Source organism: Lysinibacillus sp. AR18-8 (assembly GCF_001705465.1).
Classification (GTDB): Bacteria; Bacillota; Bacilli; order Bacillales_A; family Planococcaceae; genus Lysinibacillus; species Lysinibacillus capsici.
Window position 1 is genome coordinate 93,450 of the sequence record NZ_MDGU01000008.1, and the last position, 57,671, is coordinate 151,120.

Annotated in this window: 54 protein-coding genes and 1 riboswitch; of the genes, 13 read left to right on the forward strand and 41 right to left on the reverse strand. The window is 38.2% G+C overall.

The features are described from left to right. Nucleotides 1-301: 301 nt before the first annotated feature. Nucleotides 302-661 carry a response regulator gene (locus tag BFM98_RS07080; RefSeq protein WP_004269444.1) on the reverse strand — a complete coding sequence of 120 codons (360 nt, stop codon included), beginning with the start codon at nt 659-661 and terminating at the stop codon, nt 302-304. A 153-nt stretch (nt 662-814) separates the two neighbouring features. On the opposite strand from BFM98_RS07080, the gene BFM98_RS07085 reads away from it, so the two are divergent. Next, entirely contained in the window at nt 815-1,345 is a 531-nt protein-coding gene (locus tag BFM98_RS07085; RefSeq protein WP_066036943.1) for a DUF2529 family protein, read from the forward strand. A 51-nt stretch (nt 1,346-1,396) separates the two neighbouring features. Here BFM98_RS07085 and BFM98_RS07090 read toward each other — a convergent pair whose 3' ends face one another. From BFM98_RS07090 to speB, 21 genes are all read right to left on the reverse strand, one after another. Further along, on the reverse strand, nt 1,397-2,989 hold the full coding sequence (locus BFM98_RS07090; RefSeq protein ID WP_048393729.1) for a CTP synthase: 1,593 nt from the start codon (nt 2,987-2,989) through the stop codon (nt 1,397-1,399). Nucleotides 2,990-3,433: 444 nt separating this feature from the next. Then, a complete protein-coding gene (gene rpoE / locus BFM98_RS07095; protein ID WP_103117419.1) occupies nt 3,434-3,976 on the reverse strand; it encodes a DNA-directed RNA polymerase subunit delta in 543 nt (180 codons plus the stop codon). A gap of 449 nt (nt 3,977-4,425) precedes the next feature. Beyond that, complete coding sequence (gene icmF, locus BFM98_RS07100) at nt 4,426-7,674, reverse strand: fused isobutyryl-CoA mutase/GTPase IcmF (RefSeq protein ID WP_048393735.1); 3,249 nt, start codon at nt 7,672-7,674, stop codon at nt 4,426-4,428. Nucleotides 7,675-7,764: 90 nt separating this feature from the next. Continuing rightward, nucleotides 7,765-8,397 carry a TetR/AcrR family transcriptional regulator gene (locus BFM98_RS07105; RefSeq protein ID WP_048393737.1) on the reverse strand — a complete coding sequence of 211 codons (633 nt, stop codon included), beginning with the start codon at nt 8,395-8,397 and terminating at the stop codon, nt 7,765-7,767. A 3-nt stretch (nt 8,398-8,400) separates the two neighbouring features. Then, entirely contained in the window at nt 8,401-9,537 is a 1,137-nt protein-coding gene (locus BFM98_RS07110) for an acyl-CoA dehydrogenase (protein WP_016993589.1), read from the reverse strand. 167 nt (nt 9,538-9,704) lie between these two features. Then, on the reverse strand, nt 9,705-10,841 hold the full coding sequence (locus BFM98_RS07115) for an acyl-CoA dehydrogenase (protein ID WP_066036944.1): 1,137 nt from the start codon (nt 10,839-10,841) through the stop codon (nt 9,705-9,707). A 59-nt stretch (nt 10,842-10,900) separates the two neighbouring features. Next, a complete protein-coding gene (locus BFM98_RS07120) occupies nt 10,901-11,752 on the reverse strand; it encodes a 3-hydroxybutyryl-CoA dehydrogenase (RefSeq protein ID WP_004269435.1) in 852 nt (283 codons plus the stop codon). A 4-nt stretch (nt 11,753-11,756) separates the two neighbouring features. Beyond that, nucleotides 11,757-12,956, reverse strand: coding sequence for an acetyl-CoA C-acetyltransferase (locus BFM98_RS07125; RefSeq protein WP_066036945.1), 1,200 nt, complete (start codon nt 12,954-12,956; stop codon nt 11,757-11,759). A gap of 196 nt (nt 12,957-13,152) precedes the next feature. Next, the gene (locus BFM98_RS07130; protein WP_066036946.1) at nt 13,153-15,384 is read right to left on the reverse strand and encodes a heterodisulfide reductase-related iron-sulfur binding cluster; all 2,232 of its coding nucleotides are present in this window, start codon (nt 15,382-15,384) and stop codon (nt 13,153-13,155) included. 362 nt (nt 15,385-15,746) lie between these two features. Then, a complete protein-coding gene (locus BFM98_RS07135; RefSeq protein WP_004231536.1) occupies nt 15,747-16,310 on the reverse strand; it encodes a cob(I)yrinic acid a,c-diamide adenosyltransferase in 564 nt (187 codons plus the stop codon). A gap of 12 nt (nt 16,311-16,322) precedes the next feature. Further along, nucleotides 16,323-17,783 (reverse strand): adenosylcobinamide amidohydrolase, encoded by a 1,461-nt coding sequence (locus BFM98_RS07140; protein WP_066036947.1) that lies wholly within the window; start codon nt 17,781-17,783, stop codon nt 16,323-16,325. Next, nucleotides 17,780-18,781, reverse strand: coding sequence for a FecCD family ABC transporter permease (locus tag BFM98_RS07145; RefSeq protein WP_066036948.1), 1,002 nt, complete (start codon nt 18,779-18,781; stop codon nt 17,780-17,782). Before BFM98_RS07145 ends, BFM98_RS07140 begins: the two co-directional genes overlap by 4 nt. Further along, entirely contained in the window at nt 18,778-19,746 is a 969-nt protein-coding gene (locus BFM98_RS07150; RefSeq protein ID WP_066036949.1) for an ABC transporter substrate-binding protein, read from the reverse strand. Before BFM98_RS07150 ends, BFM98_RS07145 begins: the two co-directional genes overlap by 4 nt. Nucleotides 19,747-19,883: 137 nt before the next feature. Continuing rightward, nucleotides 19,884-20,066, reverse strand: a riboswitch (cobalamin riboswitch). Between the two features lie 57 nt (nt 20,067-20,123). Then, on the reverse strand, nt 20,124-21,791 hold the full coding sequence (locus BFM98_RS07155) for an acyl-CoA dehydrogenase family protein (RefSeq protein ID WP_066036950.1): 1,668 nt from the start codon (nt 21,789-21,791) through the stop codon (nt 20,124-20,126). 1 nt (nt 21,792) lies between these two features. Beyond that, entirely contained in the window at nt 21,793-23,295 is a 1,503-nt protein-coding gene (locus BFM98_RS07160; protein WP_066036951.1) for a class I adenylate-forming enzyme family protein, read from the reverse strand. Next, nucleotides 23,288-23,677 carry a MerR family transcriptional regulator gene (locus BFM98_RS07165; protein ID WP_066037054.1) on the reverse strand — a complete coding sequence of 130 codons (390 nt, stop codon included), beginning with the start codon at nt 23,675-23,677 and terminating at the stop codon, nt 23,288-23,290. Before BFM98_RS07165 ends, BFM98_RS07160 begins: the two co-directional genes overlap by 8 nt. A gap of 232 nt (nt 23,678-23,909) precedes the next feature. Then, nucleotides 23,910-25,577, reverse strand: a complete 1,668-nt coding sequence (gene argS, locus BFM98_RS07170; RefSeq protein ID WP_048393759.1) for an arginine--tRNA ligase — start codon at nt 25,575-25,577, stop codon at nt 23,910-23,912. After that, the gene (locus BFM98_RS07175) at nt 25,577-26,008 is read right to left on the reverse strand and encodes a YwiB family protein (RefSeq protein ID WP_048393761.1); all 432 of its coding nucleotides are present in this window, start codon (nt 26,006-26,008) and stop codon (nt 25,577-25,579) included. The genes argS and BFM98_RS07175 overlap by 1 nt, the downstream gene beginning before the upstream one ends. Before the next feature lie 156 nt (nt 26,009-26,164). After that, nucleotides 26,165-26,797: a membrane protein insertase YidC gene (yidC, locus tag BFM98_RS07180; protein ID WP_054548573.1), complete on the reverse strand. Its 633-nt coding sequence runs from the start codon at nt 26,795-26,797 to the stop codon at nt 26,165-26,167. A gap of 24 nt (nt 26,798-26,821) precedes the next feature. Then, on the reverse strand, nt 26,822-27,097 hold the full coding sequence (locus BFM98_RS07185) for a hypothetical protein (RefSeq protein WP_004231520.1): 276 nt from the start codon (nt 27,095-27,097) through the stop codon (nt 26,822-26,824). 164 nt (nt 27,098-27,261) lie between these two features. Further along, nucleotides 27,262-28,134, reverse strand: coding sequence for an agmatinase (speB, locus tag BFM98_RS07190; protein WP_004231519.1), 873 nt, complete (start codon nt 28,132-28,134; stop codon nt 27,262-27,264). Nucleotides 28,135-28,435: 301 nt separating this feature from the next. On the opposite strand from speB, the gene BFM98_RS07195 reads away from it, so the two are divergent. Further along, nucleotides 28,436-30,490, forward strand: coding sequence for a transglycosylase domain-containing protein (locus BFM98_RS07195; RefSeq protein WP_048393764.1), 2,055 nt, complete (start codon nt 28,436-28,438; stop codon nt 30,488-30,490). A 354-nt stretch (nt 30,491-30,844) separates the two neighbouring features. Here the strand turns inward: BFM98_RS07195 and BFM98_RS07200 are convergent, their stop codons facing one another. Beyond that, nucleotides 30,845-31,363, reverse strand: a complete 519-nt coding sequence (locus BFM98_RS07200; RefSeq protein ID WP_066036952.1) for a YwhD family protein — start codon at nt 31,361-31,363, stop codon at nt 30,845-30,847. Nucleotides 31,364-31,529: 166 nt separating this feature from the next. Here BFM98_RS07200 and BFM98_RS07205 point away from each other — a divergent pair, with 166 nt between their 5' ends. Further along, nucleotides 31,530-31,715: a 2-hydroxymuconate tautomerase gene (locus BFM98_RS07205; RefSeq protein WP_004231516.1), complete on the forward strand. Its 186-nt coding sequence runs from the start codon at nt 31,530-31,532 to the stop codon at nt 31,713-31,715. Nucleotides 31,716-31,836: 121 nt separating this feature from the next. Further along, nucleotides 31,837-32,505 carry a class A sortase gene (locus BFM98_RS07210; RefSeq protein ID WP_054548575.1) on the forward strand — a complete coding sequence of 223 codons (669 nt, stop codon included), beginning with the start codon at nt 31,837-31,839 and terminating at the stop codon, nt 32,503-32,505. A gap of 55 nt (nt 32,506-32,560) precedes the next feature. Here the strand turns inward: BFM98_RS07210 and BFM98_RS07215 are convergent, their stop codons facing one another. From BFM98_RS07215 to BFM98_RS07225, 3 genes are all read right to left on the reverse strand, one after another. Next, entirely contained in the window at nt 32,561-37,819 is a 5,259-nt protein-coding gene (locus BFM98_RS07215; RefSeq protein WP_066036953.1) for a collagen binding domain-containing protein, read from the reverse strand. Nucleotides 37,820-38,188: 369 nt separating this feature from the next. Beyond that, complete coding sequence (locus BFM98_RS07220) at nt 38,189-39,496, reverse strand: HD domain-containing protein (RefSeq protein WP_175400723.1); 1,308 nt, start codon at nt 39,494-39,496, stop codon at nt 38,189-38,191. A gap of 202 nt (nt 39,497-39,698) precedes the next feature. Then, nucleotides 39,699-39,923, reverse strand: a complete 225-nt coding sequence (locus tag BFM98_RS07225) for a YuzB family protein (RefSeq protein ID WP_004227652.1) — start codon at nt 39,921-39,923, stop codon at nt 39,699-39,701. Nucleotides 39,924-40,158: 235 nt separating this feature from the next. On the opposite strand from BFM98_RS07225, the gene BFM98_RS07230 reads away from it, so the two are divergent. Next, complete coding sequence (locus tag BFM98_RS07230) at nt 40,159-40,809, forward strand: RsfA family transcriptional regulator (RefSeq protein WP_004227650.1); 651 nt, start codon at nt 40,159-40,161, stop codon at nt 40,807-40,809. A gap of 36 nt (nt 40,810-40,845) precedes the next feature. Here BFM98_RS07230 and lipL read toward each other — a convergent pair whose 3' ends face one another. Next, nucleotides 40,846-41,679: an octanoyl-[GcvH]:protein N-octanoyltransferase gene (gene lipL / locus BFM98_RS07235; protein WP_054548577.1), complete on the reverse strand. Its 834-nt coding sequence runs from the start codon at nt 41,677-41,679 to the stop codon at nt 40,846-40,848. 156 nt (nt 41,680-41,835) lie between these two features. On the opposite strand from lipL, the gene hemQ reads away from it, so the two are divergent. Next, entirely contained in the window at nt 41,836-42,585 is a 750-nt protein-coding gene (gene hemQ / locus BFM98_RS07240; protein WP_004227638.1) for a hydrogen peroxide-dependent heme synthase, read from the forward strand. 43 nt (nt 42,586-42,628) lie between these two features. Here hemQ and BFM98_RS07245 read toward each other — a convergent pair whose 3' ends face one another. Further along, nucleotides 42,629-42,811, reverse strand: a complete 183-nt coding sequence (locus tag BFM98_RS07245; RefSeq protein WP_004227636.1) for a hypothetical protein — start codon at nt 42,809-42,811, stop codon at nt 42,629-42,631. Between the two features lie 238 nt (nt 42,812-43,049). Continuing rightward, complete coding sequence (locus tag BFM98_RS23860) at nt 43,050-43,220, reverse strand: hypothetical protein (RefSeq protein WP_004227634.1); 171 nt, start codon at nt 43,218-43,220, stop codon at nt 43,050-43,052. Between the two features lie 245 nt (nt 43,221-43,465). Between BFM98_RS23860 and BFM98_RS07250 the strand changes: the two genes are divergently transcribed. Next, on the forward strand, nt 43,466-43,891 hold the full coding sequence (locus tag BFM98_RS07250) for a cell wall hydrolase (RefSeq protein ID WP_004227631.1): 426 nt from the start codon (nt 43,466-43,468) through the stop codon (nt 43,889-43,891). A gap of 22 nt (nt 43,892-43,913) precedes the next feature. Further along, a complete protein-coding gene (gene gerQ / locus BFM98_RS07255; RefSeq protein ID WP_004227629.1) occupies nt 43,914-44,249 on the forward strand; it encodes a spore coat protein GerQ in 336 nt (111 codons plus the stop codon). An 82-nt stretch (nt 44,250-44,331) separates the two neighbouring features. Here the strand turns inward: gerQ and BFM98_RS07260 are convergent, their stop codons facing one another. The 5 genes from BFM98_RS07260 to BFM98_RS07280 all read right to left on the reverse strand — a co-directional run bounded on the left by BFM98_RS07260 (nt 44,332) and on the right by BFM98_RS07280 (nt 47,273). Next, nucleotides 44,332-45,507 (reverse strand): M20 family metallopeptidase, encoded by a 1,176-nt coding sequence (locus tag BFM98_RS07260; RefSeq protein WP_048393442.1) that lies wholly within the window; start codon nt 45,505-45,507, stop codon nt 44,332-44,334. A gap of 163 nt (nt 45,508-45,670) precedes the next feature. Then, entirely contained in the window at nt 45,671-46,051 is a 381-nt protein-coding gene (locus BFM98_RS07265) for a DUF423 domain-containing protein (RefSeq protein ID WP_048393440.1), read from the reverse strand. Between the two features lie 26 nt (nt 46,052-46,077). Then, nucleotides 46,078-46,344, reverse strand: coding sequence for a YwdI family protein (locus tag BFM98_RS07270; RefSeq protein WP_048393438.1), 267 nt, complete (start codon nt 46,342-46,344; stop codon nt 46,078-46,080). Continuing rightward, entirely contained in the window at nt 46,344-46,520 is a 177-nt protein-coding gene (locus BFM98_RS07275; protein ID WP_048393435.1) for a hypothetical protein, read from the reverse strand. Before BFM98_RS07275 ends, BFM98_RS07270 begins: the two co-directional genes overlap by 1 nt. Nucleotides 46,521-46,595: 75 nt before the next feature. After that, the gene (locus BFM98_RS07280; protein ID WP_048393433.1) at nt 46,596-47,273 is read right to left on the reverse strand and encodes a uracil-DNA glycosylase; all 678 of its coding nucleotides are present in this window, start codon (nt 47,271-47,273) and stop codon (nt 46,596-46,598) included. Between the two features lie 175 nt (nt 47,274-47,448). Between BFM98_RS07280 and thiD the strand changes: the two genes are divergently transcribed. Next, nucleotides 47,449-48,279 carry a bifunctional hydroxymethylpyrimidine kinase/phosphomethylpyrimidine kinase gene (gene thiD / locus BFM98_RS07285; protein ID WP_048393431.1) on the forward strand — a complete coding sequence of 277 codons (831 nt, stop codon included), beginning with the start codon at nt 47,449-47,451 and terminating at the stop codon, nt 48,277-48,279. 45 nt (nt 48,280-48,324) lie between these two features. On the opposite strand, the gene BFM98_RS07290 is transcribed toward thiD, so the two are convergent. After that, the gene (locus tag BFM98_RS07290) at nt 48,325-48,873 is read right to left on the reverse strand and encodes an acyl-CoA thioesterase (RefSeq protein WP_004227610.1); all 549 of its coding nucleotides are present in this window, start codon (nt 48,871-48,873) and stop codon (nt 48,325-48,327) included. 196 nt (nt 48,874-49,069) lie between these two features. Here BFM98_RS07290 and BFM98_RS07295 point away from each other — a divergent pair, with 196 nt between their 5' ends. The 3 genes from BFM98_RS07295 (at nt 49,070) to bshB2 (ending at nt 50,963) form a co-directional block, all read left to right on the forward strand. Continuing rightward, a complete protein-coding gene (locus tag BFM98_RS07295; protein WP_048393429.1) occupies nt 49,070-49,351 on the forward strand; it encodes a hypothetical protein in 282 nt (93 codons plus the stop codon). A 558-nt stretch (nt 49,352-49,909) separates the two neighbouring features. Next, nucleotides 49,910-50,260, forward strand: coding sequence for a YojF family protein (locus tag BFM98_RS07300; RefSeq protein ID WP_004225428.1), 351 nt, complete (start codon nt 49,910-49,912; stop codon nt 50,258-50,260). Between the two features lie 13 nt (nt 50,261-50,273). Then, nucleotides 50,274-50,963, forward strand: coding sequence for a bacillithiol biosynthesis deacetylase BshB2 (gene bshB2 / locus BFM98_RS07305; RefSeq protein WP_048393426.1), 690 nt, complete (start codon nt 50,274-50,276; stop codon nt 50,961-50,963). 41 nt (nt 50,964-51,004) lie between these two features. Here the strand turns inward: bshB2 and BFM98_RS07310 are convergent, their stop codons facing one another. Then, nucleotides 51,005-51,748 (reverse strand): TerC family protein, encoded by a 744-nt coding sequence (locus BFM98_RS07310; protein WP_048393424.1) that lies wholly within the window; start codon nt 51,746-51,748, stop codon nt 51,005-51,007. A 289-nt stretch (nt 51,749-52,037) separates the two neighbouring features. Here BFM98_RS07310 and ilvA point away from each other — a divergent pair, with 289 nt between their 5' ends. Further along, entirely contained in the window at nt 52,038-53,300 is a 1,263-nt protein-coding gene (gene ilvA, locus BFM98_RS07315) for a threonine ammonia-lyase IlvA (protein WP_066036954.1), read from the forward strand. A 50-nt stretch (nt 53,301-53,350) separates the two neighbouring features. Here ilvA and BFM98_RS23610 read toward each other — a convergent pair whose 3' ends face one another. The 5 genes from BFM98_RS23610 to BFM98_RS23865 form a co-directional block, all read right to left on the reverse strand. Beyond that, on the reverse strand, nt 53,351-53,554 hold the full coding sequence (locus tag BFM98_RS23610) for a hypothetical protein (protein WP_139111221.1): 204 nt from the start codon (nt 53,552-53,554) through the stop codon (nt 53,351-53,353). A gap of 251 nt (nt 53,555-53,805) precedes the next feature. Then, nucleotides 53,806-54,600: an ABC transporter ATP-binding protein gene (locus BFM98_RS07320; protein WP_054549124.1), complete on the reverse strand. Its 795-nt coding sequence runs from the start codon at nt 54,598-54,600 to the stop codon at nt 53,806-53,808. After that, nucleotides 54,593-55,621, reverse strand: a complete 1,029-nt coding sequence (locus BFM98_RS07325) for an ABC transporter permease (protein ID WP_009371612.1) — start codon at nt 55,619-55,621, stop codon at nt 54,593-54,595. Before BFM98_RS07325 ends, BFM98_RS07320 begins: the two co-directional genes overlap by 8 nt. An 84-nt stretch (nt 55,622-55,705) precedes the next feature. Next, entirely contained in the window at nt 55,706-56,728 is a 1,023-nt protein-coding gene (locus BFM98_RS07330) for an ABC transporter substrate-binding protein (protein WP_054549123.1), read from the reverse strand. A gap of 586 nt (nt 56,729-57,314) precedes the next feature. Continuing rightward, nucleotides 57,315-57,626 carry a hypothetical protein gene (locus tag BFM98_RS23865; protein WP_066036955.1) on the reverse strand — a complete coding sequence of 104 codons (312 nt, stop codon included), beginning with the start codon at nt 57,624-57,626 and terminating at the stop codon, nt 57,315-57,317. Nucleotides 57,627-57,671: the final 45 nt, after the last annotated feature.

Genomic DNA, 57,671 nt, shown 5'->3' on the forward strand with positions numbered 1-57,671 from the left:
ATTATTTTCTACCCGAAAGCGGAGTGTAACGTAGCGGCAGGGGTGACGAAGTGGAGTGTAACGTAACGAAGTCATAGCCCCTGAAAAGCAGGGGCTATTATTTTCTACCCGAAAGCGGAGTGTAACGTAGCGGCAGGGGTGACGAAGTGGAGTGTAACGTAACGAAGTCATAGCCCCTGAAAAGCAGGGGCTATTATTTTCTACCCGAAAGCGGAGTGTAACATAACGAAGTCATCGCACCTGAAAAGCAGGGGCTATTAATCAACATAAAAAAACAGGCCGTGTGTCCACTGCCTGCTTTTTAAACTTGTAAAGCTTTATTTACTTCATCACGCACTTCGAAAATATCAAACGGTTTTGTAAAGTAACGAATGGCTCCTAATTCTAACGCTTCTTGCACAACATCCAATTCTCCGTATGCTGTCATCATAAAAACAGGCAGCTTCGGAAACTTCTTTTTTAAACGTCTCAAAATTTCAATACCATCCATTCCTGGAATTTTCATGTCCAGTAAAACACAATCCATCTCTTGTTCGTCTGCATACTTTAATGCCTCTGAACCATTCGCTGCTAAATATGTAATATATCCTTCCTTTTTCAGCACTTCATTTAAAAGTAAACGAATTCCCTGCTGATCATCGACAATTAGTAATCGTTTCACATCGCATTCCGCCCTTTTTAGTTTTATTCTTACACAAAAACTTTCTTTATTATGTATAATTCTCCTTTTTCAGCTTAATACCTTCTAGTATTATAAATTATCTGCTTTTGCTTTCTACCTTTTACCCCCTATAATATGAATAGAGGTGGGAACATGTCAAAAATTCTAACAACACAATTAAGTGGATTATTACAAAGAATTACACAAAATGAAGAAGATGCTATCGAGGAAACAGCAAGGTTATTAGCACAAGCCTCAATCGGCGAAGGAAATGTCTATTTTGCTTGCTTTGGAGAAATGCAGGTTGTGGCATTAAATGCACTTCAAGCAGTCGAACCCTTTAGCAAGTTAGCACCTTGGACTACAGACACAAGCTTAACAGAAGCTGATCGGGTTTGCATTTTTACTCGGAGTGCATATGATGAAGAAGCACTTGTCTTAGCACAAAAATTAAATACACAATTTATTCCCTTTGCTGCTATAGCTAGTGAAGCAGCTAGTGTAGATAACCCTCTTGCTGATTTAGCCTATACGTATGTTTCTACACGCATTAAAGGCGGTTTAATACCAAATGATCTAGGTCAACGTATTGTTGTACCACATGCACTTGCAGGACTCTTTGTATATGAAGCTGTCAAAATTGCTTATGATGAAATGCTTGGGTTGGATGAAGAAGAATTGTAGTCATCAAATTAAAAAGAGTTGTCTCGTATATCACGAGACAACTCTTTTTGATTATTTAAATGTTGAGCCGATAAAATCGCGGAACAATGGTTGTGGACGATTTGGACGTGACACTAGCTCTGGGTGGAATTGACATGCTACAAAGAAGTTGTTTTCTGGTAGCTCAATAATTTCAACCAATTTGCCATCAGGACTTGTACCTGAGAAGACAAGGCCAGCTGCTTCCATTGCCTCACGATATTCATTGTTAAATTCATAGCGGTGACGATGACGCTCATAAACAAGCTCTTTACCATAGGCTTGGCTAGCTTTTGAACCATCCTTTAATTTACATGGGTATAAACCTAAACGTAAAGTACCACCGATATCTACAGTATCATTTTGATCTGGTAGGAAGTCGATAATTGGATACTCCGTATTTGCATCAAGCTCTGTAGAATGAGCACCTTTTAGGCCAAGTACATTACGTGCAAATTCTACTGTTGCTAATTGCATACCTAAACAAATGCCTAGGAAAGGAACATTATTTTCACGTGCATATTGTGTTGCTAAGATTTTACCTTCAACACCACGATCACCAAAGCCGCCTGGTACTAAAATAGCGTCAGCACCTTTTAATAGCGAGGCCACATTGTTAGCATCAACGTGTTCTGCATTAATCCAGTCAATTTCAATATCAGAATTAAATGCATATCCAGCATGCTTTAATGCCTCAACTACAGAAATGTAAGCATCTTGTAGTTCTACGTATTTCCCTACTAATGCTACCTTTCTTTTATTTGGTAAGTTCTTCACTTTTTCTACAAGGTCACGCCATTCTTCCATATCTGCTTCTGGAGCTTCCATACCAAAATGATCCAAAACGATATCATCTATATCTTGCGCATGTAGGTTTAATGGTACTTCATATAAATGCTCAGCATCACGAGATTCAATAATTTCATGTGGTTGAACATCACAGAATAATGCTAATTTCTCTTTCATCTCTTGTGGTACTTCTTGTTCAGTACGAACTACGATAATATTTGGCTGAATACCTAAAGAGCGTAATTCTTTAACAGAATGCTGTGTAGGTTTTGTTTTAAGTTCACCAGCTGCTTTAATATAAGGAATAAGTGTACAGTGAATATACATTACATTGTTATGCCCTAAATTTGTTTTCATTTGGCGAATGGCTTCTAGGAATGGCAATGATTCAATATCACCTACTGTTCCACCAACCTCTGTGATCACAACATCTGCATTTGTTTCACGACCAGCACGTTGGATACGATCTTTGATTTCGTTTGTAATATGAGGAATTACTTGGACTGTTCCACCATTATAATCTCCACGACGTTCTTTCTGTAATACAGATTGGTAAACACGACCTGAAGTTACTGTAGAATGTTTCCCTAGGTTAATATCAATAAAACGTTCATAGTGTCCTAAGTCTAAATCAGCCTCAGCACCATCATCTGTTACAAAAACCTCACCATGTTGATAAGGACTCATCGTACCTGGGTCAATATTGATATATGGGTCAAATTTTTGAATCGTCACTTCTAACCCACGATTTTTTAATAAACGGCCTAAAGATGCTGCAACAATCCCTTTTCCAAGTGATGATACAACCCCACCTGTTACAAAAATATACTTCGTCATGAATAAATTCCTCCTTATGATGTTCTAAAATATTAGTGCGTTTAGGGGGGATCAGAACCATTTACATTCTAATACCCTAAAAAAAGAAAAGCCGAGAATGTCTACAAAATGTAGTCGATTCGAAGCTGTAATCGGTTCTATCTCTTTTCCACTTTCCTTTAAACCATAAAACTCTAATAACTTTTCAGTCACCGTTTACTATACATCATGAATAATTAAAAACATTTATATTCATATCGGTATTAAAAGTATGGGAGAACTAAAATGATTAAAGTTAAAAACAAAAAAACGCTCCTCCTGCATAGGTTTGCAGGGGGAGCGTATTATATACACGGTCTTTCTCCTTCTTTTAAGGAGCCCAAGTAAAAGATTAAACGTAACCGTGATAGAAGTCAAGATTTTTTGCTTCTAGCTTAAAAGAAAGAAAATTCTAAGTGTACTGTATTAGATCTCTTCCTCTTCTTCCTCAAATTCTTCTTCCTCTTCATCAATAAACTCTTCATCGATTTCTTCATCAATTTCTTCTAGTTCTTCATCGTCAAAGTCGATATCTTCTTTTTCATCATCTTCTTCATCAAGTTCTTCTTCATCAATGAACTCTTCAAAGTCTTCATCAAAGTCGATATCTTCTTCATCTAAGTCTACATCTTCATCAAGATCTTCATCATCAAAGGCAGCTTTAGATTTTTTCTTTTGAGTCTTAACAGAAGGAGCTGTTTCTTCTTCGATTTGCTCAACTTTAAACCATTCACGTAAGCCCCAGCCTGCTTCTTGATTATATAAGAAGCGACCATCAATATTGATATCTGTATAAAATTGTAACAGACGGGATTTCATTTCTGCATCACTATAGCCCACAAGCTCTTGAATTAATTTTAATAAATCATTAAAAGACACTGAGGCACGTTTTTCATTTAAAATTGCATAAGCTAAGTTAATTAACGATTCTTCTGTTAATTGTTCCTTTGTCATTTCACGAAAATTCAATTCGTGCACTTCCTTTCCCTCATCACAATGGACGTTTTAAAATTACATGGTGCTTTATTCTCCAAGCGCAGCAAAAAAGGCCACGCAAAAGGTTCTTTCCATACAATAAGCATAATACCCATTATATACAAAGTTTTAGCCCCTTTGCTAGCTTCAATTACTGTTTTTTATATTACGCATTTTTTTTATTCCAAGATAAAACAAATAGACAGATAATAGTAGTAAAGGAATAGCGCCAATTTGCTTATTATACAGGAAAAAGGCTCCCAATACTAAAGCTAATATAATTATGTAGTGAATAGCTGATTTCATCCTCTACTGCGCCTCCCCTTTTTTTACATTTCTATTATAACGAAAATAAAAAGAAGTGCCTAATCTTAAGACTAGACACTAGAAATTAGAGAAGCATGATACTTGAATAGAAAACAAGAAGTTTTGATCAACCTTGCTTACATATTACGACGATATTGTCCGCCAACTTCATATAAAGCTTTTGTAATTTGTCCTAAACTTGCTACTTTTACTGACTCCATCAGCTCAGCAAAAATATTACCATTATTGACAGCCACTTCTTGTAGACGTGCAATCGCAGCTTCACTTTCCTCTTCATGGGCTTTCCAAAAAGCTTGTAAATTACGAATTTGTGTCTCTTTTTCTTCTGTCGATGCACGTGCGATTTCCATATTATCTATATCAGCATCTGAAGGTGGATTTGGGTTCAAGTAAGTATTAACACCAATGATTGGTAACTCCCCTGAATGTTTTAACATTTCGTAGTACATAGATTCTTCTTGAATTTTACCACGTTGGTATTGTGTTTCCATAGCACCTAACACACCGCCACGATCATTAATACGATCAAACTCTTCAAGAACCGCTTCTTCCACAAGATCTGTTAATTCTTCAACAATAAACGCGCCTTGTAGTGGGTTTTCATTTTTTGCTAAACCATGCTCTTTTGTAATAATCATTTGAATTGCCATAGCACGTCTTACAGATTCCTCCGTAGGTGTAGTAATGGCCTCATCGTAGGCGTTTGTATGCAATGAATTACAGTTATCTTGTAATGCCATTAAAGCCTGTAATGTTGTACGAATATCATTAAAATCAATCTCTTGTGCGTGTAAACTACGCCCAGACGTTTGAATGTGATACTTTAGCTTTTGAGCGCGCTCATTAGCACCGTATTTATCACGCATTACAATAGCCCAAATACGTCGTGCCACACGGCCGATTACTGTATACTCTGGATCTAGTCCATTTGAGAAGAAGAATGATAAATTTGGTGCAAAGTCATTGATATTCATGCCACGACTTAAATAATACTCTACATACGTAAAGCCATTAGCTAAGGTGAAGGCTAATTGGGAAATTGGGTTTGCTCCAGCTTCCGCAATATGATAACCAGAAATGGAAACAGAATAATAGTTACGTACTTTATGGTCTATAAAGTATTGCTGAATATCGCCCATCATACGCAAAGCAAACTCTGTTGAGAAAATGCATGTATTCTGGCCCTGATCTTCTTTTAAAATATCAGCTTGTACTGTTCCACGTACGACTTGCAATGTTTTTTCACGTGTCTCGGTAAACTCTTCAACTGTCAAAGTTCGTCCTAGCTCTTGCTCACGTAATTGAACTTGTTGATCGATTGCTGTATTCATAAACATTGCTAAAATAATAGGTGCTGGTCCATTAATAGTCATGGATACAGATGTAGACGGTGCACATAAATCAAAGCCTGCGTAAAGTTTTTTCATATCTTCTAGTGTACAGATCGATACACCTGATTCTCCAACCTTACCGTAAATATCTGGACGGTAATCTGGGTCTTCCCCATACAAGGTTACAGAATCAAAAGCTGTAGATAAACGTTTTGCATCATCATCTTTTGATAAATAATGGAATCGTTTATTTGTACGTTCTGGTGTTCCCTCGCCAGCAAATTGACGCTTCGGATCTTCACCCTCACGTTTGAATTGGAATACACCCGCCGTATATGGGAATTCGCCAGGAACATTTTCTTTATAAACCCAACGCAAGATTTCCCCATAGTCTTCAAACTTCGGTAATGCTACTTTTGGAATTTTCGTGCCAGAAAGACTAGTTGTTTTTAAGATGGTACGAATTTCTTTATCGCGAACTTTAGTCACAAACTCATCGCCAGCATACGCTTCTTTTAATGCCTGCCAATTATCCAATATACGCTTGGATTCTGCTGTTAATTCATCTCTAACACCTTCTGCTAAAGAAGTAAGCGATGCCACAAGCACATCATCTGGAGCTTTTTCTTGGACAGCTGCAATAGCACCTTCTAATTGGAATAGTCGACGAGCAAATGCCACCTGCTGCTCAGTTTTTTTATGATAGCCACGGACAGTGTCCGTAATCTCACGTAAATAATAACGGCGATCGTTTGGAATGATAACATCTTGCTTTTGCGTTTTCGCAAATTGCTCATAGCTTGTTTCCCAATTAAAACCTGTTTTTTCGTTAATTATTTTAACGAGGGCGGCGAATAACGCATTTGTGCCTTTGTCATTAAATTGGCTAGCTATTGTACCGTAGACTGGCATGTTATCAAGTGATTCATCCCAAAGCTCGCGGGAACGTTGATATTGTTTTTGTACTTGTCGAAGGGCGTCCTCTGAGCCTTTTCGCTCAAATTTATTGATCGCAATAACATCTGCAAAGTCAATCATATCAATTTTCTCAAGTTGTGTAGGTGCGCCGAATTCGCTTGTCATGACATACATAGATAGATCCGTGTATTTAGTAATTTCAGCATCACCTTGACCGATTCCACTTGTTTCTACGATGATTAAGTCATAACCTGCTACACGTACTACATCTAGCACATCACCAATTGATGCAGATAATTCTGTACGTGAGCCACGTGTTGCTAAACTACGCATATAAACACGGTTATTAAAAATAGCGTTCATGCGAATACGATCCCCAAGCAATGCTCCACCCGTTTTTTGCTTTGTTGGATCGACTGATAGAATGGCTACACGTTTATCTGGGAATTCTTTTAGAAAGCGGCGAATCAGTTCATCCGTTAAGGATGATTTCCCTGCACCACCTGTTCCTGTAATCCCCATTACTGGCGTACCTTTTGAAAGCTTTCTTGCCTCTGCTAGCATTTCTTTCGTAGCTTCATCGTCATTTGACTCAGCTGCTGTTATTAGATTGGCTAAAATTTCAGGCGTCTCTGTCGTTAAAGACTTTAATTTCTCTAAATAATTACCTGTTGCAGTAGGAAAATCTGTTCCTTTAATTTGTTCATTAATCATTCCCTGTAGCCCTAAAACACGGCCATCCTCTGGTGAGAATATCCCTGCAATGCCATACGTATGAAGCTCTTTAATTTCACGAGGTAAAATAACTCCTCCACCACCGCCATAAATTTTAATATGTGGTGCTCCTTTTTCACGCAGTAAATCATACATATATTTAAAGTATTCCATATGTCCGCCTTGATAAGAAGAAACCGCAATCCCTTGTGCATCTTCTTGTATCGCAGCATTCACGACTTCTTCAACAGAACGATTATGACCTAAATGGATTACTTCTACACCGCTCGATTGTAAAATGCGTCGCATAATATTGACTGAAGCATCATGTCCATCAAAAAGACTCGATGCTGTCACAAAACGTACGTGATTTTTTGGACGATATACTTCTACCTTTGTCATATGAAATCCCCACTTTCTCCCCTTATTGAATAAAAAAAGCCGGCATTGCAATATCGCTATATGCAATTGCCGACAAACCCCTTACAAATATTAAAACCCCTTTATGCCTGAAATGAACAAGGTGATTTGCATGTCAATGAATTCGTCTATTGAATGCTGACGATGTAAAGCCCATTTGCGAAACGCCCAGCTTTGTCCTGAAACAACTAAGTTATTGGCTGCTAAATGGATTTGCTTCTCTGTCATAGTTAGTTCGCCAGACTGGACACATCGCTGTAACAAGCGTTCAAATGTGGCAACCATTTCAAACTCTTTACTAAAAACATAGCGTTGTGCTTCTTTTGACAATGATTTTGTTTCTTGATACATGATTGTTAGCTCATCAACCATACTATCGATTTGCAGGAAGTATTCCCGAATCATTTCTTTTAACTCATCAATAGTTCCCGCTTTAATCTCATAACTTGAAAGACGCTCCATTGCATGGTGATAGATACTGTCACAAACAAGGTATAGAACATCTTCCTTCGTTCGGATGTATTCATACAAAGTACCGATACTAAAGCCAGCAGCTTTTGCAATTTCTCTCGTCGTGGCACGATGAAAGCCTTTTTCTTTAAATAGCTTAATAGCTCCTTGAATCATTTGTTCACGACGAATGGCGATTAGATTTTCATCTTTTACGGTTGACTGTACTTGGGGCCTTTTATCTTTATCAGTCATCAATTATTTCGTTAGCATACGCGAGATAACAAGACGTTGAATCTCCTGCGTACCTTCGTAAATTTGTGTAATTTTAGCATCACGCATAAAGCGCTCTACAGGGTAATCTTTTGTATAACCATAGCCACCAAAAACTTGAACCGCCTCTGTCGTTACACTCATTGCTGTATCGCCAGCCATTAATTTCGCCATTGCAGATGCCTTACCATATGGTAGGTTATTAGATTCTAACCATGCCGCTTGGTATGTAAGAAGTCGAGAAGCCTCAATTTGAGTTGCCATATCGGCTAATTTAAAGGAAATGCCTTGATTTGCAGTGATCGGTTTACCAAATTGCACACGTTCTTTGGCATAGTCAACTGCTGCATCGAGTGCTCCTTGTGCAATTCCTACTGCTTGAGCCGCAATACCATTACGTCCACCATCTAGTGTCGTCATGGCAATCTTAAAGCCTTCACCTTCAGCCCCTAATAGATTTTCCTTTGGAACACGACAGTTATCAAAAATAATCTCTGTTGTTGGAGATGAACGAATTCCTAATTTCTTTTCTTTCTTCCCTACAGAGAAACCTTCAAATCCAGCTTCCACGATAAATGCGGATGTGCCATGTTTTGCTTCTGGGTCTGTTACTGCAAATACAATATATGTATCTGCTACTCCACCGTTCGTAATAAAGATTTTTGAGCCATTTAAAATATAATCATCGCCATCACGTTTTGCATAAGTTTTCATGCCACCCGCATCAGAGCCAGAGCCAGGTTCTGTTAAACCATATGCACCAATATGTTTGCCTTCAGCCATTGGACGAAGGTATTTTTGTTTTTGTTCTTCTGTACCGAACTTGTAAAGTGGCCAACCTGCCAGTGAAGTATGTGCAGATAAAGTTACACCAGTCGAAGCACAAACACGTGAAAGTTCCTCAACAGCTATGACATATGCAAGGTAATCAAATCCTGCACCACCATATTCCTCAGGCCATGGAATACCAGTAAGCCCAAGCTCCGCCATTTTGTCGAAAATCGCACGGTCAAATTCTTCATTTTCGTCACGTTCAGCAGCTGTTGGCGCCACTTCATTTATAGCAAAATCACGAATCATTTCACGTAATTGTTCATGCTCTTCTGTTAACTGAAAGTTCATTGTCCATTTCCCCTTTTTAGTTAGACTCTGTTTTGTGTTACCTGATTATTGTTAGGTTGGATTGAGCGGGTTTGCCTTATTTCAGAGCAGTTCTACACCCTTTATAAACTTTTTTCCCTCACTCTTGAACGGTTCCCATCACTATGTACCATTCGCAATATCAGGCTTTATTTCAGTAAATGTTTACTAATGACTAGTCGTTGAATTTCACTTGTACCTTCATAGATTTCTGTCACCTTTGCATCGCGGAAATAGCGCTCTACTGGATAATCTTCCGTATAGCCGTAGCCGCCAAATATTTGAACAGCCTCTATTGCCGTGTGTACCGCTGTTCGTGATGAGAAAAGTTTAGCCATTGAAGCTTCTGCTCCACATGGTAAACCTTTTGCACGTAAATCGGCTGCACGATAGACTAACAGTTTTGCAGATTCAACAGCCGTTGCCATATCCGCAAGCTTAAAGCCAACACCTTGTTGTGCGGCAATCGGCTTACCAAATTGAATGCGTTCTTTAGCATAAGCAGTAGACGCCTCTAGTGCCGCCTCAGCAATTCCTAACGCCTGTGCCGCAATGCCGATTCGTCCAACATCTAAATTGGCCATCGCAATTTTAAAGCCTTCTCCCTCTTCCCCAAGTAGGTTGTCGGCTGAAATGCGACAATTATCGAATGTTAGCTGAACTGTACGTGAGCCGTGTAAGCCCATCTTATGCTCATCTTTTCCGATGATTAAACCAGGTGTTCCCTTTTCAACAATAAATGCTGAGATACCCTTTGTTTTTTCAGCTGGGTTAGTAGATGCGAATACAATATACACATCAGCTTCTCCACCATTTGTAATAAATACTTTGGAGCCGTTAATCACATATTCATCGCCATCACGCACTGCCTTTGACTGTAAAGAACCAGCGTCTGAGCCTGCACTTGGTTCTGTTAAACAAAATGCGCCTAAATATTCGCCTGTTGCAAGCTTTGGTACATAACGTTTCTTTTGTTCGTCATTCCCAAAGTAAATAATTGGATTCGTTCCAACTGAAGTATGGACGGATAAAATAACACCCATTACAGCGCTTACTTTTGATAGTTCATTAATCGCAATAATATAAGATGTAAAATCCATACCAGAGCCACCTAAGTCTTCTGGAGTCGTAATCCCCATTAAGCCAAGTTCACCCATTTGCTGTAGAAGCTCACGTGGAAATTCTCCCGCTTCCATTCGCTCCACCCATGGTTGAATTTTTTCCTGAGCAAATTGACGAACCATATCGCGCATCATAATTTGCTCATCTGTAAATTGCAAATGCATCTATAATGTCACCCCTCTAAGTTGTCCCGAAACATCTAAATAACCCCATCCCCATAGGATTATTCGTAAACGTAAAAACCTCTTCCTGATTTCTTACCTAACCAGCCAGCTGCAACGTATTTACGTAGCAGTGGGCAAGGGCGATATTTACTGTCTCCAAGACCCTCATGTAAAATTTCCATGATGTAAAGGCAAGTATCTAAACCAATGAAGTCTGCCAATGTTAATGGCCCCATCGGATGATTCATACCAAGCTTCATCACATCATCAATTGCTTCTTTTGTTGCCACACCTTCGTAAAGTGCATAAATCGCTTCATTAATCATCGGTAGTAGGATTCGATTTGAAATAAATCCTGGGAAATCATTCACTTCTACTGGTGTTTTCGATAATTTAACCGTCATCTCTTCGACAGCTTTGTACACTTCATCTGTTGTTGCTAAACCTCGAATGATTTCGACAAGTTTCATAACTGGTACAGGGTTCATAAAATGCATACCAATTACTTGCTCTGGACGCTTTGTTACTGCTGCAATTTCTGTAATAGGCAGTGAAGATGTATTCGTAGCTAAAATAGCATGTGCTGGCGCAATGCCATCAAGTTGCTTAAAGATGGATTGCTTAATTTCCATATTTTCCACAGCTGCTTCAATGATAATATCTACATCACTAGCATCTTGTAAATCTAGCGACATACTAATTCGACTTAGAACAGCAGCCTTCTCATCTTCAGTTTTACGACCCTTTTCTACATCACGTGATAAATTTTTCGTAATAACCCCTAATCCACGCTCGAAAAATTCTTGTTTGATATCGTTCAATTTCACATCAAAGCCTGCTTGTGCACAAACTTGGGCAATACCAGAGCCCATTTGCCCTGCACCAATAACCATTACCTTTTGAATTCCCATTAGTTCAGTCCCCCTGTTTTGGTACTTCAATCATAATTGCATCACCTTGGCCGCCGCCTGAACAAATTGCGGCAATGCCAATGCCACCGCCACGACGCTTCAATTCCTGTGCAAGTGTTAATATTATACGTGCACCAGATGCCCCAATCGGATGACCTAAAGCAACTGCACCGCCATTAACATTCACTTTTTCTGCATCTAAATCTGCCAACTGCTTGCTGACTAAAGCTACCGCTGCAAAGGCTTCATTGATTTCAATTAAATCAATATCTGCTAATGATTTGTTAGTCTTTTTCAGTAATTTATTAATAACAAGACCTGGTGTTTGCGGGAAGTTTTCTGGCTCAAGCGCAAGTTCTTCGTGACCAATGATTATTGCCAATGGTTCTCTACCTTCACGTTTTGCACGTTCTTCACTCATAACGACAAGTGCACATGCACCGTCGTTAACCCCAGGTGCATTACCTGCTGTAATCGTGCCATCCTTGTCAAAGGCTGGTTTTAGCTTCGCCAGTACTTCCAAAGACGTCCCTGCTCTTGGTGCCTCATCTGTATCTACAATAAGTGGTGCACCTTTTCGTTGAGGAATCTCCACTGGTACGATTTCTTCAGCAAAGTAACCTTTTTCAATTGCGGCTAACGCGCGTTCATGACTGCGTACTGACCAAGTGTCCTGTTCTTCTCGGCTTAGCGAGAACTCTTTAACTGTTGCATTACCATAGCTACCCATATGTGGTCTTGCTTTATCGAAAGCACATGTTAAGCCGTCATATAGCATGCCATCTACCATTGTAGAATCTCCCATACGCAAACCATTTCGACCATTCAGAAGATAATATGGTGCATTGGACATAGATTCCATTCCACCCGCAATAATCACTTCTTCGTCCCCTAAACGAATCAATTGATCTGCTAATGTCACCGCACGCATCCCTGAAGCACAAACTTTATTGATTGTTTCTGTTTTTACTGCTGTTGGTAAATTGGCCTTCAGCGCAGCCTGTCGAGAAGGAATTTGCCCCTGTCCCCCTTGTAAAACAGAACCTAAAATTACCTCATCCACTTGCTCAGGTGCAAGCTTTGCCTTCTCTAATGCACCTTTAATAGCAATCGCACCTAAATCACTTGCATGTAATGCTGATAATGAACCTCCAAATTTACCAAACGCAGTTCTTGCTCCTGCTAAAATTACAGCTCTATTCAAGTAAAACACCCCTTTTGTTTTACATTCTCGATGAAGATGCAAAGCATTATTGACTGAACGCTCGCTCGACTTCTATCGAGGAAAAATGGGAGTTTACTATCTCAACTCCCATCCCCATTTAATCTTATTCTACAAAACAATTTTTTATTGTGCAATTTATATTTTTCAGATAACTAAAATATTTCTGCAATAGCAATCATTTTTCTGCGTTCGCTTCCGTATTCTCGTCTTGTTGAACATTTTCTATAGACGCTACCACTTCTTCGTATGTTTCTTCTGTTTCTTCGGAAGAAGGATTAACTGCCTTTACTTTTTCACCGAACACAGAACGTTCTAGTAATTCTGCAACATCAAATGTTCCAATAGAGTCTTCAACCTCTTTAGCCTTTGTACCATCCTCTAGCATTGTTAGGCAGTAAGGACAGCCTGATGAAATAACTGATGCATTTGTTGCAAGAGCCTGTTCTGTTCGCGCTACGTTAATGCGATTTCCTACATGCTCTTCCATCCACATTAATCCACCACCAGCTCCACAGCACATCGCTGTTTCGCGGTTACGTTCCATTTCAACAAGCTTCACGCCAGGGATTCCTCGAAGGATCTCACGTGGGGCATCGTACACATCATTGTAGCGGCCTAAATAACAGGAATCATGGAAAACAATCGTTTCATGAACCTCATAGTTTAGCGCTAGACGATTTTCCTCAATCAACTGATTTAATAACTCAGTGTGATGATACACTTCACCTTTCCAGCCAAAGTCTTGATATTCATTTTTAAAGATATTGTAGGCATGAGGATCGATTGTTACAATTTTCTTCACGTCATTTTTCTCAAACTCATCAATATTTGCTGTAGCTAGCTCTTGGAATAAGAATTCATTCCCTAAACGACGAGGTGTATCCCCAGAGTTTTTCTCTTTATTACCTAAGATTGCAAACTTCACACCAGCCTCGTTTAATAGACGACAGAATGCTAAAGCGATTTTTTGAGAGCGGTTGTCGAAAGCTCCCATCGAACCAACCCAGAATAAATACTCCATTTCCTCGCCAGATTTTTTCAGCTCTTTTACAGTTGGAATTTGGATTGTTGGATCTAGATCACGCCAATTTTCTTTTTCCTTGCGGTTTAAGCCCCAAGGATTACCTTGTCGTTCGATATTCGTCATTGCACGTTGAGCATCAGGATTTACTTTCCCTTCAGTCATTGTTAGATAACGACGTAGATCAATAATTTTATCAACATGCTCATTCATTACAGGGCATTGATCCTCACAGTTACGACATGTCGTACAAGCCCAAATTTCCTCTTCTGTAATGACATCGCCAATTAAAGATGGGCTGTAGATATCCTCAATTACAGCACCTTCAGCACCAGCTGCAATTGCAAGCTGGTTACCCTTTGTATTGGCAAAGAATTGATAAGGCACCCATGGTTTTTGTTTTGTTACGACTGCGCCCGTAAATGTTAAATGGTCACGCAATTTTACGATTAAATCCATAGGAGACAGCATTTTTCCTGTTCCTGTTGCTGGACACATGTTTGTACAACGTCCGCATTCTACACAAGAATATAGATCAAGCATTTGCTTTTGTGTGAAGTCCTGTATGCGTCCTACCCCAATAGAAGGCATATCCTCTTCGCTTTCAGCATTTTCTCCAGCTTCTTCCAAGGCCTCAAAATCAATTGGTGTTAATGTACCCGTACGATCTAAACGATTCATGTAAACATTAAGTGGACTGACAATTAAGTGGAAATGTTTAGACTGCGGTACGTATACAAGGAATGTTAATAGAATTAAAAGGTGTGCCCACCACATTACATAAAACACACCAGCGGCAACTGATGTAGGTAGGAAGCCAAAAATAGCAGCAATACTTGAAGCAACTGGCTCCGTATAAGTTAATCCCTCACCATGCCAAATTAATCCCATACCATTAGCGATTAATGTAGATACCATTAACCCACCAATGAAAATTAATACAAGGCCGTTTTTCCATCCTCGTTTTAGACGCACTAGCTTTTCAACATAGCGGCGGTAAAATGCCCACACTACCGCGACTAAAATCATTAAAACCACCAGTTCTTGGAAGAATGTAAAGACACCATAGAAAATACCTAGTGGCAGATGTGACTCTGGTGCTAGTCCTTTCCAAATTAAATCAATGGCCCCTAACTGTACCATCAAAAATCCATAGAAAAACATAACATGTATTAAACCACTCTTTGGATCCTTTAATAGCTTATTTTGACCAAATACATTGACCATAATATAACGAAGTCGTTCTTTAACACTTTCATCAAACTCAACCTTTTTCCCCAATTGCACATACTTATAGCGTGTTTTCAACAGGTAGAAGAACAATCCTACTGCATAAAGCACAACCACGACTGTTAAGACAATGTTAGCAATTAATAATGGACTCATGGTTGGTCCCCCCTTTAGTTTGTCGTAATTTTCTCTCTTTGTGACGAATTTGCTAGTTCATACAGAAATGTACTTCACTTTATCATTATATTCCTATTCTAATAAATGAGTGAGCATTCAGTCAACATAAAACGGAAATATTTCTGATAATTTTATATTCTTACATTTTACAAGAAAAAAAGCCACCCTGAATTTTTTCAAAGTAGCAATTTTTTACTTTCCTTAACTATTTTACTTATTGGGATGTCGCATATTCAGTAGACTTTTGAACATCTGCTAAAATTGCATACAAACCTATACCGCCCCGTAGCTTAATATCTGGCAATTCATTTTTTGTACAAAAACATTTATTAAATCAAACTTTATTTTTTAAAAACATTCCCACTGCGGATATATTCAACATCTGCAACGTTTAAGCGAGCATTTACAACACGTGCAGCTGCAAATAAATAATCCGATAAGCGATTTAAATATTTTTGCACAACCTTTGGTACATCTTCGACTTCTTTCATAAGTGTCACCATTTCACGCTCTGCTCGACGTGCAACCGTGCGTGCAATGTGTAAAGTTGCCGCTGCTGGTGCACCTCCTGGTAAAATAAAACGTTGTAAAGGTGGCGCTTCGTCTGATAAAGCATCTATACGAGCTTCAAGTACTTCAATCGGTTGCTCTGTTAATTTATAATGACGTTCTTTCATTACATTAGCAAGGTCTCCACCAGCATCGAACAGCTCATGCTGAATTGTCTCTAGGTCTGTTAAAATATCCTTGAAAAGCGCTTGATCTAATTCACTTACAGCCTTCCCAATAAAGGAATTTAATTCATCAATTGCCCCATATGTTTCCACACGTAAACTATCTTTATCAACCCGTCCTCCAATAAGACTTGTTTTCCCCGTATCGCCTGTTTTCGTGTAAAGCTTCATTTCTCTCATCTCCTAAAACTGGTTTTTATAATTCCTAATCGCCTGAACTGTTGTTTCATAGACACCCTTTGCAATCATTTTACCAACTTCCGTAATTGGGCCACCATACAGCATTTCTTCCCCTTTTTGAGTTGCAGCAATTAACAGACTATCTGTAGCAGTACCTGTTGCAATTGTTCCACTCCGCTCATCACGAATATTTTCTGATTGCAACGCCTTTGTTTTTGCCTCAGTTGCTGTCATCAATGCCTGAAAAAATGCCTCTTCCGATAAACAACCATTAATGATAACCCATGTATTAATAGTACCAATATATGGTTCATCTTGTCTTTCATGTACTCGAGATACATCAACTGCATTGCCTACGCCAGCAGTTACAGCTACGATTATACTGCCAAAAGGTGCTGAAAATTCATTGATGGCCACTAGAGCTGTTGGTACTGCTGTTAGCATAACAACAGTATTTGTAGGTGAAAAATTTCCCCTTTTTAAAAATTCTTTAACTTCTCGTTTCACATCGCTGATGACATAATCACCAGGAACTGAGCGATTTAATAAGCAATTATGCCAGCCAATACCTGGGTTATGAACTGCAGAAGATACGGTCTTCAGAGGAAGCTCTGATTGAAGTTGGATATATTGTTCAGTTATCGTAAAGTGCTCTTTTTTGATGACAGCTCGCTGTTGATAGTCTGTAGCTGCGGGCATCATTGTAATTTGAGGTTTTGGTATTTCAGGGTGAGCATATGTAGTCACCCGTGCTTGATAAACTTCTTCAATTTGGGAGGCAATTAATACTTCATGTGGTGCACCAAGTGCTCTCATTTGTCCGCTTTCCATTAGCAATAATTCATCACAATAAAGAGAGGCTAAATTCATATCGTGTAGTACCATAACAACTGTTAAACCGCACTCCATGGCTTCCTTCCGCACCATATCTAAAATTTGACGTTGGTGGGCAATATCTAAATGATTAGTTGGTTCATCCAGTAATAGTATTTCTGCAGTTTGAGCTAAGGCTTGTGCTACAAATACTCTTTGTTGTTCACCACCAGATAAAAATTCCATTGGTGTATGCTCATACCGCTTTACACCTGTTTGTAGCATAGCATGTTGCACAGCCTGTTCATCCTGCTCGGACCAACTCGAGAAAAAGCCTGTTTGATGTGGGTAGCGCCCCAGTGAAACTGCCTCTCTCACACTGTTCGAGAAAGCATTTGCATGTAGCTGTGGTAATACAGCCATTTTTTTCGCCAAAGCACGAGCATTATAAGAAAGAATATTTTGTCCATCAATCGAAATGGTTCCAGCAGTAGCTGGTAAAATACCACTCATTACTTTTAATAATGTGGATTTCCCGCTACCATTCGGCCCTAGAATGCCAAGAATTTTTCCTTTTTCAACAGTAAAACTAATGTCCCTGACGATTGGTACATCTTCATAGCCACCTGATAGATGTTCAACAACAATCATGCCCGTACCCCCTTGCTTCTTCGCTGCTTATAAAAAATATAGGAGAAAACAGGTGCTCCAATAAATGCCGTAATAACACCAATTGGTAGCTCTCTTGGCACAATGATTGTTCGTGCTACTAAGTCGCAAATAATGAGTAATGTTGCACCATTGAAAAAAGATAATGGTAATAAGTGGCGATGATCAGAACCCCAAATCATCCTTGTCATATGCGGCACCACTAATCCTACAAAGCCAATTGTGCCAGAAACCGCTACAGCTGCTCCAGTTAGCATGGAGCCACCTGCTAATATCAAATATTTACTGCGCTTCACATTAACACCTAAATGTTTTGCTCGCTCTTCACCATACAACAAAACATTTAGTTCTCGTCTTTGTGTCCATAGCATAATTGAACCTACAATCACAAATGGAATGATCATTTGGACATATGGCCAACCACGCATCGAAACAGAACCAAGTAGCCAGCCTATTACCTGACGTAATTCTTCACCAGATAAGGCAATCATTAATGAAATAAGGGAACCTAAAAATGAACTAAAAATAACACCTGTTAATATCAACGTTTCCATTTTTAATGAGCGGTCTACGAGTCTAGCAAAGCTCATAACAACTACCATCGTGATGATAGCACCAATCATACTGAAAATTGGCAGCGCATACAAACCGACAACAGGTATAGAAATACTAAAAAAGATCGTTAAAACAGCACCAACAGAAGCCCCTGATGAAACCCCTAGTGTATATGGATCTGCTAATGGATTTTTTAATAAACCTTGGAAAGCTGCTCCAGCAATAGCTAGAGATGCGCCTACTAGTCCCGCTAATAACACGCGAGGCAAACGAATTTTCCAAAAGATATTGGCGGCTGTTTCATCAACCGCCTTATTCCACAATACTTCTAATGGAATATGAACCGAGCCTATCGCTACGCCACACCAGATGCTAATAAGAAGAAGCGTACATGTTAATGTATAGGCTAGTGCTATTTTTTTCACTTAAATACCTCAGGATAGATTGCTTTTGCTAATTCTTCTAGACCTTCAGCTAAACGTGGCCCTTGACGACTTGTCGTACTTTCATCTACCTGCACAATCGCATTATTTTTTACGGCATTAATCGTATCAAAGCCCGCACGTTTTGGTATTTTCGTTAAAATATCTGGTACATAATGATATGTCACCACGATGACATCTGGATTTTTTGCGATAATTTGTTCTGCATCAATTTTATACCAATTATCGCCATCTACAGCTACATTCTCTGCATTGATCATTTCAAGCATAGCGTTCATAAATGTACCATTGCCAGCTGTATAAATATCTGGCTCATCTGATGCTTCAACTAACACTTTTTTGGGTTCAACATCCTTGACTTTAGACAAAACTTCTTCTACTTTTGCCTTCATATTAGCGACAATTTTTTCTGCCTCTGGTAATTTCCCTGTAGCACGTCCAAGTTGCTCAATTGTTGTATATGTTTCATTAAAGTCTTGTGCATTTTTTACAACAAATACTTTCAAACCTGCTGATTCAAGCTGTGCAATAGCCTCTTCTGAAAGAGACATGCTAGATTCGTGTGAAAAAACGATATCTGGTTTTAAGGCAATAATTTTTTCAATATCGTATTCCATACCGCCAACCTTATCCTTCTCAGCTGCCTCTGGCGGATAATCGTCGTTGTCCGTAACACCAACTATTTCATCATTTAAACCTAGTCCAAAAAGGATTTCAGTATTACTTGGAATAAGTGAAACAATTTTCTCAGGAGGTGCTTCAAGTGTAATGTCCTTACCAAGGGCATCTGTTATCGTCATTGGGAATGTTGCTTCATCCACCTGTGCTGTTTCTTGCTGTGTTTGCTGCTCGTTAGATGGCTTGTTATCTTTTGCTTCCTGCCCACAAGCAGCTAGCAAGCCTACTGCTAAAAATGCTGATAATCCTATTTTCCAAAATTTCTTCATGTGAATCCTCCTTCGTTGATCCGTGCGACATTTCGCTTTATTCTACATCAAAATAAAACCCCTCATCTTTGATCGATGAGGGGGCAAAATCGCACCAAAAAAACTGATACAAAATCCACCACCCTATCCTCGTAGGTTGTCATGTCGTTATAAAGGCAGGTCTCCTGGCTAGTGCTACTTGCGATTTTTCAAGCCTTCCCGAAATCTTCAGTGGCATCATTTGAAAAAACTCACACTTACAGTGGCGGGACCGCATCGGAATTACACCGATTTCCCTTTTCACTTTACTTAAGTAAAGAACCTTTATAATATTCAGTTGATTTCATTATACATGAAAATGAAAAAAGTCGCCTCCATTCAAGACGACTCCCCGGCCATTATACAATTTCAGAAAAGTATTGGACTGTTTTCATTTGAGCACCCATTTCTCTTAATGACCATGTCTGTTCTAAATAAACGTCCGCTAGTTTTTCATATTTCCCACCAAATTTATGTGCCCACTCAACCGCTATGACACTTTCATAAAGGTGAGCCATTTTTTCCGCCATACCCTTAGATTCAAAAGTTTTCGTTGCCTCGTCTAAAGCGCTAAAAATTTGCAGTTTCACAGACATATTCGCCAATTGTTCTTTAACGATTTGTACTAGTGAGCTGTCAGCTAATTTGTCTAATCGTTCCTCCATCTCCTGTACAAACAGTTCATGAGCATGAAACTTATCTACTAAACGAATGAGTTCTAAGGCCAAAATATTAGCCGTACCCTCCCACACCGTTAACACTTGGGCGTCTCTTAATAAGCGGGGCGTTACAAAGTCTTCTATATAGCCATTACCTCCGTGTAATTCAATTGCCTCACTAGCATAATGAACAGCTTGCTCTGCTGTTTCCTTTTTCATAATGGCAATATATAAACGATTCATAATAAGATCTTGCTGAGTTCCCTGTCCACTTGTCACTTTATCGTATAATTGGATAAGATCAAAAACTGTCGCTACTTCCACGTGCAACTTAGCTGCAAATTTCCCTAAAGTATCCTGAATCATAGGGTACTGTGTTAAGGGCTTGCCAAATGCATGTCGATTGCTTACATAATGTTTTGCCTCTAAGAAGCCGCGACGCATAATACCAATTGAAGCGACTGCATTACAAATTCTAGAGAGATTTAGTGCTTCTAGCATATAATAAATCCCTTTATTTTGCTCCCCTACAACATAGGCAAGTGCACCATCAAATTCTACCTCACCAGAGGGAACTGCCCGAACGCCTAGCTTATCTTTCAGTCGGCGAATACGTAAATGATTTGTTGTTCCATCTTCTTTGCGCCAAGGAACTGCAAACAATGTTAAGCCTTTGGAACCTGCTGGCGCACCTTCTAGTCGTGCTAATACCATCGCTACACCACACATGCCCGCATTGGATGCAAAATATTTTTCACCATATAGACGATAAGCAGTGCCATCCTTTCTCGCCTCCACCACATTTGCACCTACGTCAGAGCCCCCTTGACGTTCTGTTAAAAAGGTCGCACCTTCATATAAATCTGTGTCACCTGTTGCACACACATGTGGTAAAAAACGCTGCTTTACCTCTTCATCTGCATAATGATCTAATAGATAGGCAGTTGCCATTGTCAATGTTACTGGACAATAAAAACCGGGCTCTGCATGTGATAGCAAATAACCTTGTGCAAAGCTATAAACATAATTCCCCTTGTGTCCTAGCTGCGGAATATGCTTGTGTACATAACCTACAATCCCAGTATTATATGTCTCTTCAATCGTTTTTTTATAGCCATCATTAACCCAAACCTCTGATATCTCTTCACCATAGGCATCATATCTTTGAAGGCGAGGCTCACCCTGTCGATCTGTATGCTTTGCCCTCGCATCAATATCACCTGCACATAGCTCACCAAAATCTGTTAACTCTCGTTGGGCATAGGATAAAAACTCTTTATCTAACATCATTTCCACTATTTTTTGAAGCGTGTCATCTTCAGTAAAAAAGTTCGTAGTACGCATTGCTTCTTGTTGTAATACTTTCATGCTATCTCACCTCTTGCCCCTTTAAATTTTGTTTTAATATTTTGCCTGATGCATTGCGTGGTAGCGCTTCTACTTTTTCAAAAATACGTGGTATTTTAAACTTTGCAAGATGCTCCTCTAAATAAGCTTTCAAAGCTTCCTCATGGATGTCTTGTTTAGCAGAATACACCGCCTTTACAGTTTCCCCCCATTGCGGATGTGGTACACCAATTACCGCAACCTCGAATATACCTTCAAAGCTCAATAAACAATCTTCAATTTCTTTCGGATAAATGTTGACACCTCCCGAAATAATGACATCCTTTTTACGATCTACCATCCAAATAAAACCATCTTCATCCTTGCGAGCTAGATCTCCGGTTTTTAACCAACCATCAATAAAGGCTTCATTAGTAGCTACTTCATCCTTATAGTAGCCAAGCATGTTGCCCTCACCCAACAAGACAATTTCCCCCACTTCGCCTACATTTACATCTTCTCCACTGTCATTCACAATACGCAACTCTGTACCAAGTGGCGCCCGCTGACCAATACTTCCTGCCTTTGCTTCATGCTCCTTGCCAAATAATAATGAGCCACTTGGACCTGCCTCTGTTAATCCATATACACAAGTCAAATTATTTGTGCGGAATGCCTGCTGAATGAACCGAACCTCACTTTGAGATAACGGTGCCCCACCATAGACCCACCATTTCATAGAAGACAAATCTGCCGAATGTAGCCTTGGCAGTTGTGCCGTTAATAAATAAGCAACAGGTGCACCAAAGAAATGTGTTGTTTTCTCCTTTTCAATGGAATCAATGAATAAATCGGGTGTAAAAGTTGGTGTTAATACATTTGTTGAGCCTACCAATACACCCGCCATTAAAAATAAATGTAATGGTGCAGAGTGTGTTAATGGCATCATAAGCAAAATACGGCTCTCAGGCTTTACCTCCATTTCAACAGCTATCATTTGCGCCACTGTTAAAATATTACGGTAGCTAAATAACACACCCTTTGGTTTTCCTGTCGTGCCAGATGTATATAAAATCGTGGAAGGGTCATCCTCTTGTAACTGACAATCAATTGTTTGTGTACTAGCATTTTGAAGCATTGATTCATACTGATGCCATCCCACTTTTTCTTGACCTGTTTTAATTTTTAACGGAATACCGGCTAGCTGTTCAACTGCTGCAAAAATAGCCTCATGTACGACAATTGCCTTCGCCTCGGCATGCTGCGCCACGTACTCTACTTCTTGCAATGTAAACTTCGCATTGACTGGCACAACGATCGCTCCAATACGCTGAATAGCAAAGTAACTGACAACAAACTCTAAAACGTTTGGCATAAAAATTAAAACCTTATCCCCCTGCTTTACTCCCTGCTCTAGTAAAGCATTACTAAAACATGTCACCTGCTTATCTAAATCTTGGTAGGTTACTCTTCTGCCATGACAAATAACGGCTTCATTTTTCGGATACTTACGGGCATTACGTGCTAATAAATTGGAACTATTCATCTTGCATCTCTCCCTTTAAAGTCGCTAATTTTTCGCTAAACATGCCATGCATTTGTTGTAACTCATGCTTCATCTGCGTCAGCTCAGCTATTTTACTGTCAATCTCTTGAATTTTTTGTTCCCCGTATTCAACCGTTCGCTCTAATTGCTGAATTCCTGAGCGATCAAAATCAAATAGTAAAACCATCTCTTTGATTTCCTCTAAAGAAAATCCGTACCGCTTGCCTCTGAAAATAAGCTTGAGTTTCGCCAATTCTTTTTTGGAAAAGGTTCGTTGGTTGGTAGATGAACGATGGGGGCAAAGAAGCCCAAGTTCCTCATAATAACGTATTGTCCGCGTAGACACATTAAACTCCTTTGCTACCTCCTGAATCGTCTTCAAAACCATCTCCCCTTTCCTAATTGGCAACAGTATACCATTGACGTTAACGTAAACTTCAACAAAATTTTCGGAATTAACAGAAAAATAAAGTTTGGGACAGCTAATTTCCCACGGTTTATCCGTTTCTTTTGTCTTTCTATCCAACACATTCGGAACTTTATCTCTCATATTCAGCCTTCTATCCATTAAAAAAAGCCCCTAACACTTTTCATGTTAGGAGCCTAAAGTTTAATTACATTTTTTCAGGTGCAGATACGCCGATTAAACGTAATGCGTTCGCAATTGTTGTGCGGACAGCCGTAATTAATGCTAAACGAGCCTCTGTTAACTCTTTATTTGAAGCATCTAATACTTTTTCTGCATTATAGAAGCTGTGGAATGCAGCTGCTGTTTCTTGAATATAGTTTGCGATACGGTGCGGTGTGCGGTGTTTCGCTGCTTCCGCTACCACTTTCGGGAAATCACCAATCTTTTTCAGTAAATCAATTTCCTTTTCTGCTGTTAATAAATTGAGATGTTCTGTTGTAGCAGCAAAGCCTTGTTCATTTGCTGAACGTAAAATAGATGAAATACGTGCATGCGCATATTGTGCATAGTACACAGGGTTTTCATTAGATTGTGATACTGCAAGGTCAAGATCAAAGTCCATATGAGAATCGCCAGCTGTTTTTACAAAGAAGTAACGAACTGCGTCAAGACCAACCTCTTCTACAAGCTCACGCATAGTTACTGCATTCCCTGTACGCTTAGACATCTTGAATTTTTCACCGTTTTTATAAAGCTGAACCATTTGAATAACTTCCACTTCTAACGTATCTCGATCATAACCAAGTGCTTGAATCGCTGCTTTCATACGTGGAATATATCCGTGATGATCAGCTCCCCAAATATTGATTAATTTATCGAAGCCACGGACAATTTTGTCTTCGTGATAAGCAATATCTGGTGTTAAATACGTGAATGACCCATCATTTTTAATTAGCACACGATCTTTATCATCACCAAATGTTGTAGAGCGGAACCAAGTAGCACCATCCTCTTCAAACACATGTCCATTAGCTTTTAATTTATCTAAAGCTACTTCGATTTTCCCGTTTTCATATAGAGACGTTTCAGAATACCAGACATCAAAATTTACACGGAAGTTTGCTAGGTCTGTTTTTAATTTATCTAATTCTAAAGCTAAACCGTGCTGACGGAAGAAGGCAAAACGCTCATCATCTGATTTTGCTAAAATTGCATCCCCATGCTCTTTTGCTAATTTACCCGCAATATCAATAATATCTTGCCCATGATAGCCGTCTTCTGGCATTTCAGCTTCCATTCCTAATGCTTGTTTATAACGAGCTTCTAATGAATAAGCTAAGTTATTAATTTGATTACCTGCATCATTAATATAATATTCACGAGAGACACTGTAACCAGCCATATCCAACACATTACATAAGGAATCACCAACAGAAGCGCCACGAGCATGACCTAGGTGAAGATCTCCAGTAGGATTTGCTGAAACGAACTCCACTTGAATCTTTTCCCCAGCACCTGCATTTGAGCGGCCATAGTCCGTACCTTGCTCAAGCACCTGTGTCACTACCTCTGTTAGGAAATCTTTACGCACTGTGATATTCATGAAGCCTGGGCCAGCAATATCAATCTTTTCAATATCAGTGCCTGATGGATCAAGATTTTCTAAAATAGCTTCGGCGATAGCACGTGGTGGCTTTTTAGCTAACTTCGTTAATTGCATCGCAATGTTTGTTGCATAGTCACCATTTGCTTTATCCTTTGGTGTTTCTAGGTGAATCGATAATTCTGTGCCAGCCTCAACGAGACCAGCTTTTTCAACAGCCTGCACGATCGCTGCTTTAATAGCCTGTTGTACTTGTTCTACTGCGTTCATCATTGTACCTCCGTAAATGTAATATCTAATGTATAGTTGCCAACGGATTGCCCACCCATTAGTAAATCGTACTGTACATGGAAATCTCCGCTTGTTGCCAGTTTTGTAAACGTCATATTTTTCGTATCAATCACGAGGGGCATAGAACCGAACTCACTTTCATAATGCCCTTTTTGTTGTTCGATTATGTTCAGCGGTAATCGCATATTAACCGCTCCAGCACGCATAATTAGTGCCTTCTCATGACCTAACTTCATCGTTGTGCGGACGATTTTATCCTCCTGCACCTCATCATATTTCAAATACAAGCTTCCTGCCTTTTCAAGTAGCTGCCCTTTGAGCCACATTTCATAACTTTCGGACTCCCCATCACTTGGACGAATGGTAGAAATGAGCTTTATGTTCACATGCGATCTTACTTCGTTCGCCATAACGGATGCCCCTTTTTAGTCTTTTACTATAACCTTTTTATTATAGGATGAATACTTATGGTTTTTCAAGATAGAAGTGATGTAAAGCTCCTCAACAAGTTTATTCGAGAAAATAAAAACCCTCTCCTTCCAATAACGGAAAGAGAGGATTTCATTTTATCTATACCATTTTTTTATAATCAATTGTTGAACTATTAACAATAAAGCACTAACAGTCCAATAGATCGGGATAATCGCTGGATTGAACAGACTAAAAATGAGGATCATGAGAGGATTAATAAATACCATTATCTTCATATTTAATGGTTGACTTTTCTCTAGGGCTATACAACTTTGAATGAAATAAATCAAACAAGCAATCATCGAAACCCCAATATCAATCGTCCCTAAATTCATCCAAAGGAAATTTTCACTGGCAATCACTGAATCTAGCTTAATCGCGTAGTACAGTGAAAATAATATCGGTAATTGAATAATGATTGGTAAACAACCTAGTAAAGAGCTTTTCAATGAATCTGAAGTTAGCTCTTGGATTTGTTGCTGTACCATTCTTTTTTCAGATTCGCTTTGACTATTCTTATATTTATCTGTAAGCGCATCTAATTCAGGCTTAATGGTAGTCATTAATTCTTTTGAGTGCTTTTGGTGTTTTGCCGATCGAATAAATAACGGCATAAGAATTAATCTGACTGCAATCGTAATACCAATGACACTAAGTGCGTAGCTACCTGTAAAAGAATGGATGAAATGAATGAGGTTAATAATAGGTTGTGCTAAAAATGTTAACAATGGTTGTCCTCCTAGTTTTAAAGTTTAAATCAAACTAGGAGATACACTTTCTTCCTCATTGTCTTCGGACATTCTAATACACAGAACAAACCACGTTAGCATAGGTGGAGTCCAAGTATTCGTGATAGTATAGTCAACTTCAAACTCCTCGTCTTTCACATCTTGAACGGTTATTTTATTGACGAGATACAGATGCAAATGAACACTTAATACAGTTAAAACCAAAGATGCTAATAGCCAAAAGTATTCCATTGTACTGACAAAAATGAATAAATCATTCATGAGAAGTGACCAAATCATAATACTCCTCCTCCCTTTATTAAAATTGAAGAAACATACATTTTACCTAACTTATCTACGCTACAAAGTAAAATAAGTTTCAATTTTATGCTAAGGCTCATTCTTCATTTCAAAAATATAAAATGGGGCTAGCTCATAGCTAAACCCCATTCAACCAATCTTATTTATTTTACCCAGCCTAAAATCATTTCCCGTAATAATTTTGAAGCTGTGTTTGCTGTCATTTCTGAAGAATCGTAGATCGGTGCTACTTCAACTAGGTCGAAACCTACTACATTTACACCACTTGCTGCAATAGCATGGATGGAAGCGAGTAATTCTTTCGAAGTAATACCACCACAGTCTACTGTACCAGTGCCTGGTGCGTGTGCTGGATCTAAAACATCGATATCAATTGTTACATACACATTGCGTCCAGCTAGTGTTGGTAGGACCTCTTTTAACGGTTCAAGTACTTCAAATTTTGAAATATGCATGCCGTTTTCCTTTGCCCATTCAAATTCCTCTTTCATACCTGAACGGATACCAAATGAATAGACATTTTTTGGTCCTATATGTTCCGCAATTTTACGGATTGGTGTGGAGTGCGAAAGTGGCTCTCCCTCATATTCCACACGTAAATCCGTATGTGCATCAAAGTGAATAATAGCAAGATCATCATATTTAGCTGATACAGCCTTCATTACTGGCCAAGACACTAGATGCTCGCCACCCATGCCGACAGGAATCTTGCCATCTGCTAATAATTTCTCTATAAATTTCTCAATTTCATCTAAAGAACGCTGTGCATTACCGAATGGTAGTGGAATATCCCCTGCATCAAAGTACTTTACTTCCTCAAGCTCACGATCTAGATATGGACTGTACTCTTCAAGACCAATGGATACCTCACGGATACGCTGTGGACCGAAACGTGATCCTGGACGGTAACTTACTGTCCAATCCATTGGCATACCATAAATTACTGCCTGTGCGTCGTCATATGTAGGATGACTTTTTATAAAAACATTTCCTGAATAAGCTTCATCAAATCTCATTGCTAGCCCTCCATATAATTAATCATCATTTTTCGTCTTCTTCTATTATGGCTTACAGGATTGTAATGAAACCTGTATCCTTTTATCCTCGTATACATTATTGGAACGTCTAGCAAATTTCGATTAAAATCTACAAGGTGCAATTTTTTTGTCGAATGCCAGCATTTCAAGTAGTACAAAAAAAGTATAGATGTTTTTGAATAAAGTGCAATAGTTTTTAGTTAGAATTTCGATTAAAGATGAATGTTCGAACACATACTAAAGCTAAGTTCGAAGTTGTGAGAAAACGAGGTGAAGTCGGATGAAACGAAAAAGCTATCATCGAAAGCAACAACGTGTAAAGCGCACACGCAAAAGCCTTACGTTATTCGTGGCCTTTACATCTGCAATTGTCGTAGCGTTTGTCGCACTCCGCATCTATGTTCAAGTGGCTGGTGCACCGCCTTTAACCGTACCAAAGGCTTCTATTTTCTTAGATGAAAATGAGAACCAAATTGGGGATCACTTTACAAATCAACGACGATATTGGGTCGGCCTCGATGAGATGTCACCTTATTTAAAGGAAGCAGTTGTTGCTGTTGAAGATAAAGATTTCTATCAACATGGCGGTTTCGACTATTCACGTATTGCTGGTGCCATTTTAGTGGACATTAAGGCTGGTGGTAAGGTTCAAGGAGCTAGTACCATTACGCAACAATATGCTCGTAACCTTTATCTTTCCCATGAAAAGTCTTGGACACGTAAATTAAACGAAGCCCTGTATGCTTATAGATTAGAAGTTTTTTATGACAAGGACGAAATACTAGAGGGCTATTTGAATACGGTATATTACGGTCATGGCATGTATGGAGTAGAAGCTGCAAGTCGTTTTTATTTCGGAAAATCTGCCAGTGATTTAACGCTTGCTGAAGCAGCAATGCTAACAGGCGTACCAAAAGGACCAAGTATTTACTCACCAATTGCCAATTTAGATAAGGCTACCAATCGTCAACACGTTATTTTAAAACTTATGGCAGACCAAGGTGCCATTACACAAGAAGAAAAAACGCGTGCTGAAAATGAACAGCTCGTCTTAAAAAATGATAGCTGGGTTGCAACCAAATCTGTTGCCCCTTATTTCCTGGATGTGGCTTGGCAAGAAGCCAGTGAAATCTTAAAATCAAAAAACCTTGATATTAGTGAAGGTGGCTGGACAATTCAAACAACGCTTAATCTGGAGCATCAAAAAGCAGCTGAAGAAGCAGTAGCCAAAAATATGCCTGCCAATGATCTGCAATCTGCGTTTGTAAGTATGGAATCTAAAACAGGAGCTGTCACTGCACTAGTCGGTGGTCGTGATTATTCAGTAAGCTCATTTAACCGAGTTACACAAGCCAAACGTCAACCAGGCTCTACTATTAAGCCGATCTTATATGCAGCGGCGCTAGAAAATGGTTACACGCCACTAACTTTTTTAGATGTTGGTGAAACAACTTTTACGTATGATAATGGGCGTGGCACTTATGCACCTAAAAACGTCAACGGTCAATTTGCAGATCATGATATGACGATGGCACAAGCTATTGCTATCTCAGATAATATTTACGCAGTAAAAACCTTAGAGGACATTGGCTTCAAAGAGTTTCATGATATGGCAAACCGTTTTAATGTAGGAATTGGTGCGAAGGATAATTTATCCATTGCACTAGGAACGATTGAAACGACATTATACGAAATGACAAATGCATATAATATTTTGGCGTCGCAAGGACAGCAAACAACACCAACAACCATTGTATCCATTAAAAATGCACATGGAGATGTTATTTATGAAAACAAAGATGTAGCAAGCAAAGCTGAAACAGCCATTTCTAAAGAAAATGCATACATCTTAACAGAAATGATGACAGGTATTTTTGATCCTGTTTTCAGTGACTATTCACCCGCTACAGGAATCAGTATTCGTTCACGTATGACACACACATATGCTGCTAAATCAGGTTCTACGAATAGTGATCAATGGTTAATTGGTTTTACTCCAAAACTAACTGCTGGTGTATGGAATGGCTATGATCAGGGTAAAAACCTTACCACGAAGGAAGATACTGCTGCAACAAAGCAAATCTGGATTGACTTTATGGAAACTGTCAACAAAGGTACAAAAAATGAGGATTTCAAAAAACCTAAAGGTGTAGAGGGCGTTGTCATTGATATTGAAACAGGTAAATTAGCGACTGACGCTTGTCCTAAACAACGTCTAGTCTATGTAGAGTCGAAGGATGTACCTACTGAAAAATGTACAAACTTCGATATTCTCGACAGTAATACATGGGGAGAATTTTGGAATATGCTACCATTCTCTATATTTAAGGACTAAAAACAAGATAATTTCGGAAACCTTTTTAATCCTAATACGTTTTTAGCTATGAAGGCTCTCGACAAAGTAACTGATATACTAAAAATAAGAAAAGCTTTCTCTTCCCCGGAGACGTGTCCGTGGGAACAGAAAGCTTTTCTTTTTTTATGGTCCGCGAAGTATGAGCATCATGGGGCATTTGGCTTGGGTTTGGGTTGTTCAAATGCCGCATAGCGCTCATCACATTCGCGATACCAAGTGTCCTAGCTTACTAAAATGTAAGCTCTGCATCAAGTGTACTTTGTTTCAAACACACTTTCAACCTAATATCGAAAGCGATTGCAAAATGTCACAGATTGTTCAATCATTACGAGTCTATTCGACAAATAAGTCTTGACGCAATTGCTCCTCACTACGTTCCCACAATTCTGGATTAAGTTGTTTAAGGAAAGAAGCTAACACTTTTTTAGACGGTGCATCCATATGCTCTACAATAATATGACGTTTCATGGATTTATCCATTTTATTTACATGATCAGCTAGAATTTTATAGCCACGTCGTTTTTCACGATTTACAACCATCTCACAGGCTGTAACTCCTGCATAATATGGCCCATTTTCTTTATGGTCTATCGTCACCCACACGAGCCAATACAGTTTCCCGCCCTCTGAATCAGCACGGTCCATTGTAAATTTAATACCACGCTCTACGTCACTTCTTGCATGCATGGCACCAATTTCAACAGAAGCCGTCCCCTCTTCTACGTCCACTATTACAGGCGATACATTCTCTAATGAAAGTGAACCGATACCAAACCCTTTATGTCCATCTGTTGGATCGTTTTTTATAATGGTAAAACCCATTTTTTGTTTTGGTTTTTCTTCATTTGTCATACTTAAATATCCTCCATTCTGCTATTATAAAGGAAAGCATATCAACGCATATTTTGTCGAAACAATCACTATTTTCGCCATTGCGTATATGCCTCAACGCAAGTAAGAAGTTTATACTTTCTTATAAACTAACTATACAACATTATTCTATAAAGGAGGCAATATTATGCCATACGTAACAGTGAAAATGCTTGAAGGTCGTACAGAGGAACAAAAACGTGCTCTTGTAAAAGAAGTAACAGAAGCAGTATCTCGCACAGTTAATGCACCTGCAGAAAATGTAACAGTTTTTATTGAAGAAATGTCTAAAAATCATTACGGCGTTGCAGGCGTGCGTTTTAGCGACAAATAGTAGTAAGATGGATAGAGCAAGCATCTTAACGCTCTATCCATTTTTTTGAAATGGTCATAAGTTAACCATCTTTTGCTGGAATAAAACCTTCTATTTCAAAAACAAGGATGTGATCTACGACATGAATAAACTGAAGATAATATTGCTCATCACTATGCTCGTCCTTGGCCTAATACTTGTATTTATCAGCCCCATTCAAAATGCGATCATTGCCCATTTAAGCCATCAATTAAATACTACTGAAATCAGTGTAGAAGAGATTGAAAAGAATAATCAGGTTAATGCAGATTATGTATTTGAGGATGTACAATCGCTGTCCATAGCGGAGGTATTAAAGGCTCAAACAAAGGCCAATAAAATGCCCATAATTGGTAGTATCGCCATACCAAGTGTTGACATGCAACTTCCGATTGTCAAAGGTGTTGGAAATGCTGCACTTGCCGTAGGGGCAGGTACCATGAAGCCAAATCAAAGCCTCGGGCAGGGAAATTACGCCTTAGCAGGACATTATTTTGAAGAAAAGGATATCTTATTTAGTCCTCTATATAAAGCAAGTATAGGAGATACAGTCTATGTAACGGATTTAACCAATATTTATGAATATCATTTAGCTTCTAAGAAAGTCATTGCGGCAACAGATATTTATGTAATCGATGATATTCCAAATAAAACTGTTTTAACACTCATTACATGTGCTGATAATGGATCAAAGCGTCTTGCCATACAAGCTGATTTTGTTCAACAATATCCATTTGATAAAGCACCTGAAAAGCTATCAGAAGCATTTTAGAAATAGGTGAAGCCCCTAAGATTTAAGAGTCTTAGGGGCTTCTTCTTTTAAGTAATTATTTAACTTCAGCGTTGCGGCGACGTAAGAAGTATAATGCACCAAGAATAAGTGCTACTCCAATCAGCATTAGTGCTGTTTGATCGGCACCATCTGTCTGAGGTAATTTACCTTGTGCTTTTAATTGAGCTTCTAATCGTTTTGCATCCGATTTAATTTTGTTAATATCAAGTGATTCTGCAACAGCTTCCTGTTCCTCTTTAGTTAATTGACTATATTTATTCAAGAAATCCTTATAAGCATCTAGTGTATCTTTTGTAGCTTTAGTTGGATTATAAGGCGGTAAGTTTTTCCCTTGATCAATGACACCTTGAACAGAAGGTTTAGATCCCTCAGTTTTTCCAGGATTGGCCGAATTGTTTGAATCTGTATTTGGTTTGTTTGGTTCTACAGGATTCTCTGGATCTGGATTCGGTTTGTTCGGATCCACTGGTTTTTCTGGGTCTGGATCTGGATTTCCTGGATTAGTTGTAGGAGGTGTTACTGGTAGACTTGGCTGAATTTTAGCCTCGCATGTATTACCCACGATAACTGTACCAATAATTGTCTTACCATTCTCTCTTACAATATACTTACCTGGCTTAATAATTGAATTATTGATCGTAATTTGACCCTTACTATCTGTTATAAACTCTGTTGAACCATTATCTTCAACCTGTATACCATCTTCACCTGTTATTGTTACTTTTACGCCTACACGTGGTTGACCAAACATATTGTTAATTGTCAATGTAAAGGCTGGACAAACTGGTGCAATTGATAATGTAATTTCACAAGGAACACTCGCATAAGAAACTTCTATCTCACCTAAGTAAATATTTTTATCATATACATCATATTTACCCGCAGGAGTTGTTTTAGATACAAACGTTAAATTTCCATCTTTATCCTTATTTGTTGAGATTACTTTTCCAGATTTATCTTTAATAATGACATTGTTACCTGGCTTGATGATGCCAGTATTATCTTTGATTATTACTGTGAAGTTTTCACATTTTGGTGTTGGTTGAACGCTCTCTTTACAATCGATATTGCTTTCAAACTCATCAATTTCTTCTCCATCAACTACAACTGTGTAAACACCTGGCTCTAAATCACTTAATTCAATTACACCGTCTTTTGTAGTTTTTGTAGCTATAATGTTACCTGTATCTTTATTTTTAACCGTTACTGAAGTACCATCTGCAACTAAATTACCATCAACATCATAGACAGTTAATTCAAACGTTTCACATTTTGGTGCTAACTGTACTTCACTTTGGCAATTATCATTGTGATACGTAACATTTACTTCACCTAAATACTGGGTACCCTCATATAGCTTATATTTTCCTGCTGGAGTTGTTTTATCAATGATGAATTGACCATCACTATTTGTTGTGCCAGTAGCTATAACAGTATTACTTAGATCTTTAAGTGTAACTGATACATTTGGACGTGGATTTCCATTCTCATTTTTTACAGTAATTTTAAAGTTAGGACATGAATTTGTAGGTTGGACTGTATCTTGACATTCTCCAGTACCATATTTAACGGTAACAGTACCTAAAGGAATGTCATTTTCGTCCACTAATGTATACACGCCTGCTTGGACTTCTTTACCACCTGTACCAGGTCGCTTAATATCTGATACTTGCCCCGCAGCATTTGTTGTGCCCGTGTATTTTGCGTTGCCGTTGCTATCAATTAATTTAACATTTTTATTAGCAATAGCATTACCATCAATGTCTTTCACTGTTAATGTGAATGCAGGACAGGCATTTGTTAAATTAACATCCTCAATGTTATCAATAACATATGCTTTACCATCCACACCTGGAGTAATATCTATATTTGCTCCCATTGTAATCGTGATTGGCGCAATCGCAATATAGCCCCCTGGTGATTCCTCTCTTAACGTATACTTTCCATAACGCACTTGTTCAAATGTCAATGTACCATCTGCGTCTGTTGTTCCTTCATCAAGTTTGATTGTGTTATTTTTATTCCATAATTCAAACTTAACACCAGCAAACTCTTCACGTTTACCTGTTAAAGGATTTACTTTATATTTTTTTAATTGCAATGTACCCTTAACACCTGATGCACTTGTATCAGATGAGCTATATTTAAATGTTTTGCTATCGCCACCGTGGTCACTTGTACCTGCAGCTGTTGCTCCAGCGTAACCAATAGAGGCACTATTAGAAATTGTTTCACCCGCGTTACCATCCCCCATAAAGAATGTGGAATACGTAACAACATAACCTTTGCCATTTAATTCTCCCAAATTAAGACTAAAACTACCATCTTGATTTAAGACAATTTCGCTAGCATCCACAGTAATAGGGGATCCTATATTTTGAGAAGTCCCATTTGCATTTAGTTTAATCTCTTGTTTCTTGAACGTATTTGTTAATATTTTTTGGTTACTTGATGGTTTGTCTGTTAATGTAATATTTCCTAATTTTGAATTAGAAGCATTTACTGTAACTGCCCAATTAATAATATCGCTGGCTGGAACAGGTGTCGCTGTTTTTTTAATTAACTCATTTGCAAGATTACTAATTTTTGCTGTTGCATTATAATTATAGCTACCATTGTATGGTGTATCTAGTGTCGCAGTATTTGTGTATTCTCGTGAAGCAGTAGTTGAGTTTTGACCATAAATATCGTCAGCATCTTTTGTTTTGTATTCAATTAAATACGCTTCGTTGTTATCAGTAATTGGATCTAGGTTAATAAACGTAATTTCAAAACCTGTAACCTTGTTATCTGTTAGTGTTTCTGTAACAGTCCATTTAGCAGGATCTAATGTACCATTTTTTGTTCCCTCTTCTGTTGTTAAGTTTAGCTTAGATATGGTAATTTGATCTTTTAATGTTTGACCATCTGGGACAGGAATATAATGACCCGCACCTAATGTATCTGTTAAGGTAGCACTGTTTATATCTTGTTTATTGATATTAACCCCAATACGCCAAGAAAACTCTTGTGTCTGGTTATCTACGACAACTTTTTTGTAGCCATTATTGTTTGTTGGAGAAGTAGAATCTGGCGTATAATTAGCAGTTCTATCTAATGCTTGGTTATGAGAATCTATTGCGCCATCCCATGTTGCATCAGCCGTATTAATATACGAGGTTGCTACACCTCCATTTGGCTTAATATCGTACTTTGTTTTGTATCGAATAGTAACTGTGCGGTCTTTTGGAATGTCACTTGAAATTTCCATTTTAAAACCTTCGTTGCCTATAGTTGGGGCATTACCCGCTTTATCTGTAATCGAGTACGTTAAACCATTTGCACCAGTAACCTCATAGAAGTCAGTACCGTTCCATGGTGTTAATGTGTGTTTTAACGTTTCTCCGGCTCTATTTGTGGTTGTAAAGTCATCTTCTATTACAAAGTTTTTCAAATCTTTCTCAGCATTAATGGTTAAAGTCCATGTAATTGTTTTGTTTACATAGTCAATTGCCCCACGTGCTTTATTAAAGATGTTTGAAGCCAGGTCTAGAGTTGCTGTGTCTGAACCACTATCTCCTCTTGTTACAGTATTTGTAATCGTGCCCGTATTTGCATCTGTAACAAATTCATCTTCCAGCTCTGTATCATAGACAACTTTAAACGCTGATGTCACCTCACCAGCTGGACCTGTAGTATTTGTTGAATGATCAAAGTTGATTATAAAATTATAATTATTTTGTGAATCGAAGCTATAATCTTGACCTTCACTTAACAGAATTGAAGATTGCTCCGTTTGACCGTCATTCGATAAAGTTACACGATATACTTCAAAACTACTGTAATCAATTTTATGCTTACCAGTTGTTGGCGACGAGCCTGTCAGTGTATCTGTTAATTTCGCTTTATCAGCAGGTATTTTTTGACCTAGCCAGTTATACTTAATTGTCCATGTCGAATTATATTTATCGCCACTTCTTGTTTTATCTAAGCTCGGTCCATATTGTACAGTTTGTGTTCCATTGGCTGTTGTGTTAGCAGGAATATTTGTCCCTGTCAAAGTAGCTACGTTTGTATAGGACATACTTGATGCAGTTGGATCTGCTGTTACAACAGTGTTATATGTTACTTTGTATGCATAGTATCCATCTGTCAATGAGATAGGGAATGAGGTTTCAATGCTTGTATCGTCTACAGCACCTGGGCTATTTGAATTAAACCCATTCAATCCAATTTTGTATCGCTCAACTGTAATATTTCCAGCCAGCTCATGCTTTGCATCTGGTACATCATTCAAACTTGCACTTTCAAGTTTTTGCCCACCAGTATTCACCCAAACTGTCCATGGAATCGTTACTTCACCACTTGCGTCACGTGTAATAGAACCAGCATTTTTAGTTAGTAATTGCCCACTACCTGTAGGTGCAAATTCAAAGTCTAGTTGAACATCTGTTCCTCCAAGCACAGGGATTATTAATGATTGTTCAAGTTCACTTTCATCAGCAAAATTATCAAATTTCGCCATAAACTCAAAGTTCATACTACCTGATTGCCCTTGTTCTAATTCACTATCTATTGTGACTGTTACTGTTTTTGTAGCACTGTTATAGCTTGACGAATAGGCTAACCAATCACCAGTCTCTGTTAATGTTCTTGATTGATTAAAAGAACCTGCTGTGTACTCTTCAATCATATTGGCAGGTAATTGGAATGTGAACGTAGAACCTATTCCATAATCAATTGTTGGATCCAAAGAGAATGTGTAGTTTAGATATACTACATCACCCTTTTTCGGTTTTGGCCCTGAATAATTTGCTAAATCTGTAGCATTTGTAATTAATGCTCCACCTTGTGAAAAGAGCTTTAAGCCACTAAATGACATCGTCACATCTGCTTGCATATTTTCAACAGGGTAACCTACTGGCGCACCTAATGGCATTATTAACTGTGGCTGGTTTTCTAGCTGCTCTTCTTCTTGTTGTTCTTCTGGCTGTCCTTCTTGCTGTCCTTCTTGCTGTTCTTCTGGTTGCTCTTCTTGCTGTCCTTCTGGTTGTTCTTCTGGCTGTCCTTCTGTTTGCTCTTCTGATTTTGTTTCATCTTCTGGAGTTGTCACTTCAGCAGCATCTTCACTTGGTATTTCACTTGTAGTATTTTGGTTTCCTACTTCTCCATTAGAATCAATCACAGTATTTTCGCTAGATTCATTTTGAGGAGTCACAGGTGGTTGACTCTCGTCGGCAAACACTGAAATTGGTGAAAGTACTGTTTGAAATACAAGTAGCAATATAATTATCGCTATGTTTAATTTTTTCATGTTTCTCTCCTTTTTTAGTTAGAGAGATACCTGATACTGTTTGCTACAAGATTGATCCTTTCAGGTTTAGGAAAGGAATGAACAAACAATAGGTCACACTCTCTCCTTTAATTTTTATAGAAACATCGCAAATAAAATTCAACCATTATCTTAATATAGGTCATTAGAATTATTCACAAATGTTTCCACATATCTTCACGGCACTTTTGTATCACAACAATCAATGGGCACCACCTCCATTTCAAAATTATTGATTAATTATATCTAATTCAACTTAACAGTTTCTAAACAATTATCTAAAAATAATAAAGCAGTAAACAACATCCCCCTGGAACGTGTTTACTGCTTTATTATTTTTAAAATTTATATTTATTTATTGTCTTTCCTTAATAACATTAATATTTGTTTTTTTACAGTTGAGTTTGTTGAATCGTCCTCTAAGATATCTAATGGGAAATAGATTTTATGATCTCGTTTCATACGCCCTGAGATAGCATCCACAATAATGGATTCACGTGAAAGCTCCCGTAGCTCACCATTTTTCATTTCTAAAAAAATTGGTACACGCACTTCTTCCTCTCCTGGTCTATAAAAATCATATGGCAGATCTGCTGTTGTATCATGTACAAGATAATAATCGGGGTCTAATCCTGCCTTTTTGAAAAGCTCTTGGAGTTTTTGATATTTATTGAGCTCTACTCCAGGGTCTAAATCAATGTATTGAAATAGCTTACGATTCACAAAGCGGCGGCTTAAATCACTTAGAATGGCATCCTCCTCTTGCATCCATAACTGAAAATATGTAAAAAGTATACTCTCGTCTAACGCAAGATAATCCTCTAATGTAATAACATTTCGGAAAAATGCTAGGAAATGAGTAGGCTCATGCTTAAATGTATAGCCCGCTAAGCTTAATTGTTTTACTCTTTTTAATATATTATTTAAAATTACCTCTGCACTTCGTGAAACAGGATGGAAATAAATTTGTAAGTACATTTGATAGCGACTCATTATATAGTCTTCCACCGCATGCATGCCTGTTGCTTTGATTACTACTTGGTTTTTTCTTGGACGCATTACTCTTAAAATCCGTTCCATATCAAAATGACCGTAGCTTACACCTGTAAAATAAGCATCACGTTGTAAGTAATCCATACGATCTGCATCAATTTGGCTCGAAATTAAACTAATTACTTGCTTATTTGGATATGTCTTTTCAATTACTTGGGATACCTTTTCAGGAAAATCAGCTGCCACTTTTTTTAAAATCGCATTTACTTCCGTATCTCCCAACAAAATTTGCCTTGTAAAATATTCATGATCAAGCTCAAATACATTTTCAAAGGCATGGGAAAATGGGCCATGACCTAAATCATGTAAAAGGGCTGCACATAACACTAATAATCTTTCACTTTCATCCCAATCTGGACGCCCTACAAAGATATCATCTACTATGCGACGTACAATTTCGTAAACCCCCAGAGAATGACTAAAGCGACTATGCTCTGCTCCATGAAATACTAAAAATGTGGTACCTAGTTGACGAATTCTACGTAAACGCTGAAATTCTCTTGTACCCACTAAATCCCATATCACTTGATCTCGAACATGTACATAACGGTGTACTGGATCTTTAAATACCTTTTCTTCTTCTAATTTAGCGTTTGCATATGTCATTTGGATAGCACCCCCATTTTGTTATAGTTCTATTATATGCGATAAATCTAGGACTAGCATACTTATTGCCATTTTTCTATAGATATTAACAACCTATTTCGATTACCTTTATCATTATTTTTATATTTATATTGGTCTAATTTTCTCAACATATAAAAAAGCAAAACAAAAACTATCCCCCAAGTAGAGATAGCTTTTAGTTTTACTTTTTTAATTTTGCTAAAACCTTTTCCATTAGTTCATCTTCTGTTAATGCAGCAACAGGTCGGCTATTTACAAAGGTAAATGTCTTTTTGCGTCCTGGACCACAGTAAGAATGACAGCCAATTTCGATGGTTGCATCAGGATCGATTTCCTTTAATTTTGGAATTAACGTTTTTAAGTTAACGGCCTGACATTCATCGCAAACTTTAAATTCGTTTGCCATTTTGTCAACAACCCTTTCTATATAGTATTTTTCAAACATAATCTCGCTCTATTGCACACATGACCTTCACATATTTAAGTATGCAGCATGTGCGCAAACCTACATCGGGTATTGTATCGTACTTTTCCCCTTCTATTCAAGCATAATTCCTTCTACATAGATGAATAAAAGGTTAAAAGATTGGTCATGCTAGTCTTAAATAACAAGTTCCAGATAAAGGTGGGAGGATTTTAATATGAGTAAAGTAAGACAAGATGCTTGGTTAAAAGAAAACGATGAATTACTAGCAGAGGCTGTAATCCGTCATGTAACAGAAGGAAGCACACAGCTTAATGCCTTTGAGGAAGCAGGCGATGCATTAAATCGTACTGCGGCAGCCTGTGGTTTTCGTTGGAATGCCGTTGTTCGTAAAGAATACGAGGAACAATTAGCAGAAGCTAAAAAGGAAAGAAAAGAGAGAATGCGAGTGTTGGGAGCGCCAGCAAGACGCCGTGCTTCTAGTATGTTTACCGTAAATAATAGTGCTGCAGAAGGAAAATCAATTCCGCTATCTGCCCTTTCTCTTGATATTGTCATAGCTTATTTACTACGTTTACAGCATTCTGGTGAAGTAGGAAATGAATCTTCAAAATGGCGACAACTTGTACATGTAACATCTGAGAAAAATAAAAAACTAGAGAAAACCATTACAAAACTAGAAGAGGAAAATCGAGCGATTCGCAAAGATTACGAGCAATTTGTTCAAATTATGAATCGTGCTAGACGTCTTGTTACGCTTGATGAAGAGGAAGAGCGAATTGCGCCTGTTTTTAAAATGGAGAAGAACGGAAATCTTGTAACTAGCAGTTCTATTTATCAACCAGAAAATGGCGATGCGCTAAATTAGCCGCATCGCTTTTTCTGTTTCATATAATCAACTAGCTTACTTACGTTCAAGCATTTTGGTGTTGCGCTCAAAAACCCGCTGTAAATAAAAACCATACAACGTTAATTCTTCGTCATAAAAGGACTGTGGACGTACTTCCTCGGCCCACTGATTAAGTAGTTGCTGTAGACGAATAACAACCGCTTCTACTGTTAAATGAGGGTCTATAAGCTCCGATAGCGAAGCCATGACTTCTGGCACGATTTGAGGGTAAGCGAATTTTGTTTCCTCTTGTTGCAAGCTCTCTTCATAAAAGTCACGGATAAGTGCCGCGCGCTGTGAGCCACTCCCCTCAATACATAAATAAATTTGCACTGCCACCCCTTGACGTAAGCGTCTTTGTGAAATACCAGCAAATTTTTTCCCATCAATACTTAAATCATAAGAACCTGGGCAATAAGAGCCCACTATTTCATAAGCCTCAATTTTTTCAGCTACTTCTGGGAACAATCCCTTCACAAGGTCCACCATCACATCATAGCCATCGTTTATACTGAGCGACTCTTTTTGTTCAGACAATACAATGGAAATATTAAGAATCCCTTCATCTAGCACAACCGCTAGTCCACCAGAATTACGAACAATAGGATGATAGCCTCTAGATTCTAGTAATTCCATACCTTGCTGAACATAAGGTAACCGATGGTCTTGAATACCTAGCACAACAGATGCCTCATGAACCCATGTACGAATTGTTGGAGGAGACATCAATTGGCCAACTAATTGGCACAATGTATCGTCCGTCGCAAAAGATTCAAGCGGTGATCTTTGCTTCGCACTAATGGATTGATCATAATAACGCCAAATTGGCTGTTGTAAAATATGTTTCATTTTGGTACTCCTCTTATTACATCTCTTCTCTTTAGAATACATGATCTTTAGATGGTGTCAAATTCGTGAATTACTATCATGAACTTAGGGTTTTTGTACAAACTATGATAAACTAATTTTTGAATGGTATTCACTTATAAAGGAGTGTTTTCAATAATGAATGAAGCAGCAATTACGTTAGATGGTTGGTACGCTTTACATGATTTCCGCTCAATTGATTGGGCATCTTGGAAACTTGTTTCTGCTGAGGAACGTCAAGCAGCAGTAGAGGAATTTATTGCTTATTTAGAAAAACTGAACGAAGCAGACGTAGCTAAAACAGGTGCTCATGCTTTCTATGCAATCGTTGGTCAAAAAGCTGACTTTATGATTATGACATTGCGTGAAACAATGGATGAGTTACAAGAGCTTGAAGCAGAATTCAATAAATTAGCTATTGCAGATTTTACAATTCCTACATATTCTTATGTATCTGTGGTAGAGCTTTCAAACTATTTAGCTGGCGAGTCAAATGAAGATCCTTACCAAAATCCACATGTACGTGCGCGTCTATATCCTGAACTTCCGCGCGCTAAATATGTATGCTTCTATCCAATGGATAAACGCCGTCAAGGGAACGACAACTGGTACATGCTATCAATGGATGAGCGTAAATCATTAATGCGTTCACATGGAATGATTGGTCGCGGCTATGCTGGTAAAGTAAAACAAATTATCACTGGCTCTGTAGGCTTCGATGATCACGAATGGGGCGTAACTTTATTTGCTGATGACGTACTGCAATTCAAAAAATTAGTATATGAAATGCGCTTTGACGAAGTGTCAGCACGCTATGGCGAATTCGGGGAATTTTTCGTCGGAAACCTTCTTGATAAAGATAAATTGGTTAAATTCTTAACTGTTTAATATCTAATTAAAAATGCGAGTCCATATTGACGGACTCGCATTTTTAAATTTCGTTTTCTTCTGCATTCTCAGATTCGAATATTAAAATAATAATATGAATAAAAATCCCAGTTAGAATCATAAGAAAAACTAAATACCAATTATATGGTTGATGATAATATTCTGCTATTCCAACTGCCAGAAAAGCGCTGATGATGATCGCTACAAACATACTAAAAATACGCATGGAAACGCTCCTTCATAAAAGCAAAAATAAAGTCAATTTTAGTATGTCACGCTATATTTTTAATATACTTACTAGGCAAGAATAATTATGTCTTATTGGATTTCAGCTAAAACAAGCATTGTAAAGGCATTTTTCCTGATGCCCTGCTTTCCACCCTTTTACTCACAATATAAAAAAGTGCCATCTTTTAGCGATGACACTTTCTTAACCTCAACACGTTTCTTCTATATACCTCATTTTAAGAGCTCTCGTTCTTTACTTTTAAAATTAAGATAACCGTTTGAATAAAAAAACCAATCACTATAATAACAATAAAGAGATACCAGTGGAGCGGCTGTCCATAAAACTCCCCTAATAGAAAGGCCAGTACTGCACTTAATAAGATCCCAAACCAAACGCCAATTTCCATAAGCCATCACCTCACATGTATTAGATACACATGCAATTCATTGATCTCACGTTCCCCTAAATCTATTTCTTTCTATTTACCCTTTTTGCTATAAAAACTATCGGGTCTTGCAGGATTTGAAGTATTTTCTACGTACTTGTCGTTATTACTACTATATGCATAGTAACTTTAATATGTGATTGTCTTTCTTAACAAAATTGAACATGACTACTATACCTTCGTGCATATACTGTCTGCGAGGAGGTATGAAAATCGCTGTTATTAAGACGAATGATGCACAGACAGCCCTACTTGCAAGACTAATGCGTGCCGAAGCAGAAGGCGAAGGAGAGTTAGGCATGCTGATGGTTGGGAATGTTGGCGTTAATCGTGTAAGAGGTGATTGTTTAGATTTTGGTGATATTCGAACAATTGAACAAATGGTTTATCAGCGTCCGGGAGGCTTTGAGGCAACACAAAAGGGTTATTTTTATCAAAGAGCACGTGATCAAGATATCCGGTTAGCTAAAAGGGTAATTCAGGGTGAAAGATTTCATCCAGCTACCCGCTCTTTGTGGTTTTTCATGCCAGCAGGTGATTGTCCTGCACAATGGTATGGCCAATGGAATACTGGCAGGTTCAAATCCCATTGTTTTTTCTCGCCAACTGAACAAGATTGTCCTCAAATTTAAAAAGAAAGTAGGTTGATAATTGATGATGCCTTATTATTGGACACCAACAACGCAACAACAAATGACTCCTCCTCCAGTCACACTTCCGAGCGGACGACCACCTGGCCGTGAGGAGTCCTATATAGAAAATATTTTACGTTTGAACCGTGGAAAACCAGCTACCTTCCATTTTTCTTTTGAGCACGCAGTAGAGCAGGGAAAAAACACAAAAACTGTTCGTGGTGTGGTAGAAGCAGCTGGTCGAGATCATGTCATTATTCGTGAGCTTAAGTCTAATCATCGTTTTCTTTTCCCTATGATTTATTTCGATTTTGCTGAGTATGATGAGGAAATGGCTTACTTTAATCAAAATCCATAATTCTATCTCTAAGTAAAAATCCGCAATACACTCACTGACCAAAAGTCGATGGGCGTATGCGGATTTTTATCATTCGCTATGTTCAATTTTCTTTTAAATACGTTAAGGTTGCTTTACCTAAGGTTTTTGCTGCAATTAGCATAGCACGTTCATCAAAATCAAAGCGTGCATGATGATGCGGATAAGCCGTTTCCCATTCTGGCTTTTTAGCTCCTGTGAAGAAAAATGTGCCTGGTACTTTTTCTAAATAATACGCAAAGTCTTCCCCAATCATAAATGGCGGACATGTTATTACTTGATCTACCCCTGGTACAGTCGACGCCAATTGTGCCAAAAACTCGGTTTCTCTCAGATGGTTATAAACAGGTGGATAACCCCTTGTGTAACGATATTCGTAACTTGCCCCAAATGCCAGACAAGTCGCATTTAATACTGCTTCTAACTCTTGTTCCATTTGTATGCGTACTTCTTCTTCAAATGTACGAATTGTCCCCGCTAAAACTACCCGATCAGCTATAACGTTAAACGGATTAATTGCCTCAAAATGACCGATTGTTAAAACAGCTGATTTCAATGGGTCAATTCGTCTTGAAACAAGCTGTTGAGCATTAACGACAAATTGGGAGGCTAGGGTAACTGCATCAATAGAATGATGAGGCTCTGCGCCATGACCACCCTTTCCTTGTACCGTTATTTCTACTTTATCCGCGGCAGCCATGATGGCTCCGTCTTTCACTAATATTTCTCCTAATGGTGTAGGTGCCCATAAATGTGTACCAAAAATAACATCTACACCTTCTAAACAACCATCCTCAATCATCGGCTTAGCTCCACCTGGAGCCACTTCCTCTGCATGCTGATGAATAAATACGACATTGCCTTCAATTTGGTCCCTCATCGCATTTAATGCCTTAGCTAGCCCAAGCAATGTAGCTGTATGTCCATCATGTCCACATGCATGCATTTTTCCAGCTATTTTAGATTTGTAAGGTACATCATTTTCTTCTTGAATCGCTAATGCATCGAAGTCAGCTCGTAAAGCCACCGTTTTGCCCGGCTTTCCGCCACGTAATATCGCTACGACGCCACGTCCTCCCACTCCTTCTCGAACCACATGACCCAATTCTCTATGAAAAGTAGCTATATAGGATGGCGTTTCGACTTCTTCAAAGGATAATTCAGGGTATTCATGTAAATGGCGACGAATCCCTACCATCTCATTATAGTTAGCATCCAGTAATGTAAATAGTTTTTCCATACTACGTAACCTCACTTTTGATATTTTCGAAATATTGCAAGTAATATTAGTAGTGTACTATAAATTCTTACAAAATGGATAGGATTTAAATCCCTATCTTTGAAAGATGACTCATAATAAAGAAAAACCCCCCTACAAATAATGTAAGAGAGTCAGCTTAAAATTAGCGAGCATGCTTGAGAGCAGTTAAAATAATAAGTAGCCATCCAGCTAAGAATAGTACGCCACCAATTGGTGTAATAGCTCCTAATACTTTAATACCACTTATCGCCAGAACATATAAGCTCCCAGAAAAGAAAACAATACCAAGGTTAAAGAAAATACCTGCTAGATTTAATTGTTTCACTTCACCTAATAGTTTAGAGCTCATTAACAGACCAATGATTAGTAATCCTGTAGCGTGAAACATTTGATATTGAACAGCCGTTTCCCAAATACCTCGACTATATTCATCTAAAATTTCCTTTAAAGCATGTGCACCAAATGCACCGAATGCTACTGCTAATAGGCCATGAAGAGCACCTGTCACGATAAATCTTTTCATTTTCGTTACCCTACCTTTAAAATGGATTAAAAATCAAAAATGGAATCGCCATTGGCTCCATCTTCTTCAATCTTTGCTGTATATAAAGTGGATGGTTTTGACTCTGATACAAGCATTTGCGGTACATGCTTATGAGGAGTGATAGATGGTGCATCACTTGAAGAATCTAACACCACATCACATAATGCTCGAATGGCTGTAAGTGCCTCACGAATTTGCTGATCATTTCCCGCATTTTTTGCGTAAGATAATTGTTTTTCAAGTTGCTGTATAACGGCCTGATAAGAAATCATTACATTCTCCCACTTTCTACTTTTGGTACGAATTTTAAACAATCTACACCCGAGGATTGCTTCACAACAACGGATGGTATTTGCTTTGTTTTAAAGCCATAAGCTGCACATGCTCGTGGGTTTTGAGGGTCCCAGGTTACTTTAAAAAATTGACACTTAAAACAATTCACCTTCATCAATGTCCCTCACTTTCTTCTATATTAAATGTAACATGATTGCTAAAGCGTATAAAGCAAACGATTTGTGCCAATCTATTCTAAACACCAATCAATCGGCTGCTTGCCCCACTCCACTAATTGTTGATTAATCTTTGAATAAGGTTTACTACCAAAGAATCCTCGATAAGCACTTAATGGACTTGGGTGTGGCGCTTCGAGTATGACATGTGGTGTTTTATATTTTCGGATTAATTGCTTTTTGCGTTGCGCTGGTTTGCCCCACAATACAAAAATTAGTGGTTCTTCCCTTGCAGCTAATAGATCGATAACAGCATCGGTAAATTGCTCCCACCCTTGTTCTTTATGGGAATTCGCTTGTCCTGCTCGAACTGTAAGCACCGTATTTAATAGCATAACACCCTGTTCAGCCCACTTTGTTAGCGTTCCATTTTCAGGAATTGGACAGCCTAAATCATCCTGTAGCTCTTGAAACATATTCCGTAAGCTAGGAGGATGTGGAATACCTGGTTTAACAGAAAAGCTTAGCCCATGCGCTTGATTAGGCCCATGATAAGGGTCTTGTCCCAAAATAACAACCTTCACATCATGATATGCTGTTGTATAGAATGCGTTCATCACATCATTGATTGGTGGATAAATAGTTTGTGTCGAATATTCATTTGCGACAAATTGACGTAGTTTTTGATAATATGGTTTTTCTAATTCTTCTTTGAGTACTTCTTGCCAATCATTCGGGAATACTTGTTTCATCGTTCATTAAGCCCCTTTCTCTTCTTACAACGGTACAAAAAATTAAAGATGAATTCAAGCATCAGTTGAAACTGACCATATAAAAATATAGTATTCTGGCTATTTTTATAGAATCAGAATCGGACTATACTAGATGTTAATTTTATAACTCTTAACGATAAAGGAGATCCTTTACATGACTCTAAAAAAAACATTAACAATTGCTGGTTCAGATACATCAGGCGGTGCAGGAATGCAAGCTGACCTTAAAACATTCCAAGAGCACGGTACATATGGGATGGTGGCATTAACAGTTGTCGTAACAATGGACCCTAACGGCTGGACACATAACGTCACACCTTTGCCAACTGATTTACTACAAAAACAAATTGACACAGCACTTTCCACAGGAATTGATGCCATTAAGACAGGAATGCTCTCAACAGAAGAAATTATTCGTATTGCTGGAAAGGCTATTGCAAATTCAGGGACTACAAATGTGGTCATCGATCCTGTTATGGTATGTAAAGGTGACGATGAAGTACTGAATCCAGGTAACACAGATGCCATGATTCAGCATCTTTTACCACTAGCAGCGGTAACAACACCAAACCTGTTTGAAGCTGGACAATTAGCTGGCACAGGTACACCAAAAAACATTGACGACATGAAGATTGCTGCTCGTAAAATCCATGAACTAGGAGCTAAAGCTGTTGTCATAAAAGGTGGAAAAGCCCTAGCTACTGAAAAAGCAATAGACTTATTCTTTGATGGTGAAACATTCTACTTATTAGAATCTGAAAAAGTTGCATCCACAAATAACCACGGTGCAGGCTGTACTTTTGCTGCCTCTGTCACAGCGAATCTTGCGAATGGTCTTACTATTAAAGATTCTGTCATTGAAGCAAAAGAGTTTGTATCGGCAGCTATTGCACATGGCTGGGCGCTAAATGAATATGTAGGTCCTGTCATGCATGGAGCGAAATCACGCTTTGGTGCTCCACACGTAACAGTAACAGAAATATAAGAATGAAAGGGATGTCTCAAAGTCATTTGAGACATCCCTCTTTTTTTACATATAATTCTCCATCATTTCTAGCCGATAATCCCATGGATCATTCATAGATATAAATTGCGCTAATGCTTTACTTTCCTTTTTACGTTCAGCACGGGCCTTCGCTCGTTCTGAAGCTGTTTCATGCAATTTTGTCTCTTCTACTGTTTCAGGTATTACTCGTGGGACCAGTGCTGGTTTGTTATTTTCATCCAATGCCACGAAAGTTAATAATGCAGTCGCTGCCACCTTTCTCTCCCCAGTTTTCAAGTTTTCAGAAATGACTTTAACAAAAACCTCCATAGAAGACCTTCCCGTCCAAGTTACATAGGATTCGAAATAAACCGAATCTGTTGGGCGAATGGGATGTAGGAAATCGACTGAATCAGTTGAGGCTGTAACACAATCTCTTCTGCTATGCTTTGCAGCTGAAATGGAAGCAACTTGATCAATATCGCTCATCAATCGTCCGCCAAATAATGTATTATGATTATTCACATCGTTTGGAAATACACGACTTGTACGCATCACTCTTGATTCCTTACAATATTTAAAGTCCTTATTCACACCAATTCCCCCTCTAAACGTCTTGTTTATTCCTACTATAATGCTATATTTAAATGGAAAAATCAATGTAATTATTAGAAAATTACAAATACTAAACAATTATTTAATGATGAGTATTTATCCGATAAAGATTAAAATTGGACAAGATACGTTAATGCCTCATACCCCATATATTAGCTGTATGGGAGGGGAAAAAATGAAAAAAAACAAGGTAGAAGACTTAACGGAAGAATCAGGTTTACTAGCTGGAGAAATCACCTCTTCAAAAGTTGAAGTAATTGCCTCCATCATATTAACACTTGGTTACTCATTATCCACCCTTGCCACAATATTGGCTCTGCAGGAGGAGGAAGAATTGGCACAAGCCAAAACTACTGAAACCCAAGATCAAAATCTTTATATGAAGCAAATGTTTAAACAATTACAAAATGTTAATAATCGTTTAGATACAATAGAACGAAAGCTCAATCGATACTAACAAATACATAGCCTACATTAATTTTCAATAAAAAACCGCGACTCTCCGTCATAAAGAGAGTCGCGGTTTTTATTATACTATGATAATGAGCTTCATTTTTCTTCCCTTTTTCACAGCTACCTTGCATAACCTGTTCAAGGAACGTCATCTATTGTACCAAGATAGAATTCATTATTTCTGAAATAATACTACCTTCAACAGGTGGAGCTGTCTACACACACAAATTAGGAAGAAGTCATGGTTGCAATATCTTTTCAGATGTGAAAACGGATACAATGCGAAACGACACAGTTTGTACATATTTATTTTCACACTCCCTATATTGATACATTACAATAATTTTTTCAAGAATATTGCTTAAGAACTTGTCATAGGTTTAGAGATGATGATTTATTTCTCTGGATGCTAGGATTCATTTTCACACTCTCAAAAATTTGGACAAAATGGCGCTAAGGTTTGTAAATATAAATCATCAATTTTTTTATCAAAGCAATCAATTTCCCTTTGCGAATTTTTTTTACTATACTTAAAGGAGAAATGATCGAGAGGAGTGTTAAGATGCAAGAAGTACAAGTAGAGACGTTGCAAAAATTGCTGAATTCTTTCGCCAACAAAGACGTTTATATTCATCTTGAGACGACAAACGGATCTTATGCAGCACACTATGATGAACAGTTTTTTAATGCAGGTGCTTTTATTCGCAATGCTAAAATTAACTATGAGCTTGCTAAGGTTGTAGATAATGCACCTCATCGTGTGGGTTTAAAATTACCTCATGGCTGGGTTTATGCTCAAGGCATTACACATTTTGAATTAGATGATTTAGGCCGTTTATTAATGGCTGGACTAGACTACTCTGGAAAATTGGCGATTGCGCTTGAAATTAGTGAAACGCCATTTACTTACTAAGGGGGACGACTATTTGAATTTACAACCACAACGTCATATTTTAATTGTGTACCCTCACCCAGATGATGAGGCTTTCTCAGTTGCGGGGACCATCGCCTACTATACAAAGAAAATGAATACACCTGTTACATATGCCTGTTTAACATTAGGCGAAATGGGACGTAATTTAGGTAATCCACCCTTTGCTACACGCGAGTCTTTACCTGAAATCCGTCGTAAGGAATTGGTTGCAGCGGCAGAGGCGATGGGTATTCAAGATTTACGCATGCTTGGTCTACGTGATAAAACAATTGAATTTGAAGATGATGAGAAAATGGTAAAATTAATGGAAGGGCTAATCGAAGAACTAATGCCTTCTTTAATTTTCACATTTTTACCTGGCTTTGCTGTCCACCCAGACCATGAAGCAACAGCACGTGCTGTAATTGAAGCTGTACGTCGTATGCCAAAGGCTGCTCGTCCTCAAATATTCGGTTGTGCCTTCGCCAATGATACAATTGAAAAAAATGGTGAACCACATGTGGTCTATGATATTCGGGAAATGCGAATGGACAAATTAAAAGCATTACAAGCCCATGCGTCTCAGACTGGTTGGATGATGCAGGAGACTGAAAAACGTATTGATGACGGCGAACCAATGAGCGAGAGCTGGCTTAATGTTGAAAAGTTCTATATTGTTGACCCAGATAAATATGTAAAATAAATAAAGTACTGTTCTCATTTTTGGAGAACAGTACTTTTTAATTAGGCAGATCTTACTCTCTTCATCATATGCACAATGATTGTGATGGAAAAAGCAATCACTAAGAAAAGGAAGAATAAATAATGAGGGATGTGGATATTGAAAACACTTACTAACATTTTTAAGCCGATGACACCTATAATTATGAAGGCTGTTGCTTCAAGTTCTGGTATTTTTTCAATGATGATTAAAAAAACACCTGCAATCGTCCTCATCATTAATATTCCTAACATCCCTCCAATTAAAAGCACCCAGACCTGATCTGATATCGCAAACGCAGCAAAGATTGAATCAATTGAAAAAGCAATATCCATTAGCTCAACAGAAATGACAGTTGCCCAAAACGTGCCGAAAAGACGCACCATCCATCCTGACCTCTTTACCTCTTTTACACTATCCTCATTCCCTATGTGAAGGAAATGAGCTACACAAAGCCAACCTAAATACAAAGCACCTAATACTTTAATAAACCAAAATTCTACTAGATAAACACCTATGCCAATAAATAAAAATCTAAAAAAATAGGCACCTAGCATACCATACATTAATGCCCGTTTTCGCTGTTTATCTGGTAAATGTTTCACTAGTACCGCTAATACCAGTGCATTATCTGCCGACAGCAAACCTTCTATAATAATTAATGAGGATATTAGTCCCCAGGAGACAGGGTCCATTAGTACTTCTTGCCACATCGCCAAATCAAAAAACTTCCAATATGTTGATAAAATTCCTTGAATGATTTCCACTACATACCCTCCTACTTGTCCTAAGCTAATCTAGTATATGCTTGACCATTTTTGTTATGAGAGTAGTATTTTTTAGATTTGAAACAACTGATTTTCTCCCCTTAAATTGAGCTAATTCTAGGTCTGAGACATTGCTTCTTTATAAAATAATTAGCTATATCAAGATAAAACGCTTACATCATAAAATAGACACGGAAAATTTAGAATTTACTAAAAATTAATCACAAAAAGCAAATAAAGTGTGCTATCATAGATAAATGTTTTAAACGTATAACGGAGGATGAATACTATGGAAGTTGCTGATACTAGAACCGTGCAAGTGGAGAATGTCCTGATTGCACATCATTTTTTAAAAGATGTAGTTGTGCACACACCACTACAAAAAAACGACTATTTATCCGAGAAATACGGAGCTAATATTTATATTAAACGCGAAGATTTACAGCATGTACGCTCATTCAAGCTTCGTGGTGCCTATTATAAAATTAAAAAAATCGAGGATGAAGCGCGCGATGCTGGGGTTGTCTGTGCAAGTGCAGGCAATCATGCACAAGGTGTAGCTTATGCCTGTGCCCAATTAAAAATTCAAGCAAGCATTTTTATGCCACAAACAACACCGAAGCAAAAAATAGACCAAGTACGTATGTTTGGACGTGAATATGTGGAAATTATTTTAGCAGGAGATACATTCGATGATTCTGCTGAAAGCGCGTTGAGCTATTGTGAAGAGCATGGTAAAATCTTCATTCATCCATTTGATGATTTTGATGTCATTGCTGGTCAAGGAACGGTAGCGGTAGAAATTATGAATGATATGGAGGAGCCAATCGACTACATATTCGGAAGTATTGGCGGTGGTGGCTTAATGTCAGGCGTGTCTGCCTACATTAAAAATCTCTCTCCTACTAGTAAAATTATTGGTGTGGAGCCTGCTGGTGCTGGTAGTATGAAGGCTGCCTTTGCTGAAGGTGGCGCAGTTGCTCTTGATTGGATTGATAAATTCGTTGATGGTGCTGCAGTAAAATGCGTCGGTCACCACACTTATGATGTTTGTCGTCGCTATTTAGATGATATTGTTCTTGTACCTGAAGGCAAGGTATGTACGACCATTCTAGATCTATATAATAAACATGCGATTATCGCTGAGCCTGCAGGAGCATTATCAGTGGCAGCTCTTGATTTTTATAAAGAAGAAATTAAAGGTAAGTCAGTCGTTGTCATCATCAGTGGTGGGAATAATGACATTGGACGAATGCAGGAGATTAAAGAAAAGTCACTTATACACGAAGGCTTACTTTACTACTTCATCGTCAGCTTCCCTCAGCGTGCCGGAGCATTACGTCAATTCCTCACTAGTGTACTTGGACCAAACGATGACATTACTACCTTTGAATATACCAAGAAAAATAATAAAGAAAGTGGCCCTGCACTAGTCGGCATTGAGTTAGGTGATCGTGCTGAATATGAAGGACTACTTGCCCGAATGGATAAATTCGGCTTCAAATACAAAGAAGTAAACAACGATATTCAACTATTTGGCTTACTCGTTTAAAATGAAGAGCCTCACTTCTCTGAAAGTGAGGCTTTTTTATGCGATAAAGTTTATCGATCGTTTAATTTCCCTAAATAAAAATTATTAAAACTAGTTGATGTTGAAAAAACAATATCGTCTGCGGAAAGAGACATTCTGGCAAGGCGAGGGATTGATATCTGTTCCTCCAGCGTCCAGGTGGCGTCTGATGAGCCGCTAAATCCCCTAAGGGGCAACTCCTCTCCAATCAACCCTTTTAAAACTGTTCCTTTCATTTTCTATCATACTAACAATGCGGAAAAACGATGTGTGACAACGCCCTTCCATAAAGAGTAGTGAGGACCTTTGCTAAATTAATGTGCTGGATTGGAAGGCTACTAGACTCCCATAAGATAGATCGGCACCCCCCACACGTGAAATTAGGGAACCTGTAACGGTCATTCATTTACACCATTCATAAAAACACTATGGATGAAATTTTTTACACTATGAAAAACGCCCATACAAGTGTATGAGCGTTTCGATATTAACCTAATAGAGCACGGTCTGAATTCATTTTTTCCCCACGAATACGTTCAAACTCGGACATTAAATCAGGAATTGTTAATTCATGTTTGCGATCTTCACCAACTTCTAAAATGATTTGGCCTTTGTCCATCATAATAAGACGATTCCCTAAATCTAATGCTTGCTGCATATTGTGCGTTACCATTAATGTCGTTAAATTATCTTTTTCCACTAAATACTTCGTAATACGAGTAATTAACTCTGCACGTGATGGATCAAGTGCAGCCGTATGCTCATCCAGCAATAAAATAGATGGCTTTGTAAAGGTAGCCATTAAGAGCGACAAAGCTTGACGTTCCCCACCTGAAAGTAAGCCTACCTTAGCAGAAAGACGATTCTCAAGATTCAAACCAAGCATCGCTAGCGATTCTTTAAAAAATTCACGACGCTTTTTGTCCACACCATTGCGTAGCCCTCTGTGCTTATTTCGAGAGTATGCTAATGCTAGATTTTCTTCAATTGTCATCGTAGGTGCAGTTCCTGCCATTGGGTCCTGGAAGACACGCCCAATGTATTGAGAGCGTTTATATTCAGGCAAACTTGTCACATCATTACCATCAATCAATACTGTACCGAAATCGGGTGTTAAAGCACCTGAAATCATATTCATCATCGTTGATTTACCTGCACCATTACTACCTATAATTGTCACAAAATCACCGGGCTTTAAATGTAGGTTTATCTCCGCAAGTGCAATCTTCTCATCAGGTGTTCCTTCATTAAATACCTTATTAATACCATGTAATTTAAGCAAGGCCATTACCTCCCTGCTCTACTTTTTTTACTTGTGAAAGTTCTGCAGCACGTTTAGCTTTACGTTTACGTTCTTTACTCTTATTAATAAATTGCGGTAAGATCAGCGCCAAAATAACGATGATCGCTGTAATTAATTTCATGTCTCCTGAATCAAGGAAATCTACACGTAATGCTAAAGCTAATATAATACGATAAATGATGGCTCCTGCAATAACTGCAAACGTTGTACGGATAATAGTTTTAGTCCCAAAAATAGCTTCACCAATAATAACGGATGCGAGACCGATCACAATCATACCAATCCCCATACTAACATCAGAGAACTTCGAGTATTGTGCGATTAAAGCTCCAGAAAATGCGACAAGCGCATTGGAAAGACCTAGCCCCAAAATGATAAGTGTATCTGTATTTGCAGAGAAGCTGCGAATCATTCGTTTATTATCACCAGTTGCTCGGATAGCTAGCCCAACCTCTGTCTTTAAGAACCAGTCTGCTATTAACTTAATTAAAATCGTGATGATTAATACAACAATCAGCACACTCCATGTACCTGGTACATGCTGAAAGCCTATGCTTTTTAATAGGTTATTGATAGCATCATCGATCCCTAAATTACTCCAAAAAGATTGAAACTTTGAAAAGATTGTTTCAGAGTTTAGTAGTGGAATATTCGGGCGACCTATCGTATTTTCTGCAGTTAACCCCATGATACGTAGATTAATCGAGTATAAAGCAATCATCATTAAAATTCCTGATAAAAGCGGATTAATCTTTCCTTTCGTGTGAAGAATTCCTGTCATACATCCAGCAATAAATCCAGCAACAATTGCCACTAAAGTCGCTAAGATTGGGTGGTAGCCAAGCAAAACCATTGTTGCTGCAGTTGCCGCCCCTGTTACAAAGCTTCCATCAACCGTTAAATCCGGAAAATCTAACACCCGAAATGTTAAATATACACCAAGTGCCATAATTGCATAGATGATTCCTTGCTCCACTGCGCCAAATAATGCTAAAAACATCGTTGAATCATCTCCTAAATCTCTTTATTATTTATATCACTTGTAAAATGAAGATAAAGCGGGGATAGTGCACCCCGCTTCGTTTTACTGTTCTAGAATTTCGGCACCCCAAGAATCTTTAATTTCGATGCCTAAATCATCTGCAACTTTTTTATTGATTAATAATTTCAGATTTTGTGGGTATTGTGCTGGTGTATCGGCAGGTGTAGCTTCACCTTTTAAAATTTTCACAGCCATTTGACCTGCTTCATAACCGATATCGAAATATTCAAAACCATAAGCTGCTAAACCGCCACGTGCTACAGAATCTAGTTCTCCTACAATTAATGGTAATTTATTAGTATTGGCAACATCAATTACCGATTCTAATGCAGAAACAACTGTGTTATCAGTAATAATATAGAAAGCGTCTACTTTACCAATTAGAGACTCTGTCGCTTGTTTTACATCCGCTGAAGTAGATGCTGATGCTTCTACCACCGCTAAACCTTGTTCGTCCATAACCTTTTTCACTTCTGAAACTTGTGCAACTGAGTTTTGCTCACCCGCATTGTAGACCATCCCTACTTTTTTCGCACCAAGTTCTTTTAGGAATGCTACAGTTTTAGAAATCGTTTCTGGATGTAAATCGATTGTGCCTGTAATATTTTTCCCTGGCTTCTCCATTGAGTCAATTAGCTGTGCACCAACAGCATCTGTAACAGATGTAAAAATAATTGGAATATCACTTGTTGCTGTTGCAGCGGCTTGTGCAGAAGGTGTAGAGTTTGCAAAAATTAAATCTACGTTTGCACTTACTAGATTGTTAGCAATCGTTGTGTTAAGGCTATTATCTCCCTGTGCAATTTGTGGATCGTAGTCAACTTTTAAACCAGCATCTTCAATTGCTTTTTTAAAGCCTTCCGTTGCTGCGTTTAACGATGGATGCTCAACAATTTGAGTAATCCCGATTTTATATGTTTTATCATCTGCATTTCCGCTCTCACTTGCATTGTTTTTTTCATTTCCTTTTGAATCTGCTGTACCTGAGCCACCGCTACCACAAGCAGCAAGAAGCAACACTAATCCAAAAAGAAGGAATGACAACTTCTTTACATTGCTTTTCACAAATAATCCCCCCGATTATATTCTCGAATATCTATCGCACTTTATCCAAACAAAGTGTGAATGTATCGCTATATTATCGTTATTATCGAGCTCCGTCAACAACATTATGAATGTTCTGACTTTTAAAAGTGACAAAATATTTTAGTTTTTCATTCAATTTGGCGCTTTAAACCGCTAAACTACGCTGTTTTAGTTAATCGATTTCTTTTTTCAACATAGTAAAAAATATTTATGACAATTTTGCGACGATAGGACATTATAGACAAAGTCTGACATTTGACTTCTACTAGATATCTATAATAGAATATTTACTTGTGTGAAAGCACCGTGGTTCGTAACCATCCCACGAAAAAATTATGATTACAACTAACGACACAAGATAAATAATTATATGTTCAAAACGTTGATACAATAGCGTTTAATAATATTTTCAGATAAACATAATTTTCATCTCACTACGATAAAAAACAATTTTTTTTACACATTTTTTTCACAAAGACCACTCTATTTAGGTGGTCTTTTTTTATACTTATACATTCAAAAATAGACCACCCTTTAATGAGTGGTCTTACTATGAATTATTTAATTAAATACACTCAAAACAATCAATCTGTGCTTCCCCATTTCTATCACAATATTTTCTTACTGGGTACTCTGAATCGCACTTCACGTGTTTTTCTGATCCGTTAGGACACGTTTTGCTAGCTGGGAAACAACCATAATTCGGGTAAACAGGTTGTTGGTAAACAGGTTGTTGATACATTGGTTGTGGGTACATTGGTTGTGGGTACATTGGTTGTGGGTACATTGGTTGTGGGTACATTGGTTGTGGGTACATTGGTTGTGGGTACATTGGTTGTGGGTAACAACCACCATAGTGTGGGTAATAATAATTCATCTAAACACCTCCTATCTAAATGCTTATAGTTCAACATATTCAAAA

What these genes read in the sequence shown, in the direction of transcription:
- BFM98_RS07085 (WP_066036943.1), top strand. Translation starts at nt 815, where the DNA reads ATGTCAAAAATTCTAACAACACAATTAAGTGGATTATTACAAAGAATT.
- BFM98_RS07090 (WP_048393729.1), bottom strand. Translation starts at nt 2,989, where the DNA reads ATGACGAAGTATATTTTTGTAACAGGTGGGGTTGTATCATCACTTGGA.
- icmF (WP_048393735.1), bottom strand. Translation starts at nt 7,674, where the DNA reads ATGACAAAGGTAGAAGTATATCGTCCAAAAAATCACGTACGTTTTGTG.
- BFM98_RS07105 (WP_048393737.1), bottom strand. Translation starts at nt 8,397, where the DNA reads ATGACTGATAAAGATAAAAGGCCCCAAGTACAGTCAACCGTAAAAGAT.
- BFM98_RS07110 (WP_016993589.1), bottom strand. Translation starts at nt 9,537, where the DNA reads ATGAACTTTCAGTTAACAGAAGAGCATGAACAATTACGTGAAATGATT.
- BFM98_RS07115 (WP_066036944.1), bottom strand. Translation starts at nt 10,841, where the DNA reads ATGCATTTGCAATTTACAGATGAGCAAATTATGATGCGCGATATGGTT.
- BFM98_RS07120 (WP_004269435.1), bottom strand. Translation starts at nt 11,752, where the DNA reads ATGGGAATTCAAAAGGTAATGGTTATTGGTGCAGGGCAAATGGGCTCT.
- BFM98_RS07130 (WP_066036946.1), bottom strand. Translation starts at nt 15,384, where the DNA reads ATGAGTCCATTATTAATTGCTAACATTGTCTTAACAGTCGTGGTTGTG.
- BFM98_RS07135 (WP_004231536.1), bottom strand. Translation starts at nt 16,310, where the DNA reads ATGAAGCTTTACACGAAAACAGGCGATACGGGGAAAACAAGTCTTATT.
- BFM98_RS07140 (WP_066036947.1), bottom strand. Translation starts at nt 17,783, where the DNA reads ATGATTGTTGTTGAACATCTATCAGGTGGCTATGAAGATGTACCAATC.
- BFM98_RS07150 (WP_066036949.1), bottom strand. Translation starts at nt 19,746, where the DNA reads ATGAAGAAATTTTGGAAAATAGGATTATCAGCATTTTTAGCAGTAGGC.
- BFM98_RS07155 (WP_066036950.1), bottom strand. Translation starts at nt 21,791, where the DNA reads ATGAAAGTATTACAACAAGAAGCAATGCGTACTACGAACTTTTTTACT.
- BFM98_RS07160 (WP_066036951.1), bottom strand. Translation starts at nt 23,295, where the DNA reads ATGAATAGTTCCAATTTATTAGCACGTAATGCCCGTAAGTATCCGAAA.
- argS (WP_048393759.1), bottom strand. Translation starts at nt 25,577, where the DNA reads ATGAACGCAGTAGAACAAGTACAACAGGCTATTAAAGCAGCGATCGTG.
- BFM98_RS07175 (WP_048393761.1), bottom strand. Translation starts at nt 26,008, where the DNA reads ATGGCGAACGAAGTAAGATCGCATGTGAACATAAAGCTCATTTCTACC.
- BFM98_RS07185 (WP_004231520.1), bottom strand. Translation starts at nt 27,097, where the DNA reads ATGATTTGGTCACTTCTCATGAATGATTTATTCATTTTTGTCAGTACA.
- speB (WP_004231519.1), bottom strand. Translation starts at nt 28,134, where the DNA reads ATGAGATTTGATGAAGCTTATTCAGGAAATGTTTTTATAAAAAGTCAT.
- BFM98_RS07195 (WP_048393764.1), top strand. Translation starts at nt 28,436, where the DNA reads ATGAAACGAAAAAGCTATCATCGAAAGCAACAACGTGTAAAGCGCACA.
- BFM98_RS07200 (WP_066036952.1), bottom strand. Translation starts at nt 31,363, where the DNA reads ATGACAAATGAAGAAAAACCAAAACAAAAAATGGGTTTTACCATTATA.
- BFM98_RS07205 (WP_004231516.1), top strand. Translation starts at nt 31,530, where the DNA reads ATGCCATACGTAACAGTGAAAATGCTTGAAGGTCGTACAGAGGAACAA.
- BFM98_RS07210 (WP_054548575.1), top strand. Translation starts at nt 31,837, where the DNA reads ATGAATAAACTGAAGATAATATTGCTCATCACTATGCTCGTCCTTGGC.
- BFM98_RS07215 (WP_066036953.1), bottom strand. Translation starts at nt 37,819, where the DNA reads ATGAAAAAATTAAACATAGCGATAATTATATTGCTACTTGTATTTCAA.
- BFM98_RS07220 (WP_175400723.1), bottom strand. Translation starts at nt 39,496, where the DNA reads ATGACATATGCAAACGCTAAATTAGAAGAAGAAAAGGTATTTAAAGAT.
- BFM98_RS07225 (WP_004227652.1), bottom strand. Translation starts at nt 39,923, where the DNA reads ATGGCAAACGAATTTAAAGTTTGCGATGAATGTCAGGCCGTTAACTTA.
- BFM98_RS07230 (WP_004227650.1), top strand. Translation starts at nt 40,159, where the DNA reads ATGAGTAAAGTAAGACAAGATGCTTGGTTAAAAGAAAACGATGAATTA.
- lipL (WP_054548577.1), bottom strand. Translation starts at nt 41,679, where the DNA reads ATGAAACATATTTTACAACAGCCAATTTGGCGTTATTATGATCAATCC.
- hemQ (WP_004227638.1), top strand. Translation starts at nt 41,836, where the DNA reads ATGAATGAAGCAGCAATTACGTTAGATGGTTGGTACGCTTTACATGAT.
- BFM98_RS07245 (WP_004227636.1), bottom strand. Translation starts at nt 42,811, where the DNA reads ATGCGTATTTTTAGTATGTTTGTAGCGATCATCATCAGCGCTTTTCTG.
- BFM98_RS23860 (WP_004227634.1), bottom strand. Translation starts at nt 43,220, where the DNA reads ATGGAAATTGGCGTTTGGTTTGGGATCTTATTAAGTGCAGTACTGGCC.
- BFM98_RS07250 (WP_004227631.1), top strand. Translation starts at nt 43,466, where the DNA reads ATGAAAATCGCTGTTATTAAGACGAATGATGCACAGACAGCCCTACTT.
- gerQ (WP_004227629.1), top strand. Translation starts at nt 43,914, where the DNA reads ATGATGCCTTATTATTGGACACCAACAACGCAACAACAAATGACTCCT.
- BFM98_RS07260 (WP_048393442.1), bottom strand. Translation starts at nt 45,507, where the DNA reads ATGGAAAAACTATTTACATTACTGGATGCTAACTATAATGAGATGGTA.
- BFM98_RS07265 (WP_048393440.1), bottom strand. Translation starts at nt 46,051, where the DNA reads ATGAAAAGATTTATCGTGACAGGTGCTCTTCATGGCCTATTAGCAGTA.
- BFM98_RS07270 (WP_048393438.1), bottom strand. Translation starts at nt 46,344, where the DNA reads ATGATTTCTTATCAGGCCGTTATACAGCAACTTGAAAAACAATTATCT.
- BFM98_RS07275 (WP_048393435.1), bottom strand. Translation starts at nt 46,520, where the DNA reads ATGAAGGTGAATTGTTTTAAGTGTCAATTTTTTAAAGTAACCTGGGAC.
- BFM98_RS07280 (WP_048393433.1), bottom strand. Translation starts at nt 47,273, where the DNA reads ATGAAACAAGTATTCCCGAATGATTGGCAAGAAGTACTCAAAGAAGAA.
- thiD (WP_048393431.1), top strand. Translation starts at nt 47,449, where the DNA reads ATGACTCTAAAAAAAACATTAACAATTGCTGGTTCAGATACATCAGGC.
- BFM98_RS07295 (WP_048393429.1), top strand. Translation starts at nt 49,070, where the DNA reads ATGAAAAAAAACAAGGTAGAAGACTTAACGGAAGAATCAGGTTTACTA.
- BFM98_RS07300 (WP_004225428.1), top strand. Translation starts at nt 49,910, where the DNA reads ATGCAAGAAGTACAAGTAGAGACGTTGCAAAAATTGCTGAATTCTTTC.
- ilvA (WP_066036954.1), top strand. Translation starts at nt 52,038, where the DNA reads ATGGAAGTTGCTGATACTAGAACCGTGCAAGTGGAGAATGTCCTGATT.
- BFM98_RS23610 (WP_139111221.1), bottom strand. Translation starts at nt 53,554, where the DNA reads ATGAAAGGAACAGTTTTAAAAGGGTTGATTGGAGAGGAGTTGCCCCTT.
- BFM98_RS07325 (WP_009371612.1), bottom strand. Translation starts at nt 55,621, where the DNA reads ATGTTTTTAGCATTATTTGGCGCAGTGGAGCAAGGAATCATCTATGCA.
- BFM98_RS23865 (WP_066036955.1), bottom strand. Translation starts at nt 57,626, where the DNA reads ATGAATTATTATTACCCACACTATGGTGGTTGTTACCCACAACCAATG.